This window comes from Pseudomonas fluvialis (assembly GCF_002835605.1).
Taxonomy (GTDB): Bacteria; Pseudomonadota; Gammaproteobacteria; order Pseudomonadales; family Pseudomonadaceae; genus Aquipseudomonas; species Aquipseudomonas fluvialis.
In genome coordinates this window covers 1-55943 of the sequence record NZ_PIYS01000005.1, presented here as the reverse complement: position 1 = coordinate 55943, position 55943 = coordinate 1, and the positions used below count along the sequence as shown (strand labels likewise).

Here is a 55943-nt window from a genome sequence, read left to right as displayed (position 1 = left end):
AAGCGTGAGACGCGCGCTCCTCTGGTCATCGAGCTGTTGCCTCACGCCGATGAACTGGACAGCAAGTACCATTTCCTCCTGCAGGCGCCGCAGCGCGATCCGGATGGGCGTCCGGCGGTGATTCGTTTCAGTCGCAAGACCAAGGAGCAGTACGTGCAGAGCGAGCAGGACGGTAAGCCGACAGGTTGGCGTGCATTCTACGATAATGGTCGCTGGGTCGTTGAAGACAAGCGCTAGGGCGTATTCGAGGAGGCGTGATCATGGCTTACGAGCCGTATACCCGCACCAATCAGAAGCTGCATTTCTGTGGTCTGGCCTTGGAGAACTGGCTGCGGGCCGAGCGTGACAGCAGCTTTGCTTCTGCTGCGCAGATCCAGGCCGAGCGTGAGGCCGCGTTATTCCACCTGCACGGCGCGCTGCTTGCGTTGTGCCACGAGATTGCCCACAGCTATCGCCTGCCGGATGCCAGTTGGCCTGCCCTGGAGCATTTTCTCAACGAACATTACCTGAGTCGCTCGCCTTGTCCTGAGCTGTCCGAACTGTTTGAGCTGAGTCGTCAGTCCGACAGTTGGCTGGCGGGTGCCTGCGAAGCCTATCGTCTACTCCTGTTGCCACCCCAGGCGCCGCGCAAGATCAAACAGGATGCCACCCTGGCATTGATTCAGGCGGTCAATCTCGATGAGCAGGAAGACGAGCCGCTGCTGTCCCGCGAAACTATTCAGCAGTGGCGTGGCCAGTTGAAAGCGCTGGTTTTGCGTTTTCGCGACAGCCTGACGGAAATCTGAGGCTGGCTGGGGTTTGCCGGGCGAGTGCTGATACAATGCTCGGCCTTTTGCGGAGAGCGCCTGGATGTCTACGTCATTTCTGGAAATCGTCGAGTTGCCTGATGGGCGTATCGTGCTGCGTCGCGCCGAAGATGAAGTGACGTTGGTAACTCTGGATTTTTCTGCAGATGCACGCGCCTTCCTGCAGGGACAGCATATCGAAGTCGCCAAGGCGATGTTCAATGTGGGTGTGCAGATGGCGGGTCGCCTGGCCGAGGGCGAAGGCGAGTGGCATAGCGAGGACGAAGGGCCGCGCGTACTGCACTAAAGGGCTGCTGGGGCGGAATTTACCGTTCCGCCCGTCTCGCCGGGTTAGCGACGGATTACCCCGACGCTGAGCCCTTCGATGCTCAGGGATTGCTGACTCAGGTCGACCTTGATGGGCTGGAACTCCGGGTTTTCCGCCAACAGCCAGACCAGATTGCCTTCGCGCTTGAAGCGCTTGACCGTTACTTCGTCATCGATACGGGCGACGACCACCTGGCCGTTACGCACATCCTGAGTACGGTGTACGGCCAGCAGGTCGCCGTCGAGAATGCCAATATCCTTCATGCTCATGCCGCTTACACGTAACAGATAGTCGGCCCTCGGGTGGAAAAACTCCGGGCTGATGCGGCAGGATTCTTCAATGTTCTGTTGCGCAAGAATGGGTGCTCCGGCGGCCACTCGACCGATGACCGGCAGGCTCTGTTCGTCGCGCTCCTCGCTTTCAAAGCCAGGAATGCGGATGCCCCGCGAAGCGCCCGGAATCATTTCGATGGCGCCCTTGCGGGCCAGGGCCTTGAGGTGTTCCTCCGCAGCGTTGGGTGACTTGAAGCCTAGATGCTGGGCAATTTCCGCGCGGGTAGGTGGGTAGCCGCTGTCTTCCAGGTAGCGTTTGACGAAATCAAGGATTTCGCTTTGCCGGGGGGTTAGCTTGATCATGGCGGCCTCTGTTTTTTTATACAGTGGCTGTGATTATATCCAGTACCCTTGCCAGAACAAGCCTGTAGCGGTTATTTAGCGCTAGCTGGAAGTGGCGCACGGGTCATGGCTTGACAAGCCAGTCGCCTGAAACGTATGTTTCAAACAAGTGTTTGTCAGGCGTGGACTCATGGCTCAGTCGGAAACTGTAGAACGTATCCTGGATGCAGCGGAACAGCTGTTTGCCGAAAAGGGGTTTGCAGAGACTTCGCTGCGCCTGATTACCAGCAAGGCAGGTGTCAATCTGGCAGCTGTCAACTATCACTTCGGTTCGAAGAAGGCGCTGATTCAGGCGGTTTTCTCTCGTTTCCTCGGGCCGTTCTGCATCAGCCTGGAGCGTGAACTGGATCGGCGCATGGCCAATCCGGATAACAAACCACAGCTGGAAGCCCTTTTGGAGCTGCTGGTTGAGCAGGCGTTGGCCGTCAAGCCGCGCAGTGGCAACGACCTGGCCATCTTCATGCGTTTGCTGGGGCTGGCGTTCAGTCAGAGCCAGGGGCACCTGCGCAAGTACCTCGAAGAAGTCTACGGCAAGGTCTTCCGTCGCTACATGCTGCTGGTGCATGAGGCGGCACCGCGTATTCCACCCCTGGAGCTATTCTGGCGGGTGCATTTTATGTTGGGTGCTGCAGCATTCAGCATGTCCGGGATCAAGGCCTTGCGCGCCATGTCCGAGGCTGATTTCGGAGTCAACACCTCGCTGGAGCAGGTGATGCGTCTGATGGTGCCTTTCCTGGCCGCCGGCATGCGTGCAGAGGCTGCACTCAACGACCCCCAGCTGGCTGCAGCGGTGCTGCGTCCGCGCAAGCCGCAGCCTGCTGCGAAAGGCTGAGCAAGCCCGAGGTAAAGCGGTAGGCTTGCTGATGCCCTTGGGCTAAGCTTGGCGCCATGCTCGCTCTTGACCTGCTGCACATCTCTCTCGCCGATCAAATACTCTATGGCTTCATGGACGGGCGCCTTTGCGTGCGCCTGCCGGTGTCCACCGGGCGAGCCGGTGCGGGGGAACGCAATGGCTCCGGCTGCACCCCGCGAGGCTGGCATCAGGTGCGTGCACGTATCGGTGATGGCCTGCCGCTGGGGGCGGTGTTGCGTGGCAGGCGCTGGACTGGCGAGGTGTACAGTGCCGAGTTGCAGGCCGCTCACCCCGAGCGGGACTGGATTCTCACGCGGATTCTCTGGCTCAGTGGCTGTCAACCGGGCTACAACCGCTTGGGCAGCGTGGATACCTTCCGTCGCTATATCTACATCCATGGCACTCCGGACAGCGAGCCGCTCGGCGTGGCGCTGTCACATGGCTGTGTGCGGATGAACAACGCTCAGTTGGTCTGGTTGTTCGAACGGGTGCCTGCCCACTGTCGGGTATTGATCGACGAGGCCGCTTGCCCGCAATGGGCCGGCAGGTGGCTGATGGCTGACGAGGATATGAAATGAGTGAAACCCTGCAGGGCGCGTTGATGCTGGATATCGCCGGAACCTGGCTGTGTGCCGAGGATCGGCAGATTCTTCGCCAGCCCGAAGTAGGTGGTGTGATTCTGTTTGCCCGGAATATCGAAACGCCGTGCCAGGTACGTGAGTTGTGCGCAGCAATTCGTCGGCTGCGCCCGGACGTGCTGCTGGCGGTTGATCAGGAAGGTGGGCGCGTGCAGCGCCTGCGCCGTGGTTTTCAACGTTTGCCGTCGATGGCCTCGTTTGCCAGCCTGGCCCAGGCTGAGCAGCTGGCAGAGGATTGCGGCTGGCTGATGGCCAGTGAAGTGCTGGCAGCCGGGCTGGATCTGAGTTTTGCGCCGGTACTGGACTTGCAACATGGGCGCAGCGCAGCGATTGGTGAGCGTGCCTTCAGTGGCGATGCCGAGCAAGCGATTACCCTGGCCGGCGCCTTTATCCGCGGCATGCATGCGGCAGGCATGGCGGCAACCGGCAAACATTTTCCCGGGCATGGCTGGGCCGAGGCCGACTCCCATGTGGCGATGCCGCGGGATGAACGTAGCCTTGCCGAGATTCGCCGCGTCGACCTGCAACCTTTTGCCCGCCTGGCCGGGGTACTGGATGCCGTCATGCCGGCGCATGTCATCTATCCTCAGGTAGACGAGCAGCCGGCCGGTTTCTCGCGGCGCTGGCTGCAGGACGTATTACGCGGCGAACTGGGCTTTACCGGCGTGTTGTTCAGCGATGACTTGTCGATGACTGGCGCGCAGGTGGCAGGCGATGCCGGGCAGCGTATCGAGGCGGCGCTGCGCGCCGGCTGCGATATGGGCCTGGTATGCAATGATCGTGGTGCTGCCGAGTGTGCCCTGCAGCGCCTACAGCATTTACGCGTGCACACGCCGACACGCTTGGCGCATATGCGCCGCCGGGCTTTCATGGGCCCGGCCTATAAGGAACATCCCCGCTGGCTGGCGGCGCTGGCACGGCTACGTGCTGCTGGCCTGATCGCATAAGGAAACCAGGCAATGACCGTATACGCAATTATTGGTGGCACCGGGCTGGCTCAGCTTGACGGGCTGGAGATTCGTGAGGCGGTATATGTGGAGACGCCCTATGGCGCGCCGTCCGCCGACGTACTGCGCGGCGTTTATGCGGGTGAGGAGGTGCTGTTCCTGGCACGCCATGGTCAGCCGCATCGTATTCCGCCGCACCAGGTAAATTACCGCGCCAACCTGTGGGCGCTGCGTCAGCTTGGCGCACGCGCGGTGCTGGCGATCAACGCGGTAGGCGGCATCACTCCCTCCATGACCACGGGGCAACTGGTTGTGCCGCACCAGATCATTGATTACACCCATGGTCGCGCACAGACGCTCTTTGAGGGTGAGCTGGACCATGTGACCCATGTCGACTTCAGTCACCCCTACGACGAAGCCCAGCGCCAGCTGCTGATCGCGGCCTTGCGCGCCTGTGGCTATGCGTTCAGTGAGCGTGCGGTGTATGGCTGTACCCATGGACCACGCCTGGAAACAGCCGCCGAGATCCAGCGCATGGAGCGTGATGGTTGTGACATCGTCGGCATGACCGGTATGCCGGAAACCGTACTGGCGCGTGAGCTCGAATTGCCCTATGCCTGTCTTTCTCTGGTGGTCAATCCGGCTGCCGGCAAAGGTAAGGGGCCGATCACTATGGCGGAGATTGATGCGGCGCTTGGGCAGGGCATGCTCAAGGTGCGACGCGTACTGCAGCAGTTGCTCGGCGCCTGAGGGCTGTCTGGCGTGGGCCGAGGCGTCACGCCTGTTCAGCGTGCTATAGGGCGCTGATGCGTACCAGCAATCCCAGGCTGGTGTGATCCAGATAATGCAGGCGGCCAACGCGTAGGCGTGCCTGTTGCTGCAGTTGCTGGCTGTTTTGTAGCAGGCCGTTGCTGGCGAACTGGCTGACCCAGAAATGTGCTTGCGTCTGTATCTGGTCGTCCGACTGGCGAAGAGTCAGCGTGCCTTGCACCGGATAATGGCCGCCCAGTTGCGCCTTGCCTTCATGGAGCGTCACACGCAGCGGCTGGCTCGACAGCGTCTGTTTCCAGCTCCGTTGCAGGATGACCTGATAATCCCCTTGTTGCGCCAGTTTGTTGAGGGTCTCCTGCATGGGCAGGCTGGCCGGGCTTGGCGTGATGCTCTGGCCACCTGCGGCCCAATCATCCGGCGGTAACTGGCTGCTGGGAATGACCTCGCCAGCCTGGCGGAACAGGATCAGTTCGACCAGATACAGCGGTTCGGCCAGGGCGGCCGGGCACAGCAGGCTGAGTAGCAGGAGCAGGGCAGGGCGTCGCAACATGATGCATGTGTCCTCAGGAGCTAACGGTCAGCCGATCAAGCAGGGCTTCCAGGGTGTTGAAGCGCTCTTCGCCGCGTTCCATGGGTACTTGGAACTTGAATAGGGTGGCGCCTTCGAATTTGTAGCGGTTGGGCTGGCTCTGGATCAGCTTGATCAGCACCAGCGGGTCGACGCAGGTGTCGGCGGCAAACTCGAGACGCCCGCCCTGGGGCCCGGCGTCGATCTTCTTGATGCCGAGCTTCTCCGCCTGCAGCTTGAGCAGGGTCAGGCGCATTAGGTTCTTGGTCGGCTCCGGCAGCAGGCCGAAGCGGTCGATCATCTCCACCTGCAATTCCTTCAGGCCGTCTTCGTCGGCGGCCGAGGCGATGCGCTTGTAGAGGATCAGGCGGGTATGCACGTCCGGCAGGTAGTCGTCGGGAATCAATGCCGGCACGCGCAGGTTGACCTCCGGCCCACCGCCCAGCGGTTGCTCCAGGTTCGGCTGCTCGCCCTTGCGGATGGCTTTGACGGCCCGCTCCAGCATTTCCATATAGAGGGTGAAGCCGACTGCCTGGATCTGCCCGCTCTGGCCGTCGCCGAGCAGTTCGCCAGCGCCGCGGATTTCCAGGTCGTGGGTGGCCAGGACGAAGCCGGCACCTAGATCCTGGGCGTTGGCGATGGCCTCCAGGCGCTTCTGCGCGTCTTCGGTCATGCCCTTGCGTGGCGGGGTGAGCAGGTAGGCGTAGGCCTGGTGGTGGCTGCGGCCGACGCGGCCGCGCAACTGGTGCAGCTGGGCCAGGCCGAACTTGTCGGCACGCTCGATGAGGATGGTGTTGGCGCTGGGCACGTCGATGCCGGTCTCGATGATGGTCGAGGCCACCAGCACGTTGAAGCGCTTGTGGTAGAAGTCGCTCATCACCCGTTCCAGCTCGCGCTCGTGCATCTGCCCGTGGCCGATGCCGACGCGTGCCTCGGGTACCAGGGCCTGCAGGTCGGCGGCGCACTTCTCGATGGTCTTCACGTCGTTGTGCAGGTAGTACACCTGGCCGCCACGCAGCAGTTCGCGCAGCAGCGCTTCCTTGATCACCGAATCCTGCTGCTCCAGGACGAAGGTGCGCACCGACAGACGGCGGGCCGGCGGGGTGGCGATGATCGACAGGTCGCGCATGCCCGACACCGCCATGTTCAGCGTGCGTGGGATGGGGGTGGCGGTGAGGGTGAGAATGTCGACCTCGCTGCGCAGGGCCTTGAGCTGCTCCTTCTGGCGCACGCCGAAGCGGTGCTCCTCGTCGATGATGCACAGGCCGAGGTCCTTGAAGCGCACATCGTCCTGCAGCAGCTTGTGGGTGCCGATGACGATGTCGATCTTGCCCTCGGCCAGCTTGGCCACCGCCTCGTTGACTTCCTTGGCGGTCTTGAAGCGGCTCATTACCTCCACGGTTACCGGCCAGTCGGCAAAGCGGTCGCGGAAGCTGTTGTAGTGCTGCTGGGCGAGCAGGGTGGTGGGCACCAGCACCGCCACCTGCTTGCCGCTGTGTACGGCGATAAAGGCCGCGCGCATGGCCACCTCGGTCTTGCCGAAGCCGACGTCGCCGCAGACCAGGCGATCCATTGGCTTGCCGGCCAGCATGTCGGCGCGCACCGCGTCGATGGCGGCCTGCTGGTCCGGGGTTTCCTCGAAGGGGAAGCCGGCGCTGAAGGTGGCGTAGTCGGCGGCCGGGTCTTTGAACGCATGGCCCTCGCGGGCGGCACGGCGGGCGTAGATGTCGAGCAGCTCGGCGGCCACGTCTCGCACCTGCTCGGCGGCCTTGCGCTTGGCCTTCTGCCAGGTCTCCGAGCCCAGGCGGTGCAGCGGTGCCAGGGCGTCGTCGCTGCCGGTGTAGCGGGCGATCAGGTGCAGGCTGGCCACCGGCACGTAGAGCTTGGCTTCCTCGGCGTACATCAGGGCGAGGAACTCGGCGGCCTGGCCGTCGAATTCCATGGTCACCAGGCCCAGGTAGCGGCCCACGCCGTGGTCGATGTGCACCACCGGCGCGCCTTCGCGCAGCTCGGTGAGGTTCTTGATCACGTTGTCGCCGCCGTCGCGGGATTTCTCGCGGCGGCGGCGCTGCATGACCCGTTGGCCGAACAGCGGGCTCTCGGCGATCAGGGCGATCTGGTCGAGCAGCAGGCCCTCGTCCAGCGGGGCGATGCAGATGGCCAGGCGCTCGCGGCTGGCGGTGAATTCATGCCAGTCGGCCACTTCCAGCGGCTTGAGCTTGAGGCGGGCGAGCAGTTCCAGCAGCACCTCGCGGCGGCCGGCGGACTCGGCGCAGAACAGCACCCGCCCCGAATATTCCTCGATGAAGCGGCGCAGGGCGGCCAGCGGCTCGCTGGCCTTGGCCTGGATGGCCAGGTCGGGCAGGGCGCGGGCGTCGAAGCGCTCGCGGCCGACGCCGGTCTCGATGTCGTTGTGATCGACCACCACGCGCGGCCAGTGCTTCAGGCGGGCGAAGCAGTCTTCCACCGGCAGGAAGATGTCGGCCGGCGGCAGCAGCGGGCGTTCCGGGTCGACGCGGCGGTCCTCGTAGCGGGTGCGCGCATCCAGCCAGAACTGCTCGGCGGCCTGTTCGATGCCTGGCAGGGAGAACACCTGGGTGTCGCCCGGCAGGTAGTCGAACAGGGTGCTGGTTTCCTCGAAGAACAGCGGCAGGTAGTACTCGATGCCGGCCGGGGTGATGCCGGAGGCGAGGTCCTGGTAGATCGGGCAGCGGCGGTAGTCGACGTCGAAGCGCTCACGGAAGCGCCCGCGGAAGTCGGTAACGGCCTTCTTCTCCAGCGGGAACTCGCGGGCCGGCAGCAGGCGGATGGACTCGACCTTGTCCACCGAGCGCTGGGTCTCCGGGTCGAAGGTGCGCAGCGTCTCGATTTCGTCGTCGAACAGGTCGATGCGATAGGGCGTCTCGCTGCCCATCGGGAACAGGTCGATCAGCGCACCGCGCACGGCGAACTCGCCATGCTCGTAGACGGTGTCCACGCAGCGGTAGCCCGCGGCCTCCAGGCGCGCGCGCATCTCCTCGACGTCGAGCTTCTGGCCGACGTCCAGCAACAGGCCGGAACCGAGCAGGAAGCGTGTCGGCGCCAGGCGGTGCAGGGCGGTGGCGATCGGCACCACCAGCACACCATGCTTGATCTCCGGCAGGCGATAGAGGGTGGCGATACGCTGGGAAATGATGTCCTGGTGCGGCGAAAAGACGTCGTAGGGCAGGGTTTCCCAGTCCGGGAAGTGCAGCACCGGCAGGTCGGGGGCGAAGAACGCCAGTTCTTCCTGCAGGCGCTCGGCGCTTTGGCTATCGGCGGTCAGCAGCAGGGTTAAGCGTTTGGCGGCGCTGGCCGCCTCGGCCACGGCCAGGCTTAGCGCGGCGCCGGGCAGGTTGCCCCAGTGCTGTTTGCCGGCGGCGGCGGGAAGTTTGGGTAGGCGCAGAACGGACACGGGTGGTTCGACCCCAGGCAAATGGAGCGGCGATTGTAGCGAGCGTTCCCGCGTGGCGCACGGGCAGCGTGCCGTCTGGCGCAGCGGATTGCCCGGCAGGTATGGGTGCGGGCATAATGTAGCCCCTTTTTTCAGCCCCTACATGTGGAAGGTATTGCCCGTGACTCAGAAGCCCGACCAGTGTCTCGGTGAATGGATCGATCGTGAAGCGCTTGCTGAAGCGATGATTCCGCTGATTGGCCAGCTGTACCGCAATAACAATGTGGTGACCTCGATCTACGGCCGTGGCCTGATCAACCGTTCGGTTATCGATATCCTCAAGGCGCATCGCTTCGCCCGTCATCGCCTGGCTGATCAGGCTGAGCTGTCGGTGCACGACACCTTCCCGATGCTCAAGGCGATGAGCGAACTCAAGCTGGGTGCTGCTTCGGTCGACCTGGGCAAGCTGGCCGGCAAGTTCAAGGCCGAGGGCAATGGCCGCAGCGTCGAGCAGTTCGTCAAGGACGAACTGGCTGTCGTGGTCGGTCAGCAAGGCGTGAACAAGCGTCAGGGTACCGATGTGGTGCTTTACGGCTTCGGTCGTATTGGTCGCCTGCTGGCGCGCATTCTGGTCGAGAAGACCGGTGGTGGCGACGGCCTGCGTCTGCGCGCCATCGTGGTGCGCAAAGGCGCCGAGAATGATCTGGTCAAGCGTGCCAGCCTGCTGCGTCGTGATTCGGTACATGGTCCGTTCAACGGCACCATCACCATCGATGAAGCCAGCAACACCATTACCGCCAACGGCAACCTGATCCAGGTGATCTACTCCAACGATCCGGCGTCCATCGACTACACCCAGTACGGCATCAACAATGCCCTGCTGGTCGACAACACCGGCAAATGGCGTGACGCCGAGGGGCTGGGCCAGCACCTGAAGTGCCCGGGTATCGACCGCGTGGTGCTCACCGCGCCGGGCAAGGGCGCGCTGAAGAACATCGTGCATGGCATCAACCATGGCGATATCAGCGCCGATGACAAGATCATCTCCGCGGCGTCCTGCACCACCAACGCCATCGTGCCGGTGCTCAAGGCGGTGAATGACCAGTACGGTATCGTCAACGGTCATGTCGAAACCGTTCACTCGTACACCAACGACCAGAACCTGATCGACAACTTCCACAAGGGCAGTCGTCGTGGCCGCAGCGCCGCGCTGAACATGGTGATCACCGAGACCGGTGCTGCTACTGCCGCTGCCAAGGCTCTGCCGGTGCTGAAAGGCAAGCTGACCGGCAACGCCATCCGTGTGCCGACGCCGAACGTGTCCATGGCCATTCTCAACCTGAACCTGGAGAAGGCCTGCACGCGCGAAGAGATCAACGAGTACCTGCGCCAGATGGCCATGCACTCGGATCTGCAGAAGCAGATCGACTTCGTCAGCTCGCAGGAAGTGGTATCCACCGACTTCGTCGGCTCGCGTCACGCCGGTGTGGTCGATGCCGAAGCCACCATTGCCAACGATAATCGCGTGGTGCTCTACGTGTGGTACGACAACGAGTTCGGCTACAGTTGCCAGGTAGTGCGCGTGATGGAGGACATGGCTGGGGTCAACCCGCCGGCCTTCCCGCGCTGAGTGTCTGGCAGGGGTGGCTAACCTGCTTCGGCGGTTGTGCGGCCCCTGGCTGGCGTAAAAAGGAACGGGGGCTGCGGCTCCCGTTTTTCGTTGAGGTCTCCCGTGGGTGATCCCCAGGGAGCGGTTTTTCACCGGGCACTACCCGTGCCAGGTTCTACAGGTACTGACAATGGATACTTCCATGCAGGGTGGCGAGCTCAAGCGCGGCTTGCAGAATCGCCATATCCAGCTGATCGCCCTGGGTGGCGCGATTGGCACCGGGCTGTTTCTCGGCTCTGCCGGCGTGCTGCGTTCGGCCGGGCCTTCGATGATCCTTGGCTATGCGATTGCCGGTTTCATCGCCTTCCTGATCATGCGCCAACTGGGTGAAATGATCGTCGAAGAGCCGGTCGCCGGTTCTTTCAGTCACTTTGCGCATAAGTACTGGGGCGGCTACGCCGGCTTTCTGTCCGGTTGGAACTACTGGGTGCTTTATGTGCTGGTAGGCATGGCCGAGCTGACGGCGGTGGGTAAGTACGTGCAGTTCTGGTGGCCAGAGATTCCTACCTGGGCGACCGCGGCGGCCTTCTTCGTGCTGATCAATGCCATCAACCTGACCAATGTGAAGGTGTTTGGCGAAACAGAGTTCTGGTTCGCGCTGATCAAGGTAGTGGCGATCATTGGCATGATCCTGCTGGGGGTATTCCTGCTGGTTTCCGGTGAGGGTGGCGAGCAGGCGGCAGTCAGCAACCTGTGGGCGCATGGCGGTTTCTTCCCCAATGGCTGGCAGGGCCTGCTGATGGTCCTGGCGATCATCATGTTCTCTTTCGGCGGCTTGGAGTTGGTGGGGATTACTGCGGCAGAAGCCGAAGAGCCGCGCAAGGTCATTCCCAAGGCGATTAATCAGGTGATCTGGCGGATTCTGATTTTCTACATCGGTGCGCTCAGTGTGTTGCTGATGCTCTATCCCTGGGATCAGTTGCTGGAAACCCTGGGGGCAGCAGGTGATCCCTACAGCGGCAGTCCGTTCGTGCAGATTTTTTCGCTGATTGGCAGTGATACGGCGGCGCATCTGCTCAACTTTGTGGTGCTGACGGCAGCGCTGTCGGTCTACAACAGTGGTGTGTACTGCAATAGTCGCATGCTGTATGCGCTGGCCGAGCAGGGTGACGCACCCAGGTCGCTGATGCAGGTCAACCGCCGTGGGGTCCCGGTGCTGGCGCTGGGTGTCTCGGCGTTGATTACCCTGCTGTGCGTAGTGGTCAACTACCTGGCACCGCAACAGGCTCTGGAGATGCTCATGGCGCTGGTGGTCGCTTCGCTGGTGATCAACTGGGCGATGATCAGTCTGTCGCACCTGAAGTTTCGCAAAACGCTGCAGGCGCAGGGTGTGCGTCCGCACTTCCGGGCGTTTTGGTATCCCTTTGCCAACTACCTGTGTCTGGCGTTCGTGGGGCTGATCCTCTGGGTGATGCTGCAGATTCCCGGAATCCACCTGTCGGTCTATGCCATTCCGCTCTGGCTGCTGCTGCTCGGTTTTTGTTACTGGCTGCGGCAGCGTCGCGGTACTGCCTGAAGCGCGTTGCAAGGCTTGATCCGCCTTGTGCGGATGAACGCCCCGTCGTCTGTGCGGGGCGTTTTCGCGCGTGTTGCGTGGGGCTCAAATTCCTCGGTATTGCTGCGCTAGCCTGGTTTCTGGCGAAATGCAGCAAGATCTTTGATAGGCATGATTTGGATCATTCCCTGGTGGGCGCTTTGTCTGTTATGGGGATGACAATATGTCGCACATAAAGGACTTGAACCTTCCGGCGAGTCTGTCTTTTCGGGCAGAAAAAGCACTGTCTCGGGTGGCCAGTTAGGGTGCCCGCCTCTATAATCCGAGGGTTTTTTGCTCCGGGTCCCGCGGTTGTCTGTGGTGTCATCCCGTCAGGATGCGCCCTTGCCAACATGCAAGCGACGACCTGACCCGGGAAAAGTTCACAACAGTGATTAGGCGAACCCTATGATAACAATCAAGCGTGGTTTGGACCTGCCTATCACCGGCACGCCCGCGCAGCGTATCGAGGCCGCTCGGCCGGTACGTAGCGTGGCCATTGTCGGCTTCGACTATCACGGTATGAAGCCAACCATGAACGTGCAGGTAGGTGACCGGGTTAAACTCGGCCAGGTTCTATTCTCCGACAAGAAAAATCCCGGCGTGGTCTTCACGGCGCCCGGTGCGGGCGTGGTGAGTGCTATTCATCGTGGCCAGCAGCGTGTTCTGCAGTCCGTGGTGATCGACCTGGATGGCGATGAGCAGGAAACCTTTGCCAGCTATAGCGCTGCGCAACTGGATACCCTGGATGCTCAGGCTGTGCGCGACAACCTGCAGCAGTCCGGCCTGTGGACGGCGCTGCGCACGCGCCCCTACAGCAAGGTGCCGGCAGTCGATGCGGTGCCCAGTTCGATCTTTGTGACCGCCATCGATACCCATCCGCTGGCCGCTGATCCGGCATTGGTGATTGCCGAACAGGCCGAGGCTTTCGAGCAGGGTCTCAAGGTGCTGAGTCGCCTGGCGCGGGTTTTCCTGTGCAAGGCGCCTGGCGCCGCACTGCCCGGTGAGAATCTGTCGCAGGTCAAGACTGAGAGCTTTGCCGGTCCGCACCCGGCCGGCCTGGCTGGCACACATATCCATTTCCTGGATCCGGTGAGTGCCAATAAAACGGTCTGGAGCATTGGCTATCAGGACGTCATCGCTGTCGGCAAACTCTTTATTACCGGTCAGCTCTCTGTTGAGCGCGTAGTGGCTCTGGGTGGTCCGGTGGTTGAGCAGCCGCGTTTGCTGCGTACCCGTCTGGGCGCCTGCCTGAACGAGCTGACCGCCGGTGAGCTTAAGCCGGGTAACAACCGGGTGATTTCCGGTTCGGTGTTTGGCGGTCGCAATGCTCGTGGTGCTTTTGCCTATCTGGGGCGCTATCACCAGCAGGTCAGTTGCCTGGCTGAAGGCAATGATCGCGAGATGCTGCATTACCTGCGTGCCGGTGTGAACAAACACTCGGTACTCAACGTGTTCGTTTCCAAACTGATGGGCGGCAAGCGCTTCGACTTTACCACCACGACCAATGGCAGTCCGCGTGCCATGGTGCCGGTGGGTAACTATGAAAAAGTCATGCCGCTGGACATCCTGCCCACCCAGTTGCTGCGCCTGCTGATCGTCGGCGATACCGAGATGGCCCAGAAGCTTGGCTGCCTTGAGCTGGATGAGGAAGACCTGGCCCTGTGCAGCTACGTCTGTGCAGGCAAGTACGAGTACGGTCCGATCCTGCGTGACAACCTCACCCGTATCGAGAAGGAGGGTTAAGCCATGGGGATTCGTCAGTTCCTCGACAAGATCGAACACAACTTCGAGAAGGGGGGCAAGTACCAGAACTGGTATGCGCTCTACGAAGCCGTCGATACCTTCTTCTATCGTCCGGGCAGCGTAACCAAGACAACGGCCCATGTGCGTGACGGCATTGACCTCAAACGCATGATGATTACCGTTTGGCTGTGTACCTTCCCGGCGATGTTCTTCGGTATGTGGAACATCGGTTTCCAGGCCAACAGCATCTTTGCCAGTAATCCCGAGTTGCTGGCGGCACAGGACGGCTGGCGCTTCGGCCTGGTCGGTGCGCTGGCAGGATTCGATGCCGGCAGCCTGTGGGACAACCTGATCCAGGGTGCTGCCTACTTCCTGCCGGTGTACCTGACGGCGTTTATCGTGGGTGGTTTCTGGGAAGTCTTGTTTGCCTCGATTCGCAAGCACGAAGTCAACGAAGGTTTCTTCGTAACCTCGATCCTGTTTGCCCTGATTCTGCCGCCGAGCATTCCGCTGTGGCAGGTAGCGCTGGGCATCAGCTTCGGCGTGGTGATCGGCAAGGAAGTGTTTGGTGGTACCGGCAAGAACTTCCTCAACCCGGCCCTTACGGGTCGTGCCTTCCTGTTCTTTGCCTACCCGGCGCAGATGTCCGGTGACATGGTATGGACGGCCGTCGACGGCTTTGCTGGCGCTACTGCGCTGAGCCTGGCTGCGGCGGGGGGTATCGAGAACGTGATTGGCCAAGGCATCAGCTGGAGCCAGGCGTTCATCGGTACCGTGCAGGGCTCGATGGGTGAGACCAGCACGTTGGCCATTCTTATCGGTGGTTTCTTCCTGCTGCTGACCCGTATCGCGGCCTGGCGCATTGTCGCCGGGGTGATGATTGGCATGGTGGGGCTGTCGACGCTGTTCAACCTGATCGGCTCCGACAGCAATCCGATGTTCGCCATGCCCTGGTATTGGCACCTGGTCGTCGGCGGTTTCGCCTTCGGCATGATCTTCATGGCCACTGATCCGGTGTCGGCGTCCATGACCAATACCGGCAAGTGGTTCTTCGGCGCACTGATCGGGGTGATGGTGGTATTGATCCGTGTGGTCAACCCGGCCTTCCCCGAGGGCATGATGCTGGCGATTCTGTTCGCCAACCTGTTTGCCCCGCTGATCGACCATTTCGTCATTCAGGCCAATATCAAGCGGAGGCTGGCACGCAATGTCTAGTCAAAAAGAATCCACCGTCCGTACGCTGACGGTGGCGGTTCTGGTGTGCCTGGTGTGCTCGGTATTCGTCGCCGGCGCGGCCATTGCCCTGAAACCGACACAAATTGAGAACCGTGTCCTCGACAAGCAGCGCAGTATCCTCAGCATCGCTGGCCTCGGTCAGCCGGGGATGTCGGCACGCGAGGTCAAGGCGCTGTACAAGAGCAGCATCAAGGCCCGCATTGTCGACCTGCAGACGGGTAAGTTCAGCGACGCACAAAACGTTGCGACCTTCGACCCGCTCAAGGCAGCCAAGGATCCCAAACTGTCCAAGGTTCTTCCGGGTGGTGAGGATATTGCCGGTATCAAGCGTCAGGAACGCTACAGCACGGTTTACATGGTAGAGAAAGACGGTCAGCTGGAAACGCTGATTCTGCCGGTGCGTGGCTATGGGCTGTGGTCGACCCTGTACGGTTTCATGGCCATCAAGGGTGATCTGAATACCGTGGTTGGCATGGGTTTCTACCAGCATGGGGAAACTCCCGGCCTGGGCGGCGAAGTAGACAATCCGAAGTGGAAGGGCCTGTGGCCTGGCAAGACCCTGTTCGATGCCGATGGCAAACTGGCCGTTGGCGTTGTCAAGGGGGCTCAGGGTGACCACCAGGTGGACTCCCTGGCCGGGGCCACGTTGACCAGTAATGGTGTCCACAATCTGTTGCAGTTCTGGCTTGGCCAGAGCGGCTTCGGTCCCTTCATCGCCCATCTGCGTGCAGGGGAGGCTTGATCATGTCGCAACCAACCATCAAGGAAGTTCTGCTTAATCCGATTTTCAACAACAACCCGATCGGCCTGCAGATTCTCGGTATCTGTTCCGCTCTGGCGGTTACCTCCAACCTCAAGACAGCACTGGTGATGTCGCTGGCACTGACGCTGGTGACCGGCTTCTCCAACCTGTTCATCTCGATGATCCGCAGCCAGATCCCCAGCTCGATCCGCATGATCGTGCAGATGGTGATCATCGCTTCATTGGTGATCGTGGTTGATCAGGTGCTCAAGGCCTATGCCTACTCGCTGTCCAAACAGCTGTCGGTGTTCGTCGGCCTGATCATCACCAACTGCATCGTGATGGGCCGTGCTGAAGCCTTTGCCATGCAGAACCCGCCGGTACTGTCGTTCTTCGACGGTATCGGTAACGGTCTGGGCTACAGTGCCATGTTGATCGTGCTGGGAACCGTGCGTGAGCTGTTTGGCGCCGGCAAGCTGCTGGGTTACGAGATCATTCCGGTGGTCAATGATGGTGGCTGGTATCAGCCCAATGGTCTGTTGCTGTTGCCGCCTTCGGCGTTCTTCCTGATTGGCCTGATCATCTGGGCATTGCGCAGCTGGAAAAAGGATCAACTGGAAAAGCCGGCTTTCCGCATGGCACCGCATGTCTCGGATAAGGAGGCTTACTAATGGAACATTACATTAGCCTGTTCGTGAAGGCGGTGTTCATTGAGAACATGGCGCTGGCCTTCTTCCTGGGCATGTGTACCTTCATCGCTATCTCCAAGAAGGTCGAAACAGCGATCGGCCTGGGTATCGCGGTTGTCGTGGTGCAAACCATTACCGTGCCTGCCAACAACCTGATCTATGCCTATCTGCTCAAGGATGGCGCCCTGGCTTGGGCAGGTCTGCCGGAAGTCGATCTGTCCTTTCTTGGTTTGCTCAGCTATATCGGGGTGATCGCGGCGATCGTACAGATCATGGAAATGCTCCTGGATAAGTACGTGCCCTCGCTGTACAACGCCTTGGGTGTTTTCCTGCCGCTGATCACTGTGAACTGCGCCATCATGGGTGGCACGTTGTTCATGGTCGAACGGGACTACAACCTTTCCGAGAGTGTCGTCTACGGTGTCGGCTCCGGCTTTTCGTGGGCGCTGGCCATTGCCTTGCTGGCTGGCATTCGTGAAAAGTTGAAGTACAGCGATGTGCCTGATGGCCTTCAGGGGTTGGGCATCACCTTCATCACCATCGGCCTGATGTCGCTGGGCTTCATGTCCTTCTCCGGCGTGCAGCTGTAAGGAACGGGTGAGCATATGATCAACTTTGAAATTTTTCTTGCCATCGGCATGTTCACCGCCATTGTCCTGGCGTTGGTGCTGGTGATCCTGGTTGCACGTGCCAAGCTGGTATCCAGTGGTGATGTGACCATCGAGATCAATGGCGAAAAAACCATTACTGTTCCTGCGGGGGGTAAGCTGCTGCAGACCCTGGCAGATAACAGCATCTTCCTGTCTTCTGCCTGTGGTGGTGGCGGTACGTGCGCGCAGTGCAAGTGCGTAGTCGAGTCGGGTGGTGGCGAAATGCTGCCGACCGAGGAGTCGCACTTCACCAAGCGCGAGGCCAAGGCCGGCTGGCGCCTGTCCTGTCAGACCCCGGTCAAGCAGAACATGAAGATCGAGGTACCGGAAGAAGTCTTCGGCGTGAAGAAGTGGGAATGCACGGTGGAATCCAACCCCAACGTGGCCACCTTCATCAAGGAGCTGACTCTCAAGCTGCCGGAAGGTGAGAACGTCGATTTCCGCGCCGGTGGTTATGTGCAGTTGGAGTGCCCGCCGCATGTGGTCAACTACAAGGACTTCGATATCCAGCCGGAATACCGCGGCGACTGGGACAAGTTCAACATGTGGCGCTACGTGTCCAAGGTCGACGAGACGGTGATTCGTGCCTACTCGATGGCGAACTATCCGGAAGAGCGCGGCCTGGTCAAGTTCAATATCCGTATTGCTTCGCCGCCCCCCGGCAAGGATGAGATTCCGCCGGGCAAGATGTCGTCCTATGTGTTCAGCCTCAAACCGGGCGACAAGATCACCGTGTACGGTCCCTTTGGTGAGTTCTTTGCCAAGGATACCGACAACGAGATGGTGTTCATTGGTGGCGGTGCCGGTATGGCGCCGATGCGTTCGCACATCTTCGACCAGCTCAAGCGTTTGAAATCCAAGCGCAAGATCAGCTTCTGGTACGGTGCGCGCTCCATGCGCGAAGCGTTCTATGTCGAGGAATATGACCAGCTGCAGGCCGAGAACGACAACTTCAAGTGGCATTTGGCGTTGTCCGATCCGCAGCCCGAGGACAACTGGAATGGTCTGACTGGTTTCATCCACAACGTGCTGTACGAGAACTACCTGCGTGATCATCCGGCACCGGAAGATTGCGAGTTCTACATGTGCGGCCCGCCCATGATGAACGCAGCGGTCATCAAGATGTTGCTGGACTTGGGTGTAGAGCGCGAGAACATTCTGCTGGACGACTTCGGCGGCTGACATGTTCCCACGCTGGTTTGGCCCTCTCGCTGCCGTCGTCCTGACGGCGGCAACCCTGGCAGGCTGCTCCGACACCCTGGAGCAGTTTGCCGGGCCGACCATGGGCAGTACCTACTCGATCAAATACGTGCGCAGTTCGCAGGCGCCGACGGTCGAGGAGGTGCGTGCCGCGGTCGACGACATTCTTTCCACGCTTGATCGACAAGTGTCTACCTACCGTAGCGACTCCGACCTGCAGCGCTTCAATGCGTTGCCAGCAGGGCAGTGCCTGGCTATGCCGCCAAGCGTTGTGCAGCTGACCGCCTTCGGGCAGAGCCTGGCACAACGCAGCGCAGGAGCGTTCGACCTGACCCTGGAGCCTTTGCTCAATCTATGGGGCTTCGGCCCGCAGTCGCGTGGCCAGCAGGTGCCGGAGGCGGCAGCGATTGCCGGTGTTCTGCAGCAGATTGGTTTGCAGCATGTGCGTATCGAGGGTGAGCAGCTGTGCAAGGATATTGACCTGCAACTGGAGTTCAACAGCATTGCCGCCGGTTATGCCGTTGATCAGGTATCTGCCTACCTGCGTAGCCAAGGTATTCACAACTATCTGGTGGAAATTACCGGCGAGTTGCAGGCCCGTGGTCATAAGCCTGATGGTTCTTCCTGGCGTATCGGTGTCGAAGCACCGCGCGAGGATCGCCAGGTGGCCCAGCAGGTACTGAACATTGACGGTTGGTCGGTGTCGACTTCAGGTGACTACCGCAATTACTACGAGGAAAACGGTGTGCGACTGTCGCATACCCTCGACCCGCGTACCGGACATCCGGTGAGCCATGCCCTGGCGGCGGTCACCGTGCTGCATGAGTCGGCGTTGCAAGCCGATGGCCTGTCTACCCTGCTCATGGTGCTGGGGCCGGAGCAAGGCCTGGCCTATGCGGAGAAGGAACAACTGGCGGCGTTGTTCGTCAGTCGCGTCAAGGGTGAGTTTGTCTCACAGGCGAGTAGTGTGTTTACCCAACGCTTCGCTACAGAGGAGAACTGAGCATGACCTGGCTACTGGTTTTTTTGTTCATGCTGCTGGTGGTGCTGGCCATGGCGGTCGGCGTGATCATGGGGCGCAAGCCGATCGCCGGTTCCTGTGGTGGTATCGCCAATCTGGGCATCGAAAAGGAGTGCTCGATTTGCGGCGGCGTGCGTGAGAAGTGTGAAGAAGTGAATCGCGACAAATCCGCGCAGCCGGAGGCTCAGGCCTACGACGCGACCAAGCGCTAATGGCGCCCAGCTGTCTGCCGGCGTAGCCTGGCAGCAGCTACCTATAACAATCAGGCGATGCCTGGCTTGTGCCCACAAGGCGCCCGGCATTTCCCCAAGGAGTAAGCATGGCTGTCTATAACTACGATGTAGTGGTGCTGGGGACTGGCCCGGCGGGCGAGGGGGCGGCGATGAATGCCGCCAAGGCAGGGCGCAAGGTGGCGGTGGTGGACAACCGTCCGCTGGTCGGTGGCAACTGCACGCACCTTGGTACCATTCCCTCCAAGGCCTTGCGCCACTCTGTGCGACAGATCATGCAATACAATACCAACCCGCTATTTCGCCAGATTGGTGAGCCACGTTGGTTTTCCTTTCCGGATGTATTGAAAAGTGCCGAGCGGGTGATCAGCAAGCAGGTGGCCTCGCGCACCGGCTACTACGCGCGTAACCGGATCGACAGTTTTTTCGGAACCGCCAGTTTTGCCGATGAGCACAGTATCGAGGTGGTTTGTCTCAATGGTGTGGTTGAGCGCTTGGTCGCCAAGCAAATCGTCATCGCTACCGGATCACGTCCCTACCGGCCGGCAGATATCGATTTCACTCACCCGCGTATCTATGACAGCGATACCATCCTGACGCTTAGCCATACCCCGCGGCGCATGATCATCTATGGTGCCGGGGTGATTGGTTGCGAATATGCCTCCATCTTCAGTGGGCTTGGCGTGCTGATCGACCTGATCGACAACCGCGATCAGCTGCTTAGCTTCCTGGATGATGAGATCTCCGATGCGTTGAGCTATCACCTGCGCAACTCCAATGTGATCATCCGTCACAACGAGGAGTACGAACGTATCGAGGGGGTGGAAAACGGTGTCGTGCTGCACCTGAAGTCGGGCAAGAAGATCAAGGCCGATGCATTGCTCTGGTGCAACGGCCGGACCGGCAATACTGACTCGCTGGCACTGGAGAATATCGGTATCGAAGTCAACAGCCGTGGGCAGATCAAAGTTGACCAGCATTACCGTACCGAAGTCAGCAATATCTACGCCGCCGGCGATGTGATTGGCTGGCCGAGTCTGGCCAGTGCCGCCTATGACCAGGGGCGCTCTGCCGCAGGCAGTATCGTCGAGAATGACAGTTGGCGTTTTGTCGATGACGTACCGACCGGCATCTACACCATTCCGGAGATCAGCTCAATCGGCAAGACCGAGCGTGAGCTGACCCAGGCCAAGGTGCCTTATGAAGTGGGCAAGGCCTTCTTCAAGGGTATGGCCCGTGCGCAGATTGCCGTTGAGCCGGTGGGCATGCTGAAGATCCTCTTCCATCGGGAAACCTTGCAAGTGCTGGGTGTGCACTGCTTTGGCTACCAGGCCTCGGAGATCGTGCATATTGGCCAGGCGATCATGAACCAGCCAGGCGAAGCCAATTCGCTGAAGTACTTCGTCAATACCACCTTCAACTACCCGACCATGGCTGAAGCCTATCGGGTAGCGGCGTTTGATGGGCTCAATCGGCTTTTTTGAGCGGCTCCGGCTGGCGGCCTGAGCCGGCCGGGGAGGATGTGCTGCAGTGGCTGTCCCGCTGGTCCTGGCCGAATCGGGAAAGCCTGTAGCCCGCAGGCCGATATAAAGGCGCGACCTGGGGTTGCGCCTTTATGCATTCAGGGGCTGCCAATGACTTGGCGGGCCAGGCCAGGGAAGTCGCTAATCAGGCTGTCCACGCCCAGTGCAGCCAGGCGCTGCATGAGCAAAGGCTGGTTAACCGTCCATGCCGAGACATGCAGTCCGGCCCGCTGCGCCCGCTGTAGGCGTTGCGGGCTGCACAGTTGCCAGTTCAGGGCAAGCAGTGAGCAGCCCATGCGCTGCGCCACGCGCACTGGTTCCAGCCAGGCGCGCTCGGCGACCAGGCCGCGTTGCAGCTCAGGGGCCAACTCCCGGGCGGCCTTGAGTACCGTCAGCGAACTGGACGTTAAGGTCACCTGCTCGACCAGTCCGTATTGCTGGCAGAGTGCGGCAATGGCCCGCACCAGGCGTGCCGAACCCGTTCGCGAAGCGCTCTTGACCTCCAGTTGCCAGTGTTCGAAGGCGCACTGCTCGAACAGCTCGGCGAGTGTTGGGATCGGGCAGGGTTGTGGCCAGGAAGGGCCGCCATGGCGTGCATCCATGTGCTGTAGTTCAGCCGCATCATAGTGGCTGACTTTGCCTCGCCGTCCTGTGGTGCGGCGCAGGGTCGGGTCGTGAATGACCATCAGTTGCCCGTCGCGGGACAGGTGCAGGTCCAGTTCGCAGCGGGTAACCCCCTGTGCCAGACAGCGCTGAAAACTGGCCAGGGTATTTTCCGGCGCCTCACCACGCGCACCGCGGTGGCCATATAGCAAGGTCATGGCTGGCTCGCTGTGGGGCGGTGATGGGCAACGCTGCGGATGACATGGCGGTATTCGAAATACACCGAAAACTCGCGATAGTCCCAGCGGGTAATGGGCGGCTGGCCAACCGCAGGATGTTCATGGTCGGGCAGGCCGAAGCGCTCCAGTACGCTGCGCTGGCTTTCTCCCAGGCGCGGCAGGCTTTCGCGCAGGGCAGGTTGCGCCTGGTTGCCCAGGGGGATCAGCAAGGTTTCCGCGCAGGCCGGGGCAAGAGGCATCAGCAGGCTCAGCGAGAGGAACAGGCGAGGGCTCATGATTTGTCTTCCTGGCGTGCCTGGCGGCGTTGCAAGGCTTGCTTCTGCAATATGTGACGGGCGAGTAGTTGGCGCTGCGCTTCGGTCAGGGCTTCGAACTCGGTACCTACTTCGTATTGACCGTCGCCGAGTGCTTGGCAATGGATGACCTGGGCGCGCAACAACAGGCCGAGTGCCTGGGGCATCAGTACCATTTTCAGCGCCAGGTGGCTGCCCTCGGCCAGTGCCTGATTGCACATGAAGCCTGCACCTCCCTCGGACAGGGTTACCTGGCGGGGCTGGCCGATGTCTTGCAGAAGGTTTTGCGTCAGTGCCTGGCCCAGCAGGTCGATGCGTTTGTTGATCACCTTGAGGTAGCTGGCCAGGGTGCGGTCACGCTCGCTGATGTGGCGCAGCAGGTGCTGCGACTCATAGTCCAGCAGGTGCAGGTCGCTGAGCAGGTTGAACAGTGGCGAGGAATCGTTGAGCACGCTGCTGGGCTGGGCTTCCGGGCCGCTGAGCAGGCGGAAATCCAGTGCGATGGTGTCTTCGATACGGTAGTATTCGCGGCGGTCATCCGCCTCTGGCGTGGACATGGCGAACCCAGATCAGTGTCGGTGGTCCGAGTGTAAACGCTGCTTGCCAGCCCTCGCCAGCAGGACCTTCGGCAAAGATCGCCGAGCTTGCATGGACGCCCGGGCGATTGTCGCCGTTCTCTCGCAGGGCATGGTGCCGACTCCCTTTCTGATGAGTTTCCCGAAGCATGTTCAGACCGCTGCCCCTTTTCATCGGCGCTCGCTACACACGCGCCCGTCGGCGTAGTCACTTCGTTTCCTTTATTTCTCTGACCTCGATCATTGGCCTGGCACTGGGTGTGCTGGTGATGATTCTGGTGCTGTCGGTGATGAATGGCTTCGACTATGAGATGCGCCATCGTGTCCTCGGCATGGTGCCACATGCCACCCTGGAGGCCGGTCAACCGCTAAGCGACTGGCAGGGACTGGCGCGCCAGGTGGAGTCGCAGCCTGGCGTGCTGGCCAGTGCGCCCTTTACGCAGATGCAGGGGCTGCTGACAGGTAACGGTCAGGTGCAAAAGGTGCTGATCAACGCCATCGAGCCGTCACTTGAGGCGCGAGTATCGATCATCGAGGACTTTTTCCTGCCAGGGCAGGGCAGCCTGGCGGCCTTGCAGCCGGGCGAGTTCGGCATCGTATTGGGCGATACCGCCGCACAGCGTCTAGGGCTGCAATTGGGCGACCGGGTGACGTTCGTGGCGCCCGAGGTGGCGTTGACGCCTGCCGGCATGTTCCCGCGCATGAAGCGTTTTACCCTGGTCGGGCTGTTCCATGTCGGAGCCGGTGAGGTCGACGGCCATGTGGCATTGGTGCACCGCCAGGATGCGGCGCGCTTGCTGCGTTGGCAGGCGGATCAGGTGCAGGGGCTGCGCCTGCAGCTGGCAGATTTGTTCCAGGCACCGCAAACCGCCTGGCAGTTGGTCGAACAGCTGGGTCGCGAGCAGTTCTATGCGCGCGACTGGACGCGTAGCCATGGCAACCTTTACCAGGCCATTCGCATGGAAAAGACCATGATCGGCCTGTTGCTGCTGCTGATTGTTGCGGTGGCTGCGTTCAATATCGTCTCGACACTGGTCATGGTGGTGACCGACAAGAAGGCTGACATCGCCATCCTGCGTACCCTGGGCGCCACGCCCCGGCAGATTCTTGCCACCTTCATGGTGCAGGGTTGCTTCATTGGCGTGGTTGGCACACTGCTGGGTGCGCTGCTCGGCGTGCTCGCGGCACTCAATATCAGTGCGCTGATCGCCTGGGTGGAGCGTAGCCTGGGCATGCGTTTCCTCAGCGCCGAGGTGTATTTCATCGATTACCTGCCGTCGCGCGTACAGCTGGCAGATGTGCTGATTGTGTGTGCGGCGGCCTTGCTGCTGAGTTTCCTGGCTACTTTGTATCCGGCCTGGCGTGCGGCGCGCACCCAGCCTGCGGAGGCGTTGCGTTATGAATGACAAGGTGGTGTTGCAGTGCCGTGATCTGGGCAAGAGTTACGAGGAAGGTCCGGCCCGCGTCGAGGTGTTGAATGGTGTGGAGCTGAGTTTGCGGCCTGGCGAACGGGTAGCCATCATCGGTAGCTCCGGCTCGGGCAAGAGCACTCTGTTGAACATGCTGGGCGGTTTGGATACGCCCACGCGAGGCAGCGTATGGCTGGCTGGCGAGGAATTATCGGCCCTCAATGAGCGGGCGCGCGGTCTGTTGCGCAACCGTGCCCTAGGTTTCGTCTACCAGTTCCATCACCTGTTGGCTGAGTTCACCGCGCTGGAGAACGTGGCCATGCCATTGCTGCTCGGGCAGGCACCGCTTAGTGAAGTGCGTGCACGTGCCACAGCCTTGCTGGAGCGTGTTGGTCTGGGCCACCGGCTGGCGCACAAGCCTGCCGAGTTGTCCGGTGGTGAGCGCCAGCGGGTGGCGATTGCCCGGGCCTTGGTCAACCAGCCAGCGCTGGTCTTGCTGGATGAACCCACCGGTAACCTGGACCAGCATACGGCAGAGAGCATTCAGGCGCTGATGCTGGAGTTGTCGCAGACGCTCGATACGGCTTTCCTGGTGGTCACCCATGATGTGCAGCTGGCTGCGCGTATGGATCGCGTGCTGCGCCTGCAGGACGGCAAGCTGGTGGCTGCCTGATGTTGCGTCCGGCCAGTTTGTTCATCGGCTTGCGCTATACCCGTGCGCGGCGTCGTAACCAGTTCATTTCCTTCATTTCCCTGACCTCCATGCTCGGGCTGGCACTGGGTGTGCTGGCAATGATCGTGGTGCTCTCGGTGATGAACGGTTTCCAGCAGGAAATGAGCAAGCGCATCCTTGGTACCCTGGCACATGCCAGTGTCAGCCAGCACGCTGGTATTGCCGACTGGCAGGCGCTGGCCGAGCGCATCAAGCGCTTTGAGCCGCGGGTGATCGGTACGGCTCCCTATGCGGAAATCGATGGCATGCTGTCGCACAAGGGGGCCATGCAGCCGATCCAGATTACCGGCGTGTCACCACCCGATGAGGCGGCGGTATCACAGATGGCCGCTCATCTGCGTGCGGGTCGCCTGGAAGAGCTGCGTGCCGGAGAATACGGAGTGATCCTCGGCGATCTTACGGTGCGTCGACTGCGCCTGGCGCTCGGCGACAAGCTGACCCTGATCATTCCGCAGGCCAGCGAGACAGCCGCCGGTATCACACCGCGCCTGCACCGCCTGACCCTGGTCGGGGTGTTCAAGGTGGGGGCTGATCTGGATGCCAGCATGGGCCTGGTGCATGTGCAGGACAGTGGCGAGATGCTGGGTCTGCAGGCCGGGCAGGTGCCTGCCCTGCGTCTGGCATTGCGTGATCTGCGCGAGGCCCCTGAGCTGTCTGCTCGCCTGGCCGGTGAGTTGGGCGAGGGTTATCTGTTGCGTGACTGGAGCCAGACCCAGGGCAGCCTGTTCAGCGCCATGCAGATGGAGAAAACCATGATTGGCCTGCTGCTGATGCTGATCATCGCGGTAGCGGCTTTCAACATCGTTGCTACCCTGATCATGGTGGTGGCTGACAAACGTGCGGATATCGCCATCCTGCGTACGCTGGGTATGACGCCGGGGCAGGTGATGCGAGTATTCATGGTGCAAGGTAGCGTGATCGGCGCGGTGGGTACGCTGACGGGTGCACTGCTGGGGGTGATTGCTGCCCTCAATCTGAGCGCCTGGATGGCCTGGTTCGAGCAGTTGAGTGGCCAGCAGGTATTTGCAGCGGATCTCTATGTCATCAGCAGCCTGCCTTCGCAATTGCAGTGGGCTGATGTGGCGCTGATCTGTGCGGCTGGCTTGTCGCTGAGTTTCCTGGCTACGCTTTACCCGGCGTGGCGTGCCGCGCAGACCGAGCCGGCGGAAGCGCTGCGTTACGAGTGAGGATTGCGCTGGCGCCGCCGTTCCTGGCGCTTGCGCCAGTTGCGGCGCACCCAGCGTCGCCAGTAGTAATGGGTTGCCAGGTAAGCCGTGCCGGCGAGAACGATGCCCAGCACCAGTGAGCCCAGATATAACGGCTGCCAGTGGGTCAGCAGGACATCCGTCAGCCAGCCCAGGGTGATTTCTTCCGGCATGGCCAATGAAGGAATGCCTAGCAAGCCAGCGCCGACCTTGTAGCTGCAATAGAACACCGGAGGCATGGTTACCGGGTTGGTCAGCCATACCAGGCCAACGGATATCGGCAGGTTGGCGCGCAGCGGAATGGCCAGCGCTGCGGCAGCGAGCATCTGCATGGGCATGGGAATCATCGCCCAGAACAGCCCGATAGCCATGGCTCGTGCAACCGAATGGCGATTCAGATGCCAGAGATTGGGATCGTGAATGAGCGCACCGAGGAAGCGCAGTGACTTGTTGCCCTTGATGCGATCGGGATGGGGCATGTAGCGCTTGATGAAACGACGCGGCATGAAGGCTCTCTGGCAGGCGTAAGCGCGCACATTATGCACGTATGCAGGCAGCTCCGCTGTGACGAAATTGTGCGGGCATATGACTGGCGAGTTTGCCCGAGCCAGCCATAGTTAGGTGCTGCTCAGGATCAAGAAAAAGGACACGCACGGATGCGTCTGGCCTGTATTGCCTTGCTGGGTGGGCTGTTGTGCCTGCCCGTTTTACCTGTAATTCCCTCGTGGCCCTGGCTGTTGTTGGCGGGCCTGGCAGGCCTGGGATTATTGCGTACGCTGCTCTATCCGCTGGGCTGGATGCTGCTGGGTTTTACCTGGGCATGCCTGAGCGCCGGGCAGGCTCTGGAGCAGCGCCTGGCGCCTGAACTGGATGGTCGCACCCTGTGGCTGGAAGGGCGAGTGGCTGGTTTGCCGCAACAGCGTGAGGGCATCTGGCGCTTTGAACTGCAGGATGTGCAGGCGCGGCGCGCCCAGTTGCCGGCACGCCTGCGTGTTGCCTGGCATGCCGGGCCCGCCGTGCAGGCCGGCGAGTATTGGCGGCTGGCGGTGAAGCTCAAGCGCCCGCGTGGCCAGCTCAATCCGCAGGGTTTTGACTATGAGGCCTGGCTGCTAGCGCAGCGGCTGGGCGCTACCGGTACGGTCAAGCATGGCTATCGCCTACAGGCGGCGCAAGGCGCCAGTCAATGGCGCGACCAGTTGCGCCGGCACCTGCTAAGTCTTGACCAGGGGCCCGCCCTGGCCGCCTTGCTGGTCGGCGATGGTGCCTCGCTTTCTACAACACAGTGGCAGGTGCTGCAGGCCACGGGTACCCAGCACCTGATGGTGATTTCCGGTCAGCACATCAGCCTGTTGGCAGGGTTGTTATATGGCCTGGTGGCAGGCCTGCAACATCTCGGTTGTTGGCCGGCACGCTGGCCCTGGTTGCCGGCAGCCTGTCTGCTGGCGCTGTCCGGGGCGCTGGCTTACGGCTGGTTGGCCGGGTTTGCCGTGCCCGTGCAGCGGGCCTGTCTGATGCTGGCGCTGGTCTTGCTCTGGCGTTGGCGCTTTCGCCATCTGCGTATTTGGACGCCCTGGTTGCTGGCGCTTTGCCTGGTGCTGCTGTTCGAACCACTGGCGAGTTTGCGTCCGGGCTTCTGGCTGTCCTTTGCCGCAGTAGCCATCCTGCTGTTGTGCTTCAGTGCTCGCCTGGGCGCGCGTTCATGGCTGGCCAGCCTGGGCTGGGCACAGTGGGTGATTGCTCTGGGCTTGTTGCCATTTTTACTGGTGCTGGGCCTACCGGTGAGCCTGAGTGGTCCGCTAGCCAACCTACTGGCGGTGCCTTGGGTGAGTCTGCTGGTGCTACCCCTGGCGTTGCTCGGCTGTTTGCTGTTGCCGCTGGGAGGGCTGGGAGAAGGCCTGCTGTGGCTGGCTGGGTGGGGGCTGCAGCTGCTCTTCACGGGCTTGCAGTGGCTGGCTGAGCAGCAGGGTGCCCATGCGTTTGCGGCCTTGCCCTGGCCGGTGTTGTTGGCAACAGGCCTGGCGGCGTTGCTCTGGTTGCTGCCGGCAGGCGTGCCGTTACGCTGGCCAGGGTTGCTGTTGTGGCTGCCGCTGCTCAGCTGGACTCCAGCACGGCCGCCGGTTGCTGAAGCGCGTGTCTGGCTGCTGGATGTCGGTCAGGGCTTGTCCGTGCTGGTGCAGACCCATCAGCACGATTTGCTCTACGACAGTGGGCCGCGCAGCGTATCCTTCGACAGCGGTGCACAACAGGTCTTGCCAAGCCTGCGTGCGTTGGGCGTGCGTAAGCTGGAGCGGTTCATCATCAGTCATGCCGATAACGATCATGCGGGTGGTGCCGCTGCTGTGTTGCAGGGTGTGCCGGTACTGCAACTGGTCAGTGGTGAGCCACGGCGCTTGCGGCTGATGCGCCAGGCCGAACCTTGTACTTGGCAAACCTGGCAGTGGGACGGGGTGCATTTCAGTCAGTGGCAGTGGGCACAGGCGCGCGATGGCAATCAGGCGTCCTGTGTCCTGCGCATCGAGGCAGCCGGGGAGGTTCTGTTGCTCAGCGGTGATATCGATGCGCGTGCCGAGCAGGCGTGGCTGGCGGGACCTCAGGCAGGGGTGGTGGACTGGCTGTTGGCACCGCATCATGGCAGTCGTACGTCGTCTTCAGCGTTGTTCCTGGCGCATGCCCGGCCGCGTCATGTGCTGTTTACCCGCGGCTGGAACAATGCCTTTGGCCATCCCCACGAGGAGGTGGTGCAGCGCTATCTCATGCAGGGTGTGCAAGCCTGGGATACCGCCCGGCAGGGCGCCTTGCTGATTGCTTTGGGACGTCGCGAGCCGGCGCGCGGCTTGCGCGAGCAACAGCGTTTCTGGCGGGAAAAATGAGACACACAGCGTTCGGCGCTGGTGAGTCCCTATGCTAGAGTTGCGGCACTTTTCCAAGGGGGATAACCACTGTGTGGGAGCTGGTCAAAGCAGGCGGCTGGATGATGCTGCCGATCATTCTGTGTTCCATTGCGGTGGCGGCCATCGTCGCCGAGCGGCTGTGGACCCTGCGTGCCAGTCGGGTGGCGCCTGGGCACCTGCTGGGGCAGGTCTGGTTGTGGATTCGTGAAAAGCAATTGACCACGCAAAAGCTGCGCGAGCTGCGTCAAAGCTCGCCGTTGGGCGAAGTGCTGGCTGCCGGGCTGGCCAACTCCAAGCATGGTCGCGAGATCATGAAGGAGTGCATCGAGGAGGCGGCCGCCAGGGTCATTCATGATCTCGAACGTTATCTGAATGCGCTGGGGACCATCGCCGGCATTGCACCGCTGCTCGGCTTGCTGGGTACTGTGCTGGGCATGATCGAGATCTTCAGTGGCTTCATGGGGGGGGGCATGGCCAACGCTCCGGTCTTGGCTGCGGGTATTTCCAAGGCGCTGATTACTACGGCAGCCGGCCTGATCGTGGGTATTCCTGCGCTGTTCTTCCATCGTTTCCTGCAGCGACGTGTCGATGAGCTGGTGGTCGGTATGGAGCAGGAGGCGATCAAGCTGGTTGAGGTAGTGCAGGGCGATCGTGAAGTGGATCTTGGTGAAACCCCGGCCAGTGAACCGCGCAAGGCGCGCAAAGAGGGCGGCAAGGCGTGAAGTTCCGACGCAAGGCGCGGGAAAGCGTCGATATCAACCTGGCACCGCTGATCGATGTCGTGTTCATTCTGCTGCTGTTTTTTGTGGTGACCACGACCTTCACCCGGGAAACCCAGCTCAAGGTTGACCTGCCCGAGGCCGCCAGTGGTACCCCGCCTCAGGAGACAGCGCTCAAGCAGCTGGAAGTGCTGATTGGCGCTGATGGCAGTTATGCGCTGAACGGTCGTCAGCTGCGCCAGCATGACCTGCAGACCCTGATGGCTGCCTTGCAGGCCGAGTCGCAGGGTGACAACAGCCTGCCGTTGGTGATCAGCGCCGACGCCCAGGCAACCCACCAGGCGGTGATTACCGCCATGGATGCGGCCGGCAAGCTCGGCTTTGCCCATCTGCGCATCACCACCGTCGAGGCGCAGCCGGCACCGTGAAGTTTGCTGAGCGCCTGCTGCGCGCCTGGTATGCTGGGCACCCGGCCCTGCACCTGCTGCGTCCCCTGGAAGCGCTCTATCGGCAAGTGCTGCGCCGTCGGCGCAATGCGTTCCGCGAGGGGCGGCGCGCGGTCTATCGCGCGCCGGTGCCGGTGCTGGTGGTCGGCAATATCACCTTGGGTGGCACCGGCAAGACGCCGATGATCCTCTGGTTGATCGATTTCCTTCGCCAGCGCGGGCTGCGTGTCGGCGTGGTCAGTCGCGGCTACGGAGCTCGGCCACCGTATACGCCCTGGCAGGTCACCTCCGAGCAGGACGCGACCTTGGCCGGTGACGAGCCCTTGTTGATTGTGCAGCGTACCGGCGTGCCCCTGTATATCGCTGCAGAACGTAGCCTGGCAGTACAGGCGCTGTTGGAGGCGCATGCGGTGGATATCCTGCTGTGTGACGATGGCCTGCAGCACTACGCGCTGGCCCGTGATATTGAACTGGTGCTGATTGATGCCGCACGTGGCCTGGGCAATGGGCGCTGCCTGCCTGCGGGGCCCTTGCGCGAACCCGCCGAGCGCCTGCAGGAAGTCGATGCTTGCCTGTATAACGGCGCGCCGGACGATTCGCCGCACGGCTATGCCTTGACCCTGCAGCCTACGGCGCTGATCAACCTGTGCAGTGGCGAGCGTGTGGCGTTACAGCACTTTCCTGCCGGCCAGGCGCTGCATGCCGTGGCGGGGATTGGCAATCCGCAGCGTTTCTTCGCCACCCTCGAAGCGCTACACTGGAAGCCGATTTGCCATGCCTTTGCCGATCATGCGCAGTACAGTGCGGCGCAACTGACTTTTGCCGATGATCTGCCGGTGCTGATGACCGAGAAGGATGCCGTCAAGTGCCGGGCCTTTGCCCGCCCCAACTGGTGGTATCTGGCGGTTGATGCCCAGCCTTCGCCGGCCTTCACGGCCTGGCTGGAACAGCGCATGCGGCAGCTTCTGCCCCGCTAGGCCGATACGTCGGCCAGCTCTTATCCCGAGGTGACCGATGGATCCCAAACTGCTCGATATTCTCGCCTGCCCACTGTGCAAGGGGCCGCTCAAACTGAGTGCCGACCAACAGGAGTTGATCTGCAAGGCTGACGCCCTGGCTTTTCCGGTGCGGGATGGCATTCCGGTCATGCTTGAGGGCGAGGCGCGTAGCCTGTCGGTTGACGAGCGTCTGGACAAGTAAGCATGACGCCCGACTTCGTAGTAGTGATACCCGCCCGCTATGCCTCCAGCCGTTTGCCTGGCAAGCCGCTGCAGTTGATTGCCGGGCAACCGATGATTCGCCACGTCTGGCAGCAGGCCTGCAAGAGTTCCGCGAAGCGCGTCGTGGTGGCCACTGATGATCCGCGCATCGTCGAGGCCTGCCAGCAGTTTGGTGCCGAGGTGCTGCTGACGCGCGCCGAGCATAACTCCGGTACCGACCGGCTGGCTGAGGTGGCCGCGCAGCTAGGGCTGTCGGACGAAGCCATCGTGGTCAACGTACAGGGTGACGAGCCGCTGATCCCACCGGTGCTGATCGATCAGGTAGCCGCCAACCTGGCAGCCAACCCGCAGGCCGGAATTGCCACACTCGCCGAGCCAATCGAGGATGTCCAGGCACTGTTCAATCCTAACGTGGTCAAGGTGGTCAGCGACAAGAGCGGTCTGGCACTGACTTTCAGTCGCGCACCGATTGCCTGGGCACGTGATGCCTTTGCCGTGTCCCGCGAGCGCTTGCCGGCGGCGATTCCCTATCGCCGACATATTGGCATCTATGCCTATCGTGCAGGCTTTCTGCATGACTTCGTGGCCTGGGGGCCTTGCTGGCTCGAAGACACCGAGTGTCTGGAGCAATTGCGCGCATTGTGGAACGGCGTGCGCATTCATGTCGCCGATGCGCTGCAAAGTCCGCCGGCCGGCGTGGATACCGCCGAGGACCTGGCCCGCGTGCGCCGCCTGCTGGAGGACTGATGAACATCCTGTTTGTCTGTCTGGGCAATATTTGTCGTTCGCCCAGCGCCGAAGGCGTCATGCGCCAGCGTCTGGAACAGGCCGGCCTGGCCGCGCAGGTTGCTCTGGACTCGGCGGGTACGGCGGCCTGGCATCAGGGCAAGCCGGTAGACCCGCGCACCCGTCTGGCCGCACAGCGGCGTGGTTATGATCTGTCACTGCTGCGCGGTCGCCAAGTGGTGGTAGAGGACTTTCATCGTTTCGAGCTGATCCTGGCCATGGATGCCAATAACCTGCGTGACCTACAGGCGATGTGCCCGGCCCATGCGCCAGCCGAGGTGGATCTTTACCTGCGTCGCTATGGTTTGCAGCCGCATGAGGTGCCGGACCCCTATTACGGCGGGGAGGAGGGCTTCGAGCAGGTGCTGGACTTGCTGGAGGAGGCGGCTGACCGCTTGCTGGCGGATATACGGGGGCGCTTGTGAGCCTGCAGGTTGAAGAGCAGGCCAGTCTGCTGCGCTACAACACCTTTGGCCTGCCAGCGAGCGCGCAATGCCTGGTGCATGTGCACGATGATGATGAGGTGCGTGCCGCACTGCGCCTGGCGCTGTTGCGTGAGCTGCCGCTGCTGGTGCTGGGCGGTGGCAGCAATCTGCTGCTCACCCAGGATCAGCAGGCATTGGTCATGCATATGCAGAGTCGTGGCCGGCACATTGTCGACGATGACGGCGAACACTGCCTGGTCGAGGCGCAGGCCGGGGAAAACTGGCATGACTTTGTACAGTGGACCCTGCAACAGGGGCTGGTCGGTCTGGAGAACCTCAGTCTGATTCCGGGTACTGTAGGTGCTGCGCCCATGCAGAATATCGGGGCCTATGGCGTGGAGCTGGGTGATCACTTCGTCAGTCTGGATGCACTGCATGTAGCTACTGGCGAACTGCATCAGTTCGATCTGGGCGCTTGTCGGTTTGCCTATCGAGACAGCCTGTTCAAGCAGCAGGCTGGCCAGTGGGTCATCCTGCGTGTGCGTATGCGTCTGGCACGGCATGCGCCGTTGCATCTGGACTATGGCCCGCTGCGTGGTCGCCTGCAGGTCATGGGTATCGAGCAGCCCAATGCGCAGGACGTGGCAGATGCAGTGTGCGCCATCCGCCGTGAGAAGTTGCCGGACCCGCGTGAGCTGGGCAATGCCGGGAGCTTTTTCAAGAATCCGCTGGTGTCGCTTGCTCTGGCCGAGCGGATTCGTCAGCAGCATGCCGATCTGGTGGCTTATCCGGCGGGTGTCGGGCAGGTCAAGCTGGCGGCCGGCTGGCTGATCGAACGAGCAGGCTGGAAAGGTTATCGCGAAGGCCGGGTAGGCGTTCATGAGCAGCAGGCTCTGGTTTTGGTTAACCACGGCGGGGCAAGCGGTAGCGAGGTGCTGGCGCTGGCTGAGAAAATTCGCGCGGACATTCGTCAGCGCTTTGCCGTTGAGCTGGAGATCGAACCCAACGTACGTTGATTGATCGTTCGGCATAAAAAAGGGATGCCTTGTTAGCATCCCTTTTTATGTTGCCGCTATCCTGTGCCGCTATGGGCAGCACAGGATGACGGTAGTCAGCTATTGCGCGGTGCCTGGTCTGCCTCGAGCATCGCGGTAGCTTCGGTAGCTTCGGTAGCTTCGGTAGCTTCGGTAGCTTCGGTAGCTTCGGTAGCTTCAGGCGCTACGATGCTGCTGGTGACACTGTCGCTGGCCGGCTGGCTTTCCTCGCTGCTGGCCGGCTGGCTGGCTGCCAGAGCAGCAGCTGCAGCTGCGGCGGCCTCTTCGCGCTGACGACGACGCACTTCACGCGGGTCGTTGGGTGCGCGTCCGCTGCTGGTGACCGGCGCGGCGCTGGTTGCGGCGACAGGGGCTGCCGCCGGTTCGGCGATGGCTGCTGACGCTTCAAGAGCCTCGACCGCTTGTGGCGCTGCGCTGGGTTGCACGGTTTGTGCGTCCGTTTGCGCGGTGACGACAGGCTCGATCTGTACGGCGTGAGCAGGTTCAACAGCAACCTCGGCAACGGGTTGCTCAGTCTGCGCCTCGGCTGGCGTGTCACTGGCAGGTTGCTCGACGGTTTCTGCTGCCGGCTGTTGCTGGGCAGTGTCCGCAGCAACAGCCAGGCTGTTTGCTGGCGACTGCTCGGTCGGTGTGTCAGCCTGGGCGGCGGCGTTGCTGTCTTCGCTCGAAGCCTGGGCAGTGCCCTCTTCGCTGCTTTCGATCAGGTTGCCGTCGGCATCACGCTGACGCTCGCGGCGGTTGCTACGGCGACGCTGGCCGCGCGAACGACGGCGCGGGCGTTCGCCTGCCTCAGCATTGTCCTGCTCGTCCTCGAACATCTCCGTCTGTTCCAGCAGCTCTTCGTCACTGCTGTTGCTGACGGCTGCTTCCTGGCGTGGTGCACGCTCTTCACGCTGCGGACGTGGTGCACGTTCTTCGCGAGGCTTGCGTTCGGTACGCTCCTCGCTGTTGCGGGCTTCTGGTGTTTCCAGTGCTTCGCGCAGCTCACGCGGGCGGCGTTCTTCACGATTGCCACGCTCGCGGCGGTTGTTGCCATCCTGAGCTTCGCGCGGTGCGCGTTCTTCACGGGGCTGACGCTCTTCGCGTGGTGCACGCTCCTCGCGAGGCTGACGCTCTTCGCGCGGTGTGCGTTCCTCACGTGGGGCACGCTCTTCGCGCGGAGCACGCTCCTCGCGGGGTTGACGTTCTTCGCGTGTAGCGCGCTCTTCGCGTGGCTTGCGCTCTTCATCGCGGCCATTGCGATTGGCGCGACCATCGCGGTCACGATTGCGACCCTGTTGGCGGCCGTTACGGCGCTCCTCGCTGGTGCGCGGCTTGCGCTCCACCGGTGCTTCGATGACTACCTGCTCTTCCTGTTTGCCGGCAAACAGACTGACCAGCGACTTGACCAGGCCCTTGAACAGGCTGGGCTGTACCGGCGCGGTTTCCGCGACCAGCGGTGCGGCTGGTTGTGGTGCTGCCGGGCGCGGCGGGGTGGTCTTGATAGCGGCTTCCTGGCGTACCAAGGTGCGGGTGGCGCTGACCGGTTGAGCCTCTTCGACCTCGGCCTTGGTCATTTCATAGCTGCTCTGGCCGTTCAGGGCCTCGGGGCTGTCATCACGCAGGCGTTGCACTTCGAAGTGCGGCGTTTCCAGGTGGTCGTTGGGCAGGATGACGATGCGCGCGCGTGAGCGCAGCTCGATCTTGGTGATGCTGTTGCGCTTCTCATTGAGCAGGAACGCGGCCACCGGAATCGGCACCTGGGCACGCACCTCGGCGGTGCGATCCTTGAGGGCTTCTTCCTCGATCAGGCGCAGGATGGCCAGTGACAGCGATTCGACGTCGCGGATGATGCCCTGGCCGTTACAGCGCGGGCAAACGATGCCGCTGGTCTCGCCCAGCGAGGGGCGCAGACGCTGGCGTGACATTTCCAGCAGGCCGAAGCGCGAGATGCGACCGATTTGCACGCGCGCGCGGTCCGCTTCCAGGGCTTCGCGCATGCGCTCTTCCACGGCGCGCTGGTTTTTCACCGGGGTCATGTCGATGAAGTCGATGACGATCAGGCCGCCGATATCGCGCAGGCGCAACTGGCGCGCAATTTCCTCGGCAGCTTCCAGGTTGGTCTGCAGGGCGGTTTCTTCGATGTCACCACCCTTGGTGGCGCGCGCCGAGTTGATATCGATGGACACCAGCGCTTCGGTCGGATCGATGACGATGGAGCCGCCGGAGGGCAGTTTGACTTCGCGCTGGAAGGCCGTCTCGATCTGGCTTTCGATCTGGAAGCGATTGAACAGCGGTACGCTGTCTTCGTACAGCTTGACCTTGCTGGCGTACTGCGGCATGACCTGCTGAATGAAGGTCAGTGCTTCATCCTGTGCTTCCACGCTGTCGATCAGTACTTCGCCGATGTCCTGGCGCAGGTAGTCACGGATCGCACGGATGATGACGTTGGATTCCTGATAGATCAGGAAGGGGGCCGGGCCCTGCTTGGAGGCATCGGTGATGGCCGTCCACAGCTGGATCAGGTAGTCGAGGTCCAGTTGCAGCTCTTCGCTGGAGCGACCCAGGCCCGCAGTACGGACGATCAGCCCCATGTCGGCGGGGGCGTTGAGGCCGTTGAGCGCTTCACGCAGTTCGTTGCGCTCTTCACCTTCGATGCGTCGGGAGATACCGCCCGCGCGCGGGTTGTTGGGCATCAGCACCAGGTAACGACCGGCCAGGCTGATAAAGGTGGTCAGGGCGGCGCCCTTGTTGCCACGCTCTTCCTTCTCGACCTGGACGATAACTTCCTGGCCTTCCTTCAGTACGTCCTTGATGTTGACGCGGCCTTCGGGGGTTTTCAGGAAGTACTCGCGGGAGATTTCCTTGAGCGGCAGGAAGCCGTGGCGCTCGGCACCAAAGTCGACGAAGGCAGCCTCCAGGCTGGGCTCGACGCGGGTAATGCGGCCTTTGTAGATATTGGCCTTCTTTTGCTCGCGGGCTCCGGATTCGATATCCAGGTCGTAGAGCTTCTGGCCGTCTACCAGGGCTACACGCAACTCTTCGGGTTGAGTTGCGTTGATCAGCATTCTTTTCATGTTGTACCAAGGGTTTCCGGGCTACCGGAAACGGCGTTCGGCACACACGACTCTCATGGTCGATGTCTGGTGCGCGTCAACCTGCGGCCATGCCGAGGTTGGGTCCAGCAGCTTCGGGCTCGATAGGCCCTGGCCGCGACTGCGTCTCCTGCCTGCCAGGGTTGTGGCAGGCGCTCAATCAGGAGGAGGAATCAGCCGGCAGGCGGACGGAAAAGCAGGGAAAGAAGCCGTACTACGCAGTTTGCCGGTTGTGCATCTCCACCCTACACGGTTCCTTGAAAATCGGGTGCCGCTCACTGAATCCGGAGCGGGTTGCAATTTATCGCAATGCTGCCAGGGGTGACCGTGGCAGGCATCGCGCGTCGTAACTCAAGGCTTGGATTTCGCTCAGTTACCAGTCGATCTGGCAGCTGCAGCGGGGACGGCCTGACGTCCTGAATGGGGTTGCTCGCGGTGTGTTGCCGCCTGATTGCTGGCTCGCGTTCACCGGGCCGCACGAAGCGGCGTTCCCGACTCTATCACCAATCTTTAAGTGCTTCAATTGCATAAAAATTGTATTATCCGACGATGACCACGACCTCTTCTCCTGCCATCACTAGTAGCGTTCAGCTGCTCGAGGTGGCGCCGGATCATGCCGGCCAGCGTATCGACAACTATCTGCGTGCCCAGCTTAAGGGCGTACCCAAGACCCTGGTTTACCGCATCCTGCGCAAGGGTGAGGTGCGGGTTAACAAGGGGCGTATCAAACCGGACTACAAGCTGCAGGCGGGAGATGTCATTCGCGTGCCGCCCTTGCGTCTGGCTGAGCGTGATGAGCCTGCGCCATTGGCGCAAGGTCTGCTTGAGCGGCTGGAGGCCGCCATTGTCTATGAGGACAAGGCGCTCATTGTGCTGAACAAGCCTGCCGGTATCGCCGTGCATGGTGGCAGCGGCCTGAACTACGGGGTGATCGAGGCGTTTCGCCAGCTGCGTCCGGAGTCCAAGGATATCGAGCTGGTGCATCGCCTGGATCGGGATACCTCCGGGCTGCTGATGATTGCCAAGAAGCGCAGCATGCTGCGCCATTTGCATGAGGCTCTGCGTGGCGACGGGGTGGATAAGCGTTACCTGGCGCTGGTGCGGGGCAGTTGGCCGGCTGTGAAGAAGCAGGTGCGGGCGCCACTGATGAAGAGCAATCTGCGCTCTGGCGAACGCATGGTGGAGGTCAATGTCGAGGGCAAGGATGCCTTGACGCTGTTTCGGGTCGTGCGTCGCTTCGGCGAGTTTGCCACCCTGGTGGAGGCCAGTCCGGTGACCGGGCGTACTCACCAGATCCGCGTGCATGCCCGGCATGCCGGGCATGCCATCGCCGGTGACAGCAAGTATGGTGATGATGACTTTACTCGTGAGGTGCGTGAGTTGGGTGGCAAACGCCTGTTTCTGCATGCTCATGCGCTGCGTGTGCCGCTCCCGGAAGGGGGCGAGTTGAAGCTGGAGGCGCCCGTCGATGACATGTGGGTGCAAACGCTGGAGCGCCTGAGTGAGTGACTTTCGCCTGCTGATCTTTGACTGGGACGGTACGCTGGTCGACTCGATTGCTCGTATCGTCGAGTCGATTCAGGTGGCCGCGGCCTGTTGCGAGTTGCCGCCTCTGTCCGCTGAACCGATCAAGGCCATCATTGGTCTGAGTCTGTTGCGAGCGATTGATGTGCTGTACCCGCAGTTCGATGATCCGCTTGGCCGTGAGCGTTTTCGTCAGGCCTATGCTGATCATTACCTGGCTTTGGAGGAGCAGCCTTCGCCGCTCTTTCCAGGGGTTGCCGAGGCGTTGCAGGCCTTTCGCCGGGAGGGCTTGCAGCTGGCTGTTGCCACGGGCAAGAGTCGTCGTGGTCTGCATCAGGTCTTGGCCCGGCGAGGCTGGCTGGATTTCTTCGATATTACCCGCTGCGCGGATGAGACCTCGAGCAAGCCTCATCCGCAGATGCTGGAGGAGATCCTTGCGCATTGTGGTGTGCCGGCACACCGGGCATTGATGGTCGGAGATTCGCGCTTCGATCTGCAGATGGCGCATAACGCCGGGGTTCATGCGGTGGCGGTGGGCTATGGCGCGCAATCGCTGGCGAGCCTGCGCGCAGAGGCGCCGCATCTGGAAATTGAACATTTTGATCAGCTGCGTGCCTGGTTGGGCGTGCCGCTGGACCGTGAGGTCAAACGGGAGCATGGGTATGTCTGAATGGAAAGAGCTGGCTGACGAGCAGAAGAAAGCCTGGCAGTTGCTGGAAAAAGCAGCGTTGGCTGGTGTGCAGGAGCAGCGCCGGGCGCGGCGCTGGGGGATTTTCTTCAAGCTGTTGACCTTTACCTATCTGTTTGTAGCACTGGCCCTGTTTTCACCTTTGTTGCAGCTGGATCGCGCTGCCTCGGCAGGTAAGTCGCATACCGCGCTGATCGAGGTGCGTGGCATGATCGCTGCTGATGAGTTGGCCAGTGCCGACAATGTGATAGGCAGCCTGCGTGCCGCCTTCGAGGACGAGCAGACCAAGGCAGTGATTCTGCGCATCAATAGCCCTGGCGGTAGTCCGGTGCAGTCGGGCTATATCTACGATGAAATACGTCGCCTGCGTGCCGAACATGAGCAGATCAAGGTCTACGCGGTGATTACTGATCTGGGTGCCTCGGGTGCCTACTACATTGCCAGTGCGGCTGATCAGATCTATGCCGACAAGGCCAGTCTGGTGGGGTCTATCGGGGTAACTGCGGCCGGTTTTGGCTTTGTCGAAGCCATGCAGCGCCTGGGTGTGGAGCGGCGTGTGTACACCGCAGGCGAACACAAGGCATTTCTCGATCCCTTCCAGCCGCAGAAAGAGGACGAGCGGCGTTTTTGGGGTGAGGTGCTGGCGACTACGCATCAGCAGTTCATTGACAGTGTCAAGCAGGGGCGCGGCGAGCGTCTGAAGAGTGCCGAGCATCCGGAGTTGTTTTCCGGGCTGGTCTGGTCCGGCGAGCAGGCGCTGCGCCTGGGCTTGGTCGATGGCCTGGGCAGCAGCAGTTACGTAGCTCGTGAGGTGGTGGGGGAGAAGCGCATCGTTGACTTCACGGCCAAGCAGTCGCCGCTTGATCGCTTTGCCAAACGTCTTGGTACCAGTGTGGCCGAGCACCTGGCTCTGTGGATGGGTATGGGCGTGCCGCAGTTGCGCTGAGCTCAGGGGATACGCACGCCTTCGTTGAGCAGCATGTCGACCAGGCGGATCAGGGGTAGGCCGATCAGGCTGGTGCTGTCTTCGCCTGTAGTGCTGCGGAACAGGCTGATGCCGAGTCCCTCCGACTTGAAGCTGCCGGCGCAGTCAAAGGGTTGCTCGGCCTGCAGATAACGGTCGATGCGCGACTCGTCGAGTTCGCGAAAATGCACCGTGAAGGGTACGCAGGCTACCTGGCAGTAGCCGCTCTGGCTGTTGAGTAGCGCCAGTCCGGTCAGAAATACCAGGCTGCGCCCGCTGGCGTTCAGCAGTTGTTGTCTGGCACGTGGGAAGTCATGCGGTTTGCCTATGATCTGTCCGTCCAGTGCGGCAACCTGGTCTGAGCCGATGATCAGGTGCTGTGGATGGCTGGTCGCCAGCGCGTAGGCTTTGTTCCGCGCCAGTCGACAGACCAGTTGTTCGGCGCTTTCCCCGGGTAGTGCCTGTTCGTCGATGTCCGGGCTGGCCCAGGTGAAAGGCAGACGCAGGCGCTTGAGCAGGTCGCGGCGATAGGCTGAGCTGGAGGCGAGAACGAGAGGCAGCATGCATGGACTCCTGAATGAGGGGTGATTGTAGGGGCTGCCGGCAGCGCTGAGTAGGCACCGTTGGGCGGTGTCGGGGAATTTGTTTTGACAGCGCAGGGGGACATCCCTAGAATGCCGCGCCTATGTTGAATGGGCCGATTCCACCTCAGGTTGATCCGCGTAAGTTGGCAGATCGCAGCGCTACCCTTGAAGGCGTAGCAAGCATTGCCAGTTTTGAGCGGCTCAGCGAAGCACTCGCCGATACAGCGGGTGACGTCAGCGCGAAACTGGTTTTCGGGCGTGATGAGCGTCGTGCAGCGTTTTTGCACAGTACGCTGCAGGCTGAGGTGAAAATGATTTGCCAGCGTTGCCTGGAGCCGGTGTCCTTGCCGATTCGCAGTGAGTGTCACTATGCAATAGTGAAGCCGGATGCGGATCTGCAATCACTGCCGAAAGGTTACGACGTGCTGGAAGCGGGTGAGGAGCCGCTCGATCTGCTGAGTCTGATCGAGGAAGAAATGCTGCTTGCCCTGCCGATTGTTCCGGCCCACGATCCAGCAGATTGCCAGCAGCCGGTGGGCGTTACAGAGCCTGAGCCGTGCGAGGACGAGGTTTCGCGGTCCAACCCGTTCAGTGTATTGGCGCAGTTAAAGCGTGACCCAAACGTTTAGGAGTTCATCAGTATGGCTGTTCAGCAGAACAAAAAATCCCGTTCCGCCCGCGACATGCGCCGTTCGCACGACGCTCTCGAAGCGAATGCCCTGTCCGTTGAAAAGAGCACCGGTGAAGTTCACCTGCGCCACCACGTTTCTCCGGAAGGTGTGTACCGCGGTCGCAAGGTGATCGACAAGGGCGCAGACGAGTAATCCTTGTCCGTCTCAGTCATCGCGATTGACGCAATGGGCGGGGACTTCGGTCCCCGCTGCATTGTTCCGGCTTGCCTGGCGGCATTGGCCGAATTCCCCTCGCTGCACTTGGTCCTGGTTGGCCACTCTCCCGTTCTTGAAGAATTGATTGCCGATTGCCCTGCGGCGGATCGCCATCGTCTGTGCATCGAACATGCCAGCGAAGTGATCGGCATGGACGAGCGTCCGGCTCAGGCGCTGCGCAGCAAGCCCGACGCTTCCATGCGCGTTGCCCTGGAATTGTTGCGTAGCGGACGTGCGCAGGCCTGTGTGAGTGCCGGTAATACCGGCGCCTTGATGGCCTTGTCGCGCTATGTGCTGAAAACCCTGCCTGGTATTGACCGGCCCGCCATGGTCAGTGCCATACCTACGGCGACCGGGCGCTGTCACTTGCTGGATCTGGGCGCCAATGTCGATTGCAGTGCCGAGCATCTTTACCAGTTCGCGGTCATGGGGGCGGTGGCTGCCGAGGCATGCGGAGTCGTGCGGCCGCGGGTGGCCCTGCTTAATGTGGGCACCGAGGAAATCAAGGGCAATCAGCAGGTCAAGCTGGCTGCCAGTCTGTTGCAGCAAGCGCGCGGGCTTAACTATATCGGCTTTGTCGAAGGTGACGGTCTCTACCGTGGCGAGGCAGATGTGGCGGTGTGCGATGGTTTTGTCGGCAATATCCTGCTGAAGTCCAGCGAGGGATTGGCCAGCATGATTTCCCGGCGCATTGAGGCATTGTTCAGCGAAAGCATGGGGTCGCGTCTGCTGGGCTCGCTTGCTTTGCCATTGCTGCAGCGCCTGCATGGCGATCTGGCGCCGGCGCAGCATAACGGTGCGAGCTTTCTCGGTTTGCAGGGGATCGTGGTGAAGAGCCATGGTGCCGCCGGTAGTGAGGCCTTCCAGAGTGCTATCCGTCGCGCACTGCTGGAAATCAGGGAAAACCTCCCGCAACGCCTGCATGGTCGCCTGGAACATCTCCTGCTGTAGGATGTGACTGCCTGCTGCGGCAGGCCATCCAATGTTTCAGTTTCTGGCACCTGAGGTGCCGTTTTTGCGTTGCATTCTGATCAGGAAACTCCTTATGTCCGCACCACTTGCCTTCGTTTTCCCAGGCCAGGGTTCGCAATCGCTGGGTATGCTGGGCGAGCTTGCCGCACAGCAGGCGAGCATCCTGGATACTTTTGCCGAGGCGTCCGAGGCGTTGGGCTATGACCTCTGGTCGCTGACCCAGCAGGGGCCCGAGGCACTGCTGAACCAGACCGACAAGACGCAGCCGGCCATCCTCACCGCCTCAGTGGCGCTGTGGCGTCTGTGGCAGATACAGGACGGGCGTCAACCGGATTATGTGGCCGGGCATAGCCTGGGTGAGTACTCGGCCCTGGTGGCTGCCGGCAGCCTGAGCCTGGCCGATGCGGTGCGTCTGGTAGAGCGCCGTGGCCAGTTGATGCAGGATGCCGTACCGGCCGGGCAGGGCGGCATGGCTGCCATTCTTGGTCTGGAGGATGCCGATGTCCTGGCTGCCTGTGCCGAAGCGGCGCAGGGCGAAGTGGTGAGTGCCGTGAACTTCAATGCGCCTGGCCAGGTGGTGATTGCCGGAGCGCTGGGGGCGGTCGAACGAGCCATTGCGGCCTGTAAGGAGCGTGGTGCCAAGCGGGCCATGCCTCTGCCGGTCAGTGTGCCTTCGCATTGCGCATTGATGCGCCCGGCGGCCGAGCGTTTTGCCGAGGCGCTGCAGGCCGTGCAGTGGCAGGCGCCGCGTATTGCCCTGGTGCAGAACGTCAGCGCCGCGGTTCCTGCCGATCTGGCTACCTTGCAGGCAGATTTGCTGGCCCAGTTGTACAGCCCGGTACGCTGGGTGGAGTCGGTGGTCTATCTGGCTGGGAAGGGTGTGCTTGATCTGGTCGAGTGCGGCCCCGGCAAGGTGCTGGCCGGTCTTAACAAGCGCTGTGCCAAGGGTCTGACGACCCATAACCTGGATACCCCGGATGCCTTTGCCGCTACGCAAGCGGCGCTGGCCTGAGCTCAAGGAGAAGCGTATGACTCTGCAAGGTAAGGTGGCCCTGGTAACAGGTGCCAGTCGTGGTATTGGCCAGGCGATTGCTCTGGAGTTGGGGCGTCAGGGGGCTGTGGTCATCGGTACGGCGACCAGTCCGGCAGGTGCTGAACGCATCGCCGAAACGCTCAAGGCGCATGATATCCAGGGCGCTGGTCTGGTGCTGGACGTCGCCAGCGACGAGTCGGTGGCGACTACTCTGGAACATATCCAGCAGCACCTGGGGCAGCCGCTGATTCTGGTCAACAATGCCGGCATTACCCGTGACAACCTGATGCTGCGCATGAAGGATGAAGAGTGGCATGACGTCATCAATACCAACCTCAGCAGCCTGTATCGCATGACCAAGGCGGTGCTGCGTGGCATGACCAAGGCACGTTGGGGGCGGATTATCAATGTCGGCTCGGTGGTGGGTGCGATGGGGAATGCCGGTCAGGTCAACTACGCAGCCGCCAAGGCCGGTCTGGAAGGTTTTGGGCGTGCGCTGGCGCGTGAGGTGGGGTCGCGGGCCATCACCGTCAATGCCGTGGCGCCGGGCTTTATCGATACCGATATGACCCGTGAACTCACCGAGGCGCAGCGTGACGCCATGCTGGCGCAGATCCCCCTGGGCCGGCTGGGGCAGGCCGAGGAGATCGCCAAGGTGGTGGCATTCCTCGCCAGCGATGCGGCGGGCTACGTGACAGGCGCGACTATTCCGGTGAATGGCGGCATGTACATGGCCTGAATGTGACCTGGCCAGTCAGATTAGTGTCATAAGAGCTGTCTAAAATCCGTTATAACTGTGCAGCTGGTTATAGACAGGTTGTTGAAGTGTTGCTGGTTAGGCGTAGGCCATTGGCTTGAAAATTAGAAAACCCTTTCTATACACTGCAGGCCAGCAGCACGGAATTTTCCATAGGAGTGAAAACTAGGTATGAGCACCATCGAAGAACGCGTCAAGAAAATCGTCGCCGAGCAACTGGGCGTCAAAGAAGAGGAAGTGACCAACAGTGCTTCCTTCGTTGAAGATCTCGGCGCGGACTCCCTGGATACCGTCGAGCTGGTGATGGCTCTGGAAGAAGAGTTCGAGACCGAGATCCCGGACGAGCAGGCCGAGAAGATCACCACTGTTCAGGAAGCCATCGACTACATCAACGCGCACGCGCAGTAAGCATGTAGTCGTCGGACTATCCGACCAGGACGAGCCGCACGACCCGCAAAGGCGTGCGGCTTTTCTTTATCAGCAGATTCAATGGTTGTCGGTAGGTGTGGCATGCGCCACAGCGATCGACCGCCTGGCAGAAGAGGGCAGAGCAGTGTCGCGCAGACGCGTTGTGGTTAGCGGATTGGGCATGGTTTCGCCCCTGGGCAATGATGTGGCCAGCAGCTGGGCCGCCGTGTTGGCGGCGCGCAGCGGTATCGGCCTGATCGAGCATATGGATCTGTCGGCCTATTCCACCCGCTTTGGTGGCTCGGTGCGTGGGTTCGATGTCGAGCAATACATGACTGCCAAGGAGGCTCGCAAGCTCGATCTGTTCATCCAGTACGGCATGGCTGCAGGCTTTCAGGCCATGCGTGATGCGGGGCTGGAGATTACCGATGCCAACCGCGAGCGGATTGGCGTGGCCATGGGCTCGGGGATTGGCGGCCTGACCAATATCGAGAATAACTGCAAGTCGCTGCAGGAGCAGGGCCCCCGGCGTATCTCGCCGTTCTTCGTGCCAGGCTCGATCATCAACATGATCTCCGGCTTCCTGTCCATTCACCTGGGCTTGCAGGGGCCGAACTATGCGGTGGCTACTGCCTGTACCACGGGTACGCATTGCATTGGCATGGCCGCGCGGAATATTGCCTATGGCGAAGCCGACGTGATGATTGCCGGTGGTGCGGAAATGGCCACCTGTGGTCTCGGGATGGGCGGATTCGCGGCGGCGCGGGCATTGTCCACGCGTAACGACGACCCGGTTCGCGCCAGTCGCCCCTGGGATAAGGATCGTGACGGTTTTGTCCTGTCCGACGGTGCGGGAGCGCTGGTTCTCGAAGAGCTGGAGCATGCGCGGGCGCGTGGCGCTACCATTTATGCGGAGCTGGTGGGCTTTGGCATGAGTGGCGATGCCTATCACATGACTTCTCCGCCGGAAGATGGTGCCGGTGCCGCACGCTGCATGCGCAATGCCCTGCGCGATGCTGGTTTGCAGCCTGAAGACGTCCAGTACATCAATGCCCACGGCACCTCGACCGCCGCTGGTGACCTGGCCGAAGCCGCGGCGATCAAGGCGGTATTCGCTGAGCATGCCTACCGCTTGGCGGTCAGTTCGACCAAATCGATGACCGGTCACCTGCTCGGCGCTGCCGGTGCGGTCGAAGCAATCTTCAGTGTGCTGGCGTTGCGTGATCAGATCGCGCCGCCGACCATCAACCTGGAGCAGCCTGACGAAGGCTGTGATCTGGACTTCGTGCCGCATCAGGCACGACACATGTCGATCGATGCGGTGCTGTCCAACTCGTTCGGCTTTGGTGGTACCAACGGTTCGCTGCTGTTCCGCCGGTTGCGTGACTGATGCGTTGCTGGGTCAATGGCCAGCCGAGCCAGCAGCTTGCCCTGCAGGATCGTGGGCTGGCCTATGGCGACGGTCTGTTTGAAAGCATCGCCGTGCGTCGGGGCCGAGCGCCCTTGCTGGACTGGCACCTGGCGCGCCTGCAGCGTGGCTGCGAGCGCCTCAGACTGCCTTGTCCTACGGCTGAAGTGCTGGCGCAGTTGACGGCATTCATTGCCGAGCAGCAGGACGGAGTGGTCAAGCTGATCCTGACCCGGGGTGTCGGCCAGCGTGGCTATGCGCTGCCTGATCCCTGCCAGCCAACACTGATCCTTCAGGGGCTACCGGCGCCGGCCTATCCAGCTGGGCATGCGACTGACGGGGTGCGCCTGTTTGCCTGTCGCACACGCCTGGCCGAACAGCCACTGCTGGCCGGTATCAAGCATCTGAATCGGCTGGAGCAGGTGCTGGCGCGCGCCGAATGGCAGGATCCGGCTTTTCCCGAAGGGCTGGTGTGCGATACCCAGGGGCGGGTCATCGAAGGCGTATCGAGCAATCTGTTTTTGCAGCGCGGTGGCGTGTTGATGACACCGGATCTGCAACGCTGCGGGGTGACGGGGGTCATGCGCGCCTGGCTGCTGGAGCAGGCTGCCGTGTTGCGTATTCCACTACAGGTCCGGGATATCAGTCTGGCCGACTTGCAGGCTGCCGACGAAGTGTTTGTCTGCAATAGCCTGTTTGGTATCTGGCCGGTACGTGAGTTGGCGGATAGCCACTGGCCGGTGGGGGAGCTGACCCGTAAACTGCAGGCCCTGGTTTCCCGCCTGATGGATGAGTAATTGGTGATAGCAAGAATGCTGCGTGTGCTGGTGGCCGGTCTGGCGTTGCTGGCGTTGCTGGCTGGCTGGGCGTTATGGCAATACCAGGCCGCGGCTGATCAGCTATTACAGCTCAACGATGAGCGTTTGCTGGAGGTGCCGCCGGGCAGTACGCCCAACGGTCTGCTGATTCGTCTGGAGCAGGAGGGCGTACTGGCTGACGCCTGGTGGCTGCGGTTGCGCTGGCGCCTGCAGTTTGCCCATGGTGCCTTGCACAGCGGCGAATACCGTCTGCATCCCGAGATGAGCGCAGGGCAATTGCTGGCGCTATGGCAGCGTGGCGACGTCGTGCAATACAACCTGACCCTGGTGGAAGGCTGGACCTTCGCGCAGGTGCGTCAGGCCCTGGCGCGCGCGGACAAGCTCCAGCAAACCCTGGACGGCCTGAGCGACGCTGACCTGATGCGCCATCTGGGCGCCAAGGGCGAACATCCGGAAGGGCGTTTCTTCCCTGATACCTACCGCTATGTGCGCGGCATGCGTGATGTGGATTTGCTGCGCCAGGCCTATCAGCGCCTGGCCAGCGTGCTGCAGGAAGAATGGCAGCAGCGTGCCGCGGACCTGCCTTATGCCGATCCCTACCAGGCGCTGATCATGGCTTCGCTGATCGAAAAGGAAACCGGCGTTGCCCATGAGCGAGCACAGATTGCCGGCGTATTCATTCGCCGTCTGCGTATCGGCATGCCGCTGCAAACCGACCCCACGGTGATCTATGGCATGGGCGAAGCGTATCGGGGGCGCATTACCCGTGCCGATCTGCGGCGTCCCACGCCCTACAACACCTACACCATGCGTGGTTTGCCGCCGACACCGATTGCCATGGTTGGGCGTGAAGCCATTCATGCCGCCCTGCATCCGCAGGATGGCCGCAGCCTGTACTTTGTCGCGCGTGGTGATGGCAGCCACGTGTTTTCCAATACCCTGGCTGAGCACAATCGAGCCGTGCGTGAGTATCAGCTCAAGCGCCGTGCCGATTACCGTTCCAGCCCTGCACCACAACCGAAGGAAGCCCGGTGAGCGGACTATTCATCACTCTTGAGGGGCCGGAAGGTGCCGGCAAGAGCACCAATCGCGATTATCTGGCGATGTGTTTGCGGGCCGCAGGGATCGAGGTTCTGCTGACCCGTGAGCCGGGAGGTACGCCGTTGGCTGAGCGTATTCGTGAGTTGCTGCTGGCGCCAAGCGATGAAGCCATGGCGGCTGATACCGAGCTGCTGCTGGTCTTCGCGGCCCGTGCACAGCATCTGGCGCAAGTTATTCGCCCTGCTTTGGCGCGGGGGTGCGTGGTGCTCTGCGATCGTTTTACCGATGCAACCTATGCTTATCAGGGCGGTGGGCGTGGCCTGTCACAGCAACGCATTGCCGAGCTTGAGCGTTTTGTGCAAGGCGATCTGCGTCCCGATCTGACCCTGCTCTTCGACCTGCCGGTCGAACAGGGGCTGGCGCGGGCGGCGGTGCGTGGCCGGCTGGATCGTTTCGAGCAGGAGCAGCGCAGCTTCTTCGAAGCAGTGCGCCAGACCTACCTGCAGCGTGCTGCGCTGGCCCCGCAGCGCTACCGTCTGCTGGATGCGTCGCAGTCCCTGCAGCAGGTGCAGGCTGCTATTGATGGCCTGGTGCCGATGCTTGTGGAGCGTTGCCGTGGCTAACGGCTATCCCTGGCAACAGGGCTTGTGGCAGCAATTGGCGCGCCGCCCGCAGCATGCCCATGCCTACCTGCTGCATGGGCCGAGCGGCACGGGGAAGCGTGATTTTGCCAGTGCTCTGGCAGATTTCCTGTTGTGCCAAAAGCCTCAGGGCGACCAGCCGTGCGGTGTTTGTCGTGGTTGCTTGTTGCTGGCAGCCGGTACGCATCCGGATCGCTTTGAGCTGAAACCGGCCGAGGATCGCGCCAGTGTGGGGGTCGATCAGGTACGCGAGCTGGTGCATTTCGTCGGGCAGACAGCTCAGCTGGCTGGGCGCAAGTTGGTGCTGATTGCCCAGCCGCCGGTTGAGGAAATGACTCTGCAGGCTGCCAATGCGCTCCTCAAGAGTCTTGAGGAGCCCGCCGGCGATACCGTCATGCTGCTGCTCAGTGACCAGCCCAGCCGCGTGCTGCCTACGGTGCGCAGTCGCTGCGTGCAGCAGGCTATGCCGTTGCCGACTGCGCAGCAGGCTGCGGACTATCTGCAGGCTGTGCTGCCTGAGCTGGCTGCCGAGCAGCGAGGTGAGTTGTTGCAGTTGGCCGCCGGTTCGCCCCTGCGTGCACAACAATTGGCAGCGCAAGGTGTTCTGGAGCAGCGTGCGCTGGTGGTGGAGGGGGTGAAGAAGCTGCTCAAGCAGCAGGCCCAGCCGACACAGCTGGCAGAAGGCTGGAAGGACGTACCCCTGCTGCTGCTCTTTGACTGGTTCAGCCAGTGGGCGCAACTTCTTCTGCGCTACCAGTTGACGGGGGATGCTGACGCCCTGGGGTCAGCGGATATGCACAAGGTATTGCAATACCTGGCAGATAAAAGCAGTACGCCCGCGGTACTGCATATACAGGACTGGTTGCTGGAGCAGCGGCAGAAGTTGCTGGGTAAGGCGCCGCTCAACCGTGTGCTGCTGCTCGAAGCCTTGCTGCTGCAGTGGGCAAGACTGCCGGGCTCGGGCTAGAATCGGGCAACCTGTCGGTTTGCTAGGAACGCTGCATGAGTCTGCCACCCAATCTGGGCCCGCGTAACGGGATTCTCTCCCTGACCATCAAGGATAAGTCGGTGTTGTATGCCGCCTATATGCCGTTCATTCGCAATGGTGGTTTGTTCATTCCGACCAATAAGAGCTACAAGCTCGGTGATGAAGTGTTCATGTTGCTCAACCTGATGGACGAGCCGGAAAAAATCCCGGTTGCCGGCAAGGTGGTCTGGATTACCCCCAAAGGGGCCCAGGGCAGCCGTGCTGCGGGGGTTGGCGTGCAGTTCAATGATGGCGACAACACCGCACGTAACAAGATCGAAACTTACCTGGCTGGCGCCCTCAAGTCAGACCGTCCAACCCATACCATGTAAGTAGCCTGTACAGCTGGCGTCTCAGGTTCGGCCTGGCGCTGGCAGTCGGCTGCCTGACGTTTTGAGATTTTCATGCTGATCGATACCCACTGCCACCTTGATCGTCTGGATCTGGCTGCCCATGGCGGTAGCCTGGATGCCGCTCTGGAGGCGGCGCGCGCCTGCGGGGTGCAGCGTTTTCTATGTATTGGTATCAATGTGGCCAATGCGCCAACGGTCAAAGCCTTGGCCGAGCGCTATGCGGATGTCTTCTGTACGGTAGGTGTTCATCCGTTGGACCTGCAGGATAGCCAAGCGCCCACCCTGCAATGGTTGCTGGATGCGCTGGCGCATCCGCGCGTGCTGGCGATCGGTGAGACCGGGCTGGATTATCACTATCGCCCGCAGGATGCCGAGCAGCAGCAGGCAGCCTTTCGCCTGCACCTGGAGGCGGCACAACTCACCGGCAAGCCGGTGGTCGTGCACACGCGCGAGGCGCGCGAGGATACCCTGCGCTGTTTGCGCGAGGCGGCCTTGCCGCAGGCGGGGGTGCTGCACTGTTTTACCGAAGACTGGGCGATGGCCGAGGCAGCGCTGGATATTGGTTTCTACATCTCGTTTTCCGGCATCGTCACCTTCCGCAATGCCGAAGCGTTGCGTGAGGTGGCCCGCCGGGTTCCAGCCGATCGTTTGCTGGTGGAAACCGATGCCCCCTACCTGGCGCCTGTTCCGCATCGTGGCAAGGCCAATTTGCCGCAATACGTTCGCGAGGTGGCTGAGTATCTGGCGACCTTGCGTGGCGTCAGTTATGCGCAGCTATGCGAGCAGACCGGGGAGAATGCCAGGCGTTTGTTTGGCATGCCCTGAGGGGGAATGCCCATAAAAAAGCCCGACCATTGGTCGGGCTTTTTTATACGAGGCGCACTTACATGTTGGGGTAGTTCGGGCCGCCAGTGCCTTCCGGGGCTACCCAGGTGATGTTCTGTGCAGGATCCTTGATGTCACAGGTCTTGCAGTGCACACAGTTCTGCGCGTTGATCTGGAAGCGCTTGTTGCCGTCTTCCTGGGTGACCACTTCATAGACCCCGGCCGGGCAGTAGCGTTGTGCCGGTTCGTCATAGAGCGGCAGGTTCTTGCTCAGCGGAATGCTCGGGTCGGTCAGCTTCAGGTGGCAGGGTTGTTCCTCTTCATGGTTGGTATTGGAGAGGAATACTGAGCTGAGCTTGTCGAAGCTGAGTTTGCCATCCGGTTTCGGGTAGTCGATCTTCGTGCATTCGGCAGCCGGCTTCAGGCAGGCATAGTCCGGCTTGTTGTCATGCAGGGTGAAGGGGATCTTGCCACCGAACCAGTTCTGGTCGATGTAGTTGAAGGCTCCGCCCAGCAGTGCGCCGAACTTGTGGATGGCCGGGCCGAAATTGCGGCTGCGGAACAGTTCGTCGAACAGCCAGCTGCTCTTGAAGTTGTCGACGTAGCTAGTCAGCACATCACCGCCTTCCTTGCCTGCAAGGAGAGCTGCAGCAACCGCTTCCGCAGCCAGCATGCCAGATTTCATGGCGGTGTGGCTGCCCTTGATCTTGGCGAAGTTGAGGGTGCCGAGATCGCAACCGATCAATGCGCCGCCCGGGAACACCATCTTGGGCATCGAGTTGATGCCGCCTTTGCAGATGGCGCGTGCGCCATAGGCGACGCGCTTGCCGCCTTCCAGGTACTGCTTGATAACCGGGTGGTGCTTGTAGCGCTGGAATTCATCGAAGGGCGACAGGTGCGGGTTGGCATAGGACAGGTCGATGATCAGGCCAACGACTACCTGGTTGTTCTCCAGATGGTAGAGGAACGAACCACCGGTGTTTTCCTTGCCCATGATGTCCAGCGGCCAGCCGGCGGTGTGCACCACCAGGCCCTGCTCATGCTTGGCCGGGTCGATGTCCCAGATTTCCTTAATGCCAATGCCGTAATGCTGGGCGTCGGCTTCGCTATCCAGGTTGTATTTCTTGATCAGCTGCTTGCCGATGTGGCCACGGCAGCCTTCGGCGAACAGGGTGTACTTGGCACGCAGTTCCATGCCCGGGGTGTAGTAGCCTTCCTTCGGGTGGCCTTCACGATCCACGCCCAGGTCGCCTGTGATGATGCCGCGCACCACGCCGTTCTCGTCGATCAGTGCTTCCTGAGCAGCGAAGCCCGGATAGATCTCGACGCCCAAGCCTTCGGCCTGCTGGGCCAGCCAGCGGCAAAGATTGCCCAGAGAGATGATGTAGTTGCCTTCGTTGTGCATGGTTTTCGGCACAAAGAGGTCTGGGATACGTGTGGCATTTTCTGCATTTTTGAGCAGGTAAATGTCGTCACGTTTGACTGGGGTGTTCAGCGGAGCGCCGAGCTCTTGCCAGTTGGGGAAGAGTTCGTTGAGCGCGCGTGGTTCGAAAACCGCACCGGAGAGAATGTGGGCGCCGACTTCGGAACCTTTCTCGACCACACAAACGCTGATTTCTTGGCCAGCGTCAGCGGCTTGCTGTTTCAGTCGGCATGCGGCGGAAAGACCGGCGGGGCCGGCGCCGACGATGACGACGTCGAATTCCATGTATTCGCGTTCCACAGTCTATCTCCTACTCGAGGCTCTTCGATATTTTATGATGTAGGCTAGGATCTATCCCGGATCAGAGCCGCAGCATTATATCTGCAGGCTGGGATAGCTCCAATACAAACGTTTGTTTGAATTTGCCAAAACCCTGTTAGCATCAGCCTTAGGCAGCCGATTGTGCCTATTTTGCCGTATTGACCCAGATAGGCGATACAGTCAAGATACGAACGGTTTTGCGCTCGCTCGCATGGGCTGACTATCGGTTCCGGCCGATCTGCATCACCCGCCAGGCACCGCCTGGGCGACATTCTTATTCACCGGAGAGTAACGAGGAATCCATGAAGGTTCTTGTAGCTGTCAAACGAGTGGTCGACTACAACGTCAAGGTTCGCGTCAAGGCGGACAACTCCGGCGTCGACCTCGCCAACGTCAAGATGTCGATGAACCCCTTCTGCGAAATCGCCGTGGAAGAAGCCGTACGCCTGAAAGAGAAGGGCGTTGCCAGCGAGATCGTAGTTGTGGCCGTTGGCCCGAATGCGGCTCAGGAGCAACTGCGTACCGCTCTGGCGCTGGGTGCTGACCGCGCCATTTTGGTTGAGTCCAATGATGAACTGAACTCCCTGGCTGTGGCCAAGGTGCTCAAGGCCGTGGTTGAGAAAGAGCAGCCGCAGCTGGTTATTCTTGGCAAACAGGCGATTGACAGCGACAACAACCAGACCGGCCAGATGCTCGGTGCATTGACCGGTATGCCGCAAGGCACCTTTGCCTCCAAGGTTGAAGTGGCTGGTGACAAAGTTAACGTGACCCGCGAAATTGACGGCGGTCTGCAAACCGTTGCATTGAGCCTGCCGGCTATCGTGACCACCGACCTGCGCCTGAACGAGCCGCGCTACGCGTCGCTGCCGAACATCATGAAGGCCAAGAAAAAGCCGCTGGAGACTCTGACTCCCGATGCGCTGGGCGTTTCCACCGCCTCCACCGTCAAGACCCTCAAGGTTGAAGCGCCGGCTACCCGCAGCGCCGGCATCAAGGTCAAGTCCGTGGCTGAACTGGTCGAGAAACTGAAGAACGAGGCGAAGGTAATCTAAATGGCTATCCTGGTTATCGCTGAACACTCCAATGCTGCCCTGAGCGCCGCGACTCTCAATGTCGTGACTGCAGCCCAGAAGATCGGTGGCGACATTCACGTGCTGGTTGCCGGTGCTGGTTGCGCCGCTGCCGCCGAAGCAGCAGCCAAGGTTGCTGGCGTGAGCAAGGTGCTGGTAGCAGACGACGCTTCTTTGGCTCACCAACTGCCGGAAAACCTCGCACCGCTGGTTGCCGAATTGGGCAAGAGCTACAGCCACATCCTGGCTGCCGCCACCACCACCGGCAAGAACTTCCTGCCGCGCGTTGCCGCTGCTCTGGATGTTGATCAGATCTCCGAGATCATCGCCGTGGAAAGCGCGGATACCTTCAAGCGTCCGATCTATGCGGGTAATGCCATCGCTACCGTGCAGTCTTCGGCTGCCGTTAAGGTGATCACCGTACGTACCACCGGTTTTGATGCCGCCGCTGCTGAAGGTGGTTCTGCCGCCGTTGAAGCCGTGGCAGGCGCAGCTGATGCCGGCAAGTCGGCCTTCGTTGGTGAAGAGCTGGCCAAGTCGGATCGTCCGGAGCTGACCGCAGCGAAGATCGTCGTTTCCGGCGGTCGTGGTATGGGCAATGGTGACAACTTCAAGCACCTGTACGCGCTGGCCGACAAGCTGGGCGCTGCCGTTGGCGCTTCGCGCGCGGCCGTTGACGCCGGCTTCGTGCCGAACGACATGCAGGTCGGTCAGACCGGCAAAATCGTCGCGCCGCAGCTGTACATCGCGGTCGGCATCTCCGGTGCTATCCAGCACCTGGCTGGCATGAAAGACTCCAAGGTGATCGTGGCAATCAACAAGGACGAAGAGGCGCCGATCTTCCAGGTCGCCGACTACGGCCTGGTTGCTGATCTGTTCGAGGCTGTTCCGGAGCTGGAAAGCCTGGTCTGATCACCTCAGCTGCTGTATCAACAAGCCCGCCGCTATGGCTAATGCTGTTCACTTAAGCGGAGCAGCCTTTCGATCCACTGGATAACGGGTCTTTGAGATCTTCACCGTCCTTGGTCTTGATGGCCTTGGACGGTGATCCAGAAACAGCCCACCGATTCCTGCTCTCAGCTCCGACAATCGTGTTCCTGTTGCTGAAATCGGGTTGGCCGCCGCCATCACGATCAATTGCACGGCGATGTATTGAGCTACTGGTTTGAAGCGGATGTCGCCCGGAGAGCGGCCGAAGGCGACGGCTGCCTGACCGGCTTCGCGGCGGATGATGTTGTAGGCCAACAACAAGCCCCAGACCTCCTGGTAGACCAGCTCCGTTACCTTGCTGCGCAGGGTCATCGCATTCTGCTGCAGAGAGCTTTTGATATCCCGGAAGCCCAGCTCGATCTCCCAGCGCTCCTGATACAGCTTGGCGATGGTCTTGGCGCTGTAAGTATCCGCAGGCAGCGAGGTGAGCACTGTCTTGATCTTGTCCTTCACGGCGTAGCTGACTTCACGTACCTCCCAGTGCGTCGGCAGGTCGGGGTTGCGCTTTCGTGCCTGTGCCGACACCTTCATGCGCAGCAAACGATCGCCCTTGCCGTAACGAGCGACTTCCTCGCCAACCAGCCCTTGGCGGGCCGGAATCAGCCAGTGCCGGCTTTCCCCTGCGGCGCCCAGGCGCAACAGCAAGTCGGCACTCCAGAAGCCCTTATCGAACAGCGTCACCGACTGATTGGGAATCTGCTGCATAAACTCATCGGCCAAGCGCATCTCACTGCGCCGGTAGGGACTCACCTGCGCATCCAGAATCAGGTGCGAGCGCACGTTCATCAGGGCTACCAGTCGCAGCATGGGAAACGGCGTCTGGCGCTCGGTGGAGGTATTGCCGGAGCCGAAATGCTCTCGGAGTTCAGGCGTGTCTGGGGTGCGCAGGAGTGCGCCATCCACGGCCAATACTTGCAGGCCCTGCCAGGTATCGCCCTCATAGCGCTCGCAACCCCACTGGTTACCCGTCTGACGAAACAGCCACTCAACCGGATCGGCACCCAATCGTTTACGCGCCTCGGTGACACCGCTTCGGGCCAGCAGGTCGTGAGAGGCCAGCCCCTGGGCACAGATATTCAGGCGTCGTGCGACCTCATGCACCGGCTCGTCACGGAACAAGGCCATGCCAAGCACCAGCCAGAGCACCTGATCGCTGGGCAGACGCCGCCGCCTTATGGTGGCCTGGGCGGACAAGTCCAGAGCGGATGCCACCCACTCGATCGGGATGTTTTGGGTGAAGGTGCTCAGATCCGAGAAGTTGAACAGTTCACCTAAGTCGAGCAGTTGCTGTTGCAGAGACATAAAAAATCCGATGCCAGG

58 protein-coding genes (1 of these 58 running past the window's edge) are annotated in these 55943 nt (G+C 61.3%); 47 read left to right on the top strand and 11 right to left on the bottom strand.

Annotated features, from left to right (window positions below; translation table 11 throughout):
- The 3 genes from topA to CW360_RS04135 all read left to right on the top strand — a co-directional run.
- Window positions 1-237, top strand: the 3' portion of a protein-coding gene (gene topA / locus CW360_RS04145; RefSeq protein WP_101192844.1) for a type I DNA topoisomerase. The gene continues 2367 nt to the left of window position 1, outside the view; 237 of the gene's 2604 nt are visible here — the last part of the coding sequence; its start codon lies off the left edge, out of view; its stop codon occupies window positions 235-237.
- Between the two features lie 23 nt (window positions 238-260).
- The gene (locus CW360_RS04140) at window positions 261-785 is read left to right on the top strand and encodes a DUF6586 family protein (protein WP_101192843.1); all 525 of its coding nucleotides are present in this window, start codon (window positions 261-263) and stop codon (window positions 783-785) included.
- 64 nt (window positions 786-849) lie between these two features.
- The gene (locus CW360_RS04135; protein ID WP_093987206.1) at window positions 850-1092 is read left to right on the top strand and encodes a hypothetical protein; all 243 of its coding nucleotides are present in this window, start codon (window positions 850-852) and stop codon (window positions 1090-1092) included.
- Between the two features lie 44 nt (window positions 1093-1136).
- Here CW360_RS04135 and lexA read toward each other — a convergent pair whose 3' ends face one another.
- The gene (gene lexA / locus CW360_RS04130; protein ID WP_093987207.1) at window positions 1137-1748 is read right to left on the bottom strand and encodes a transcriptional repressor LexA; all 612 of its coding nucleotides are present in this window, start codon (window positions 1746-1748) and stop codon (window positions 1137-1139) included.
- A 169-nt stretch (window positions 1749-1917) separates the two neighbouring features.
- Here lexA and CW360_RS04125 point away from each other — a divergent pair, with 169 nt between their 5' ends.
- The 4 genes from CW360_RS04125 to CW360_RS04110 are packed head-to-tail and all read left to right on the top strand — an operon-like array spanning window position 1918 to window position 4975.
- On the top strand, window positions 1918-2619 hold the full coding sequence (locus CW360_RS04125) for a TetR/AcrR family transcriptional regulator (RefSeq protein WP_101192842.1): 702 nt from the start codon (window positions 1918-1920) through the stop codon (window positions 2617-2619).
- 56 nt (window positions 2620-2675) lie between these two features.
- Window positions 2676-3218 (top strand): L,D-transpeptidase, encoded by a 543-nt coding sequence (locus CW360_RS04120; protein ID WP_093987209.1) that lies wholly within the window; start codon window positions 2676-2678, stop codon window positions 3216-3218.
- An 8-nt stretch (window positions 3219-3226) separates the two neighbouring features.
- Window positions 3227-4225 carry a beta-N-acetylhexosaminidase gene (gene nagZ, locus CW360_RS04115; protein WP_245874672.1) on the top strand — a complete coding sequence of 333 codons (999 nt, stop codon included), beginning with the start codon at window positions 3227-3229 and terminating at the stop codon, window positions 4223-4225.
- A gap of 12 nt (window positions 4226-4237) precedes the next feature.
- Window positions 4238-4975: an S-methyl-5'-thioinosine phosphorylase gene (locus tag CW360_RS04110; RefSeq protein ID WP_101192841.1), complete on the top strand. Its 738-nt coding sequence runs from the start codon at window positions 4238-4240 to the stop codon at window positions 4973-4975.
- Window positions 4976-5018: 43 nt separating this feature from the next.
- On the opposite strand, the gene CW360_RS04105 is transcribed toward CW360_RS04110, so the two are convergent.
- Complete coding sequence (locus CW360_RS04105; RefSeq protein WP_101192840.1) at window positions 5019-5546, bottom strand: CsiV family protein; 528 nt, start codon at window positions 5544-5546, stop codon at window positions 5019-5021.
- Window positions 5547-5559: 13 nt separating this feature from the next.
- The gene (gene mfd / locus CW360_RS04100; RefSeq protein ID WP_101192839.1) at window positions 5560-8997 is read right to left on the bottom strand and encodes a transcription-repair coupling factor; all 3438 of its coding nucleotides are present in this window, start codon (window positions 8995-8997) and stop codon (window positions 5560-5562) included.
- Window positions 8998-9139: 142 nt separating this feature from the next.
- On the opposite strand from mfd, the gene CW360_RS04095 reads away from it, so the two are divergent.
- The 11 genes from CW360_RS04095 to sthA all read left to right on the top strand — a co-directional run bounded on the left by CW360_RS04095 (window position 9140) and on the right by sthA (window position 21177).
- On the top strand, window positions 9140-10606 hold the full coding sequence (locus tag CW360_RS04095) for a glyceraldehyde-3-phosphate dehydrogenase (RefSeq protein WP_093987213.1): 1467 nt from the start codon (window positions 9140-9142) through the stop codon (window positions 10604-10606).
- A gap of 169 nt (window positions 10607-10775) precedes the next feature.
- A complete protein-coding gene (locus CW360_RS04090; RefSeq protein ID WP_170307354.1) occupies window positions 10776-12161 on the top strand; it encodes an amino acid permease in 1386 nt (461 codons plus the stop codon).
- Between the two features lie 426 nt (window positions 12162-12587).
- A complete protein-coding gene (locus tag CW360_RS04085; RefSeq protein WP_101192838.1) occupies window positions 12588-13925 on the top strand; it encodes a Na(+)-translocating NADH-quinone reductase subunit A in 1338 nt (445 codons plus the stop codon).
- A 3-nt stretch (window positions 13926-13928) separates the two neighbouring features.
- On the top strand, window positions 13929-15140 hold the full coding sequence (locus CW360_RS04080; RefSeq protein WP_093987216.1) for an NADH:ubiquinone reductase (Na(+)-transporting) subunit B: 1212 nt from the start codon (window positions 13929-13931) through the stop codon (window positions 15138-15140).
- A complete protein-coding gene (locus CW360_RS04075) occupies window positions 15133-15903 on the top strand; it encodes a Na(+)-translocating NADH-quinone reductase subunit C (protein WP_093987217.1) in 771 nt (256 codons plus the stop codon). Before CW360_RS04080 ends, CW360_RS04075 begins: the two co-directional genes overlap by 8 nt.
- On the top strand, window positions 15900-16574 hold the full coding sequence (locus CW360_RS04070) for an NADH:ubiquinone reductase (Na(+)-transporting) subunit D (protein WP_170307353.1): 675 nt from the start codon (window positions 15900-15902) through the stop codon (window positions 16572-16574). The genes CW360_RS04075 and CW360_RS04070 overlap by 4 nt, the downstream gene beginning before the upstream one ends.
- Window positions 16574-17182, top strand: a complete 609-nt coding sequence (nqrE, locus tag CW360_RS04065) for an NADH:ubiquinone reductase (Na(+)-transporting) subunit E (protein WP_093987219.1) — start codon at window positions 16574-16576, stop codon at window positions 17180-17182. The genes CW360_RS04070 and nqrE overlap by 1 nt, the downstream gene beginning before the upstream one ends.
- Before the next feature lie 15 nt (window positions 17183-17197).
- Window positions 17198-18424, top strand: coding sequence for an NADH:ubiquinone reductase (Na(+)-transporting) subunit F (gene nqrF, locus CW360_RS04060; protein WP_093987220.1), 1227 nt, complete (start codon window positions 17198-17200; stop codon window positions 18422-18424).
- Between the two features lies 1 nt (window position 18425).
- Window positions 18426-19445: an FAD:protein FMN transferase gene (locus tag CW360_RS04055; protein WP_101192837.1), complete on the top strand. Its 1020-nt coding sequence runs from the start codon at window positions 18426-18428 to the stop codon at window positions 19443-19445.
- Between the two features lie 2 nt (window positions 19446-19447).
- Window positions 19448-19675 (top strand): (Na+)-NQR maturation NqrM, encoded by a 228-nt coding sequence (gene nqrM, locus CW360_RS04050; protein ID WP_093987222.1) that lies wholly within the window; start codon window positions 19448-19450, stop codon window positions 19673-19675.
- Window positions 19676-19782: 107 nt separating this feature from the next.
- The gene (sthA, locus tag CW360_RS04045; protein ID WP_093987223.1) at window positions 19783-21177 is read left to right on the top strand and encodes a Si-specific NAD(P)(+) transhydrogenase; all 1395 of its coding nucleotides are present in this window, start codon (window positions 19783-19785) and stop codon (window positions 21175-21177) included.
- A gap of 137 nt (window positions 21178-21314) precedes the next feature.
- Here sthA and CW360_RS04040 read toward each other — a convergent pair whose 3' ends face one another.
- The 3 genes from CW360_RS04040 to CW360_RS04030 are packed head-to-tail and all read right to left on the bottom strand — an operon-like array spanning window position 21315 to window position 22908.
- Window positions 21315-22037, bottom strand: coding sequence for a glycerophosphodiester phosphodiesterase (locus CW360_RS04040; RefSeq protein ID WP_101192836.1), 723 nt, complete (start codon window positions 22035-22037; stop codon window positions 21315-21317).
- Window positions 22034-22333: a phosphodiesterase gene (locus CW360_RS04035; protein ID WP_093987225.1), complete on the bottom strand. Its 300-nt coding sequence runs from the start codon at window positions 22331-22333 to the stop codon at window positions 22034-22036. Before CW360_RS04035 ends, CW360_RS04040 begins: the two co-directional genes overlap by 4 nt.
- Window positions 22330-22908, bottom strand: coding sequence for a PilZ domain-containing protein (locus tag CW360_RS04030; RefSeq protein ID WP_093987226.1), 579 nt, complete (start codon window positions 22906-22908; stop codon window positions 22330-22332). Before CW360_RS04030 ends, CW360_RS04035 begins: the two co-directional genes overlap by 4 nt.
- A gap of 167 nt (window positions 22909-23075) precedes the next feature.
- Between CW360_RS04030 and CW360_RS04025 the strand changes: the two genes are divergently transcribed.
- From CW360_RS04025 to CW360_RS04015, 3 genes are read left to right on the top strand one after another with little or no spacing between them, the layout of a single operon-like run.
- Window positions 23076-24332 carry a lipoprotein-releasing ABC transporter permease subunit gene (locus CW360_RS04025; protein ID WP_093987227.1) on the top strand — a complete coding sequence of 419 codons (1257 nt, stop codon included), beginning with the start codon at window positions 23076-23078 and terminating at the stop codon, window positions 24330-24332.
- Window positions 24325-25008: a lipoprotein-releasing ABC transporter ATP-binding protein LolD gene (lolD, locus tag CW360_RS04020; RefSeq protein WP_093987228.1), complete on the top strand. Its 684-nt coding sequence runs from the start codon at window positions 24325-24327 to the stop codon at window positions 25006-25008. Before CW360_RS04025 ends, lolD begins: the two co-directional genes overlap by 8 nt.
- Window positions 25008-26255 carry a lipoprotein-releasing ABC transporter permease subunit gene (locus CW360_RS04015; RefSeq protein WP_101192835.1) on the top strand — a complete coding sequence of 416 codons (1248 nt, stop codon included), beginning with the start codon at window positions 25008-25010 and terminating at the stop codon, window positions 26253-26255. Before lolD ends, CW360_RS04015 begins: the two co-directional genes overlap by 1 nt.
- On the opposite strand, the gene CW360_RS04010 is transcribed toward CW360_RS04015, so the two are convergent.
- Window positions 26246-26779: a DUF2062 domain-containing protein gene (locus CW360_RS04010; RefSeq protein ID WP_093987230.1), complete on the bottom strand. Its 534-nt coding sequence runs from the start codon at window positions 26777-26779 to the stop codon at window positions 26246-26248. The genes CW360_RS04015 and CW360_RS04010 overlap by 10 nt on opposite strands.
- A gap of 150 nt (window positions 26780-26929) precedes the next feature.
- Between CW360_RS04010 and CW360_RS04005 the strand changes: the two genes are divergently transcribed.
- The 8 genes from CW360_RS04005 to murB all read left to right on the top strand — a co-directional run bounded on the left by CW360_RS04005 (window position 26930) and on the right by murB (window position 33776).
- The gene (locus CW360_RS04005) at window positions 26930-29143 is read left to right on the top strand and encodes a DNA internalization-related competence protein ComEC/Rec2 (RefSeq protein ID WP_101192834.1); all 2214 of its coding nucleotides are present in this window, start codon (window positions 26930-26932) and stop codon (window positions 29141-29143) included.
- Window positions 29144-29214: 71 nt separating this feature from the next.
- Window positions 29215-29886, top strand: coding sequence for a MotA/TolQ/ExbB proton channel family protein (locus CW360_RS04000; protein ID WP_101192833.1), 672 nt, complete (start codon window positions 29215-29217; stop codon window positions 29884-29886).
- Window positions 29883-30311 carry an ExbD/TolR family protein gene (locus CW360_RS03995; RefSeq protein ID WP_093987233.1) on the top strand — a complete coding sequence of 143 codons (429 nt, stop codon included), beginning with the start codon at window positions 29883-29885 and terminating at the stop codon, window positions 30309-30311. The genes CW360_RS04000 and CW360_RS03995 overlap by 4 nt, the downstream gene beginning before the upstream one ends.
- Window positions 30308-31306, top strand: coding sequence for a tetraacyldisaccharide 4'-kinase (gene lpxK, locus CW360_RS03990; protein WP_101192832.1), 999 nt, complete (start codon window positions 30308-30310; stop codon window positions 31304-31306). Before CW360_RS03995 ends, lpxK begins: the two co-directional genes overlap by 4 nt.
- Before the next feature lie 37 nt (window positions 31307-31343).
- Window positions 31344-31529, top strand: coding sequence for a Trm112 family protein (locus CW360_RS03985; RefSeq protein ID WP_093987235.1), 186 nt, complete (start codon window positions 31344-31346; stop codon window positions 31527-31529).
- A 2-nt stretch (window positions 31530-31531) separates the two neighbouring features.
- Window positions 31532-32296, top strand: coding sequence for a 3-deoxy-manno-octulosonate cytidylyltransferase (kdsB, locus tag CW360_RS03980; RefSeq protein WP_101192831.1), 765 nt, complete (start codon window positions 31532-31534; stop codon window positions 32294-32296).
- Window positions 32296-32760 (top strand): low molecular weight protein-tyrosine-phosphatase, encoded by a 465-nt coding sequence (locus CW360_RS03975; protein WP_101192830.1) that lies wholly within the window; start codon window positions 32296-32298, stop codon window positions 32758-32760. Before kdsB ends, CW360_RS03975 begins: the two co-directional genes overlap by 1 nt.
- Entirely contained in the window at window positions 32757-33776 is a 1020-nt protein-coding gene (gene murB, locus CW360_RS03970; RefSeq protein ID WP_101192829.1) for a UDP-N-acetylmuramate dehydrogenase, read from the top strand. The genes CW360_RS03975 and murB overlap by 4 nt, the downstream gene beginning before the upstream one ends.
- 95 nt (window positions 33777-33871) lie before the next feature.
- Here murB and rne read toward each other — a convergent pair whose 3' ends face one another.
- Entirely contained in the window at window positions 33872-36871 is a 3000-nt protein-coding gene (gene rne / locus CW360_RS03965) for a ribonuclease E (protein ID WP_101192828.1), read from the bottom strand.
- A gap of 567 nt (window positions 36872-37438) precedes the next feature.
- On the opposite strand from rne, the gene rluC reads away from it, so the two are divergent.
- The 3 genes from rluC to sppA are packed head-to-tail and all read left to right on the top strand — an operon-like array spanning window position 37439 to window position 40047.
- Entirely contained in the window at window positions 37439-38398 is a 960-nt protein-coding gene (gene rluC, locus CW360_RS03960; protein ID WP_101192827.1) for a 23S rRNA pseudouridine(955/2504/2580) synthase RluC, read from the top strand.
- Window positions 38391-39083 carry an HAD-IIIA family hydrolase gene (locus CW360_RS03955; protein WP_101192826.1) on the top strand — a complete coding sequence of 231 codons (693 nt, stop codon included), beginning with the start codon at window positions 38391-38393 and terminating at the stop codon, window positions 39081-39083. Before rluC ends, CW360_RS03955 begins: the two co-directional genes overlap by 8 nt.
- On the top strand, window positions 39076-40047 hold the full coding sequence (gene sppA, locus CW360_RS03950; protein ID WP_101192825.1) for a signal peptide peptidase SppA: 972 nt from the start codon (window positions 39076-39078) through the stop codon (window positions 40045-40047). The genes CW360_RS03955 and sppA overlap by 8 nt, the downstream gene beginning before the upstream one ends.
- Window positions 40048-40049: 2 nt before the next feature.
- Here the strand turns inward: sppA and CW360_RS03945 are convergent, their stop codons facing one another.
- Window positions 40050-40628, bottom strand: coding sequence for a Maf family protein (locus tag CW360_RS03945; protein WP_101192824.1), 579 nt, complete (start codon window positions 40626-40628; stop codon window positions 40050-40052).
- A 122-nt stretch (window positions 40629-40750) separates the two neighbouring features.
- Here CW360_RS03945 and CW360_RS03940 point away from each other — a divergent pair, with 122 nt between their 5' ends.
- The 13 genes from CW360_RS03940 to CW360_RS03880 all read left to right on the top strand — a co-directional run bounded on the left by CW360_RS03940 (window position 40751) and on the right by CW360_RS03880 (window position 50819).
- Window positions 40751-41278 (top strand): YceD family protein, encoded by a 528-nt coding sequence (locus tag CW360_RS03940; protein ID WP_093987269.1) that lies wholly within the window; start codon window positions 40751-40753, stop codon window positions 41276-41278.
- 12 nt (window positions 41279-41290) lie between these two features.
- A complete protein-coding gene (rpmF, locus tag CW360_RS03935; RefSeq protein ID WP_013791824.1) occupies window positions 41291-41473 on the top strand; it encodes a 50S ribosomal protein L32 in 183 nt (60 codons plus the stop codon).
- Between the two features lie 3 nt (window positions 41474-41476).
- Window positions 41477-42487, top strand: coding sequence for a phosphate acyltransferase PlsX (gene plsX, locus CW360_RS03930; RefSeq protein WP_101192823.1), 1011 nt, complete (start codon window positions 41477-41479; stop codon window positions 42485-42487).
- 94 nt (window positions 42488-42581) lie between these two features.
- Window positions 42582-43520, top strand: a complete 939-nt coding sequence (fabD, locus tag CW360_RS03925; protein ID WP_101192822.1) for an ACP S-malonyltransferase — start codon at window positions 42582-42584, stop codon at window positions 43518-43520.
- 16 nt (window positions 43521-43536) lie between these two features.
- A complete protein-coding gene (gene fabG / locus CW360_RS03920; RefSeq protein WP_093987278.1) occupies window positions 43537-44280 on the top strand; it encodes a 3-oxoacyl-ACP reductase FabG in 744 nt (247 codons plus the stop codon).
- 189 nt (window positions 44281-44469) lie between these two features.
- Entirely contained in the window at window positions 44470-44706 is a 237-nt protein-coding gene (gene acpP, locus CW360_RS03915; protein WP_003283670.1) for an acyl carrier protein, read from the top strand.
- A gap of 145 nt (window positions 44707-44851) precedes the next feature.
- Window positions 44852-46096: a beta-ketoacyl-ACP synthase II gene (fabF, locus tag CW360_RS03910; RefSeq protein ID WP_101192821.1), complete on the top strand. Its 1245-nt coding sequence runs from the start codon at window positions 44852-44854 to the stop codon at window positions 46094-46096.
- Entirely contained in the window at window positions 46096-46911 is an 816-nt protein-coding gene (gene pabC, locus CW360_RS03905; protein ID WP_101192820.1) for an aminodeoxychorismate lyase, read from the top strand. Before fabF ends, pabC begins: the two co-directional genes overlap by 1 nt.
- A 15-nt stretch (window positions 46912-46926) precedes the next feature.
- On the top strand, window positions 46927-47967 hold the full coding sequence (gene mltG / locus CW360_RS03900) for an endolytic transglycosylase MltG (protein ID WP_212633280.1): 1041 nt from the start codon (window positions 46927-46929) through the stop codon (window positions 47965-47967).
- Entirely contained in the window at window positions 47964-48596 is a 633-nt protein-coding gene (tmk, locus tag CW360_RS03895; protein WP_101192819.1) for a dTMP kinase, read from the top strand. The genes mltG and tmk overlap by 4 nt, the downstream gene beginning before the upstream one ends.
- Window positions 48589-49581, top strand: a complete 993-nt coding sequence (locus tag CW360_RS03890; RefSeq protein ID WP_101192818.1) for a DNA polymerase III subunit delta' — start codon at window positions 48589-48591, stop codon at window positions 49579-49581. The genes tmk and CW360_RS03890 overlap by 8 nt, the downstream gene beginning before the upstream one ends.
- Before the next feature lie 35 nt (window positions 49582-49616).
- A complete protein-coding gene (locus tag CW360_RS03885; protein WP_093987276.1) occupies window positions 49617-49973 on the top strand; it encodes a PilZ domain-containing protein in 357 nt (118 codons plus the stop codon).
- A gap of 72 nt (window positions 49974-50045) precedes the next feature.
- Window positions 50046-50819 (top strand): TatD family hydrolase, encoded by a 774-nt coding sequence (locus CW360_RS03880; protein ID WP_093987277.1) that lies wholly within the window; start codon window positions 50046-50048, stop codon window positions 50817-50819.
- 58 nt (window positions 50820-50877) lie between these two features.
- Here CW360_RS03880 and CW360_RS03875 read toward each other — a convergent pair whose 3' ends face one another.
- Complete coding sequence (locus CW360_RS03875; RefSeq protein ID WP_101192817.1) at window positions 50878-52542, bottom strand: electron transfer flavoprotein-ubiquinone oxidoreductase; 1665 nt, start codon at window positions 52540-52542, stop codon at window positions 50878-50880.
- 323 nt (window positions 52543-52865) lie between these two features.
- On the opposite strand from CW360_RS03875, the gene CW360_RS03870 reads away from it, so the two are divergent.
- Together CW360_RS03870 and CW360_RS03865 are read left to right on the top strand one after the other, a co-directional pair.
- Window positions 52866-53615: an electron transfer flavoprotein subunit beta/FixA family protein gene (locus CW360_RS03870; protein ID WP_093987162.1), complete on the top strand. Its 750-nt coding sequence runs from the start codon at window positions 52866-52868 to the stop codon at window positions 53613-53615.
- Window positions 53616-54545, top strand: a complete 930-nt coding sequence (locus CW360_RS03865; protein WP_093987161.1) for an electron transfer flavoprotein subunit alpha/FixB family protein — start codon at window positions 53616-53618, stop codon at window positions 54543-54545.
- A 48-nt stretch (window positions 54546-54593) separates the two neighbouring features.
- On the opposite strand, the gene CW360_RS03860 is transcribed toward CW360_RS03865, so the two are convergent.
- Window positions 54594-55925, bottom strand: coding sequence for an IS4 family transposase (locus CW360_RS03860; protein ID WP_170307333.1), 1332 nt, complete (start codon window positions 55923-55925; stop codon window positions 54594-54596).
- Window positions 55926-55943 lie beyond the last annotated feature (18 nt).

Coding starts and splice junctions, on each gene's coding strand:
- CW360_RS04140 (WP_101192843.1), top strand. CDS start 261: ATGGCTTACGAGCCGTATACCCGCACCAATCAGAAGCTGCATTTCTGT.
- CW360_RS04135 (WP_093987206.1), top strand. CDS start 850: ATGTCTACGTCATTTCTGGAAATCGTCGAGTTGCCTGATGGGCGTATC.
- lexA (WP_093987207.1), bottom strand. CDS start 1,748: ATGATCAAGCTAACCCCCCGGCAAAGCGAAATCCTTGATTTCGTCAAA.
- CW360_RS04125 (WP_101192842.1), top strand. CDS start 1,918: ATGGCTCAGTCGGAAACTGTAGAACGTATCCTGGATGCAGCGGAACAG.
- CW360_RS04120 (WP_093987209.1), top strand. CDS start 2,676: ATGCTCGCTCTTGACCTGCTGCACATCTCTCTCGCCGATCAAATACTC.
- CW360_RS04110 (WP_101192841.1), top strand. CDS start 4,238: ATGACCGTATACGCAATTATTGGTGGCACCGGGCTGGCTCAGCTTGAC.
- CW360_RS04105 (WP_101192840.1), bottom strand. CDS start 5,546: ATGTTGCGACGCCCTGCCCTGCTCCTGCTACTCAGCCTGCTGTGCCCG.
- CW360_RS04095 (WP_093987213.1), top strand. CDS start 9,140: ATGTGGAAGGTATTGCCCGTGACTCAGAAGCCCGACCAGTGTCTCGGT.
- CW360_RS04090 (WP_170307354.1), top strand. CDS start 10,776: ATGGATACTTCCATGCAGGGTGGCGAGCTCAAGCGCGGCTTGCAGAAT.
- CW360_RS04085 (WP_101192838.1), top strand. CDS start 12,588: ATGATAACAATCAAGCGTGGTTTGGACCTGCCTATCACCGGCACGCCC.
- CW360_RS04080 (WP_093987216.1), top strand. CDS start 13,929: ATGGGGATTCGTCAGTTCCTCGACAAGATCGAACACAACTTCGAGAAG.
- CW360_RS04075 (WP_093987217.1), top strand. CDS start 15,133: ATGTCTAGTCAAAAAGAATCCACCGTCCGTACGCTGACGGTGGCGGTT.
- nqrE (WP_093987219.1), top strand. CDS start 16,574: ATGGAACATTACATTAGCCTGTTCGTGAAGGCGGTGTTCATTGAGAAC.
- nqrF (WP_093987220.1), top strand. CDS start 17,198: ATGATCAACTTTGAAATTTTTCTTGCCATCGGCATGTTCACCGCCATT.
- CW360_RS04055 (WP_101192837.1), top strand. CDS start 18,426: ATGTTCCCACGCTGGTTTGGCCCTCTCGCTGCCGTCGTCCTGACGGCG.
- nqrM (WP_093987222.1), top strand. CDS start 19,448: ATGACCTGGCTACTGGTTTTTTTGTTCATGCTGCTGGTGGTGCTGGCC.
- sthA (WP_093987223.1), top strand. CDS start 19,783: ATGGCTGTCTATAACTACGATGTAGTGGTGCTGGGGACTGGCCCGGCG.
- CW360_RS04040 (WP_101192836.1), bottom strand. CDS start 22,037: ATGACCTTGCTATATGGCCACCGCGGTGCGCGTGGTGAGGCGCCGGAA.
- CW360_RS04035 (WP_093987225.1), bottom strand. CDS start 22,333: ATGAGCCCTCGCCTGTTCCTCTCGCTGAGCCTGCTGATGCCTCTTGCC.
- CW360_RS04030 (WP_093987226.1), bottom strand. CDS start 22,908: ATGTCCACGCCAGAGGCGGATGACCGCCGCGAATACTACCGTATCGAA.
- CW360_RS04025 (WP_093987227.1), top strand. CDS start 23,076: ATGTTCAGACCGCTGCCCCTTTTCATCGGCGCTCGCTACACACGCGCC.
- lolD (WP_093987228.1), top strand. CDS start 24,325: ATGAATGACAAGGTGGTGTTGCAGTGCCGTGATCTGGGCAAGAGTTAC.
- CW360_RS04015 (WP_101192835.1), top strand. CDS start 25,008: ATGTTGCGTCCGGCCAGTTTGTTCATCGGCTTGCGCTATACCCGTGCG.
- CW360_RS04010 (WP_093987230.1), bottom strand. CDS start 26,779: ATGCCGCGTCGTTTCATCAAGCGCTACATGCCCCATCCCGATCGCATC.
- CW360_RS04005 (WP_101192834.1), top strand. CDS start 26,930: ATGCGTCTGGCCTGTATTGCCTTGCTGGGTGGGCTGTTGTGCCTGCCC.
- CW360_RS03985 (WP_093987235.1), top strand. CDS start 31,344: ATGGATCCCAAACTGCTCGATATTCTCGCCTGCCCACTGTGCAAGGGG.
- kdsB (WP_101192831.1), top strand. CDS start 31,532: ATGACGCCCGACTTCGTAGTAGTGATACCCGCCCGCTATGCCTCCAGC.
- CW360_RS03975 (WP_101192830.1), top strand. CDS start 32,296: ATGAACATCCTGTTTGTCTGTCTGGGCAATATTTGTCGTTCGCCCAGC.
- rne (WP_101192828.1), bottom strand. CDS start 36,871: ATGAAAAGAATGCTGATCAACGCAACTCAACCCGAAGAGTTGCGTGTA.
- rluC (WP_101192827.1), top strand. CDS start 37,439: ATGACCACGACCTCTTCTCCTGCCATCACTAGTAGCGTTCAGCTGCTC.
- sppA (WP_101192825.1), top strand. CDS start 39,076: ATGTCTGAATGGAAAGAGCTGGCTGACGAGCAGAAGAAAGCCTGGCAG.
- CW360_RS03945 (WP_101192824.1), bottom strand. CDS start 40,628: ATGCTGCCTCTCGTTCTCGCCTCCAGCTCAGCCTATCGCCGCGACCTG.
- CW360_RS03940 (WP_093987269.1), top strand. CDS start 40,751: ATGTTGAATGGGCCGATTCCACCTCAGGTTGATCCGCGTAAGTTGGCA.
- rpmF (WP_013791824.1), top strand. CDS start 41,291: ATGGCTGTTCAGCAGAACAAAAAATCCCGTTCCGCCCGCGACATGCGC.
- fabD (WP_101192822.1), top strand. CDS start 42,582: ATGTCCGCACCACTTGCCTTCGTTTTCCCAGGCCAGGGTTCGCAATCG.
- fabG (WP_093987278.1), top strand. CDS start 43,537: ATGACTCTGCAAGGTAAGGTGGCCCTGGTAACAGGTGCCAGTCGTGGT.
- acpP (WP_003283670.1), top strand. CDS start 44,470: ATGAGCACCATCGAAGAACGCGTCAAGAAAATCGTCGCCGAGCAACTG.
- pabC (WP_101192820.1), top strand. CDS start 46,096: ATGCGTTGCTGGGTCAATGGCCAGCCGAGCCAGCAGCTTGCCCTGCAG.
- mltG (WP_212633280.1), top strand. CDS start 46,927: ATGCTGCGTGTGCTGGTGGCCGGTCTGGCGTTGCTGGCGTTGCTGGCT.
- CW360_RS03885 (WP_093987276.1), top strand. CDS start 49,617: ATGAGTCTGCCACCCAATCTGGGCCCGCGTAACGGGATTCTCTCCCTG.
- CW360_RS03880 (WP_093987277.1), top strand. CDS start 50,046: ATGCTGATCGATACCCACTGCCACCTTGATCGTCTGGATCTGGCTGCC.
- CW360_RS03870 (WP_093987162.1), top strand. CDS start 52,866: ATGAAGGTTCTTGTAGCTGTCAAACGAGTGGTCGACTACAACGTCAAG.
- CW360_RS03865 (WP_093987161.1), top strand. CDS start 53,616: ATGGCTATCCTGGTTATCGCTGAACACTCCAATGCTGCCCTGAGCGCC.
- CW360_RS03860 (WP_170307333.1), bottom strand. CDS start 55,925: ATGTCTCTGCAACAGCAACTGCTCGACTTAGGTGAACTGTTCAACTTC.